53 protein-coding genes and 1 tRNA gene (2 of these 54 only partly in view) are annotated in these 57,671 nt (G+C 56.6%); 18 read left to right on the top strand and 36 right to left on the bottom strand.

Features of this window, described 5'->3' with window-relative positions; genetic code table 11:
* The 7 genes from ACR0B8_RS03915 to ACR0B8_RS03885 form a co-directional block, all read left to right on the top strand.
* Positions 1–427, top strand: the 3' end of a protein-coding gene (locus ACR0B8_RS03915) for an OmpP1/FadL family transporter (RefSeq protein WP_170348524.1). It extends 707 nt beyond the left edge of the window; the window shows 427 of its 1,134 coding nt (coding positions 708–1,134); its start codon lies beyond the left edge, outside the window; it ends in the stop codon at positions 425–427.
* Between the two features lie 242 nt (positions 428–669).
* A complete protein-coding gene (locus ACR0B8_RS03910; protein WP_226688524.1) occupies positions 670–1,560 on the top strand; it encodes a hypothetical protein in 891 nt (296 codons plus the stop codon).
* 541 nt (positions 1,561–2,101) lie between these two features.
* Positions 2,102–2,974 (top strand): ATPase, encoded by an 873-nt coding sequence (locus tag ACR0B8_RS03905; RefSeq protein ID WP_170358197.1) that lies wholly within the window; start codon positions 2,102–2,104, stop codon positions 2,972–2,974.
* Between the two features lie 39 nt (positions 2,975–3,013).
* Positions 3,014–3,952 (top strand): homoserine O-acetyltransferase MetA, encoded by a 939-nt coding sequence (gene metA, locus ACR0B8_RS03900; protein ID WP_170358196.1) that lies wholly within the window; start codon positions 3,014–3,016, stop codon positions 3,950–3,952.
* 7 nt (positions 3,953–3,959) lie between these two features.
* A complete protein-coding gene (locus ACR0B8_RS03895; protein WP_170358194.1) occupies positions 3,960–4,907 on the top strand; it encodes an alpha/beta fold hydrolase in 948 nt (315 codons plus the stop codon).
* Between the two features lie 49 nt (positions 4,908–4,956).
* Complete coding sequence (ppk2, locus tag ACR0B8_RS03890) at positions 4,957–5,826, top strand: polyphosphate kinase 2 (protein WP_170358193.1); 870 nt, start codon at positions 4,957–4,959, stop codon at positions 5,824–5,826.
* A gap of 75 nt (positions 5,827–5,901) precedes the next feature.
* A complete protein-coding gene (locus ACR0B8_RS03885) occupies positions 5,902–6,519 on the top strand; it encodes a TetR/AcrR family transcriptional regulator (protein ID WP_170358190.1) in 618 nt (205 codons plus the stop codon).
* A gap of 3 nt (positions 6,520–6,522) precedes the next feature.
* On the opposite strand, the gene ACR0B8_RS03880 is transcribed toward ACR0B8_RS03885, so the two are convergent.
* The 11 genes from ACR0B8_RS03880 to ACR0B8_RS03830 form a co-directional block, all read right to left on the bottom strand.
* Positions 6,523–7,581 (bottom strand): adenylate/guanylate cyclase domain-containing protein, encoded by a 1,059-nt coding sequence (locus ACR0B8_RS03880; RefSeq protein WP_170348517.1) that lies wholly within the window; start codon positions 7,579–7,581, stop codon positions 6,523–6,525.
* Complete coding sequence (locus ACR0B8_RS03875) at positions 7,578–7,946, bottom strand: group I truncated hemoglobin (RefSeq protein ID WP_170348516.1); 369 nt, start codon at positions 7,944–7,946, stop codon at positions 7,578–7,580. The genes ACR0B8_RS03880 and ACR0B8_RS03875 overlap by 4 nt, the downstream gene beginning before the upstream one ends.
* A 128-nt stretch (positions 7,947–8,074) precedes the next feature.
* On the bottom strand, positions 8,075–8,917 hold the full coding sequence (locus tag ACR0B8_RS03870; RefSeq protein ID WP_480636458.1) for a glycosyltransferase family 25 protein: 843 nt from the start codon (positions 8,915–8,917) through the stop codon (positions 8,075–8,077).
* Between the two features lie 134 nt (positions 8,918–9,051).
* Positions 9,052–10,272: an aminopeptidase P family protein gene (locus ACR0B8_RS03865; protein ID WP_480657693.1), complete on the bottom strand. Its 1,221-nt coding sequence runs from the start codon at positions 10,270–10,272 to the stop codon at positions 9,052–9,054.
* Between the two features lie 160 nt (positions 10,273–10,432).
* The gene (locus ACR0B8_RS03860; RefSeq protein WP_170513700.1) at positions 10,433–11,644 is read right to left on the bottom strand and encodes an ABC transporter permease; all 1,212 of its coding nucleotides are present in this window, start codon (positions 11,642–11,644) and stop codon (positions 10,433–10,435) included.
* Positions 11,645–11,649: 5 nt separating this feature from the next.
* Positions 11,650–12,924 carry an ABC transporter permease gene (locus tag ACR0B8_RS03855; RefSeq protein ID WP_170358182.1) on the bottom strand — a complete coding sequence of 425 codons (1,275 nt, stop codon included), beginning with the start codon at positions 12,922–12,924 and terminating at the stop codon, positions 11,650–11,652.
* Positions 12,925–12,994: 70 nt separating this feature from the next.
* Positions 12,995–14,092 carry an ABC transporter substrate-binding protein gene (locus tag ACR0B8_RS03850; protein WP_170348511.1) on the bottom strand — a complete coding sequence of 366 codons (1,098 nt, stop codon included), beginning with the start codon at positions 14,090–14,092 and terminating at the stop codon, positions 12,995–12,997.
* A 110-nt stretch (positions 14,093–14,202) separates the two neighbouring features.
* A complete protein-coding gene (locus ACR0B8_RS03845; RefSeq protein WP_170348510.1) occupies positions 14,203–15,294 on the bottom strand; it encodes an ABC transporter ATP-binding protein in 1,092 nt (363 codons plus the stop codon).
* 146 nt (positions 15,295–15,440) lie between these two features.
* Positions 15,441–16,151 (bottom strand): maleate cis-trans isomerase family protein, encoded by a 711-nt coding sequence (locus ACR0B8_RS03840; protein ID WP_480657696.1) that lies wholly within the window; start codon positions 16,149–16,151, stop codon positions 15,441–15,443.
* Positions 16,148–17,293: a M24 family metallopeptidase gene (locus ACR0B8_RS03835; RefSeq protein WP_226688525.1), complete on the bottom strand. Its 1,146-nt coding sequence runs from the start codon at positions 17,291–17,293 to the stop codon at positions 16,148–16,150. Before ACR0B8_RS03835 ends, ACR0B8_RS03840 begins: the two co-directional genes overlap by 4 nt.
* A complete protein-coding gene (locus tag ACR0B8_RS03830) occupies positions 17,290–18,333 on the bottom strand; it encodes a pyridoxal-phosphate dependent enzyme (RefSeq protein WP_480657698.1) in 1,044 nt (347 codons plus the stop codon). The genes ACR0B8_RS03835 and ACR0B8_RS03830 overlap by 4 nt, the downstream gene beginning before the upstream one ends.
* Positions 18,334–18,418: 85 nt before the next feature.
* Here ACR0B8_RS03830 and ACR0B8_RS03825 point away from each other — a divergent pair, with 85 nt between their 5' ends.
* Positions 18,419–19,603 (top strand): M24 family metallopeptidase, encoded by a 1,185-nt coding sequence (locus tag ACR0B8_RS03825; RefSeq protein WP_480657700.1) that lies wholly within the window; start codon positions 18,419–18,421, stop codon positions 19,601–19,603.
* Entirely contained in the window at positions 19,600–20,757 is a 1,158-nt protein-coding gene (gene argE / locus ACR0B8_RS03820) for an acetylornithine deacetylase (protein ID WP_170359310.1), read from the top strand. Before ACR0B8_RS03825 ends, argE begins: the two co-directional genes overlap by 4 nt.
* Here the strand turns inward: argE and ACR0B8_RS03815 are convergent.
* The 6 genes from ACR0B8_RS03815 to ACR0B8_RS03790 are packed head-to-tail and all read right to left on the bottom strand — an operon-like array spanning position 20,754 to position 26,439.
* Positions 20,754–21,620, bottom strand: a complete 867-nt coding sequence (locus tag ACR0B8_RS03815) for an urea carboxylase-associated family protein (protein ID WP_170358171.1) — start codon at positions 21,618–21,620, stop codon at positions 20,754–20,756. The two genes, argE and ACR0B8_RS03815, sit on opposite strands and share 4 nt — an antisense overlap.
* Before the next feature lie 29 nt (positions 21,621–21,649).
* The gene (locus tag ACR0B8_RS03810) at positions 21,650–23,128 is read right to left on the bottom strand and encodes an aldehyde dehydrogenase (RefSeq protein ID WP_226688527.1); all 1,479 of its coding nucleotides are present in this window, start codon (positions 23,126–23,128) and stop codon (positions 21,650–21,652) included.
* An 8-nt stretch (positions 23,129–23,136) separates the two neighbouring features.
* Positions 23,137–24,171, bottom strand: a complete 1,035-nt coding sequence (locus ACR0B8_RS03805) for an LLM class flavin-dependent oxidoreductase (RefSeq protein WP_170348504.1) — start codon at positions 24,169–24,171, stop codon at positions 23,137–23,139.
* Positions 24,172–24,183: 12 nt separating this feature from the next.
* Positions 24,184–25,092 (bottom strand): flavin reductase family protein, encoded by a 909-nt coding sequence (locus tag ACR0B8_RS03800; RefSeq protein WP_480657703.1) that lies wholly within the window; start codon positions 25,090–25,092, stop codon positions 24,184–24,186.
* Positions 25,089–25,868, bottom strand: a complete 780-nt coding sequence (locus ACR0B8_RS03795; RefSeq protein ID WP_170393806.1) for an alpha/beta fold hydrolase — start codon at positions 25,866–25,868, stop codon at positions 25,089–25,091. The genes ACR0B8_RS03800 and ACR0B8_RS03795 overlap by 4 nt, the downstream gene beginning before the upstream one ends.
* The gene (locus ACR0B8_RS03790) at positions 25,840–26,439 is read right to left on the bottom strand and encodes an amino acid synthesis family protein (RefSeq protein WP_170348501.1); all 600 of its coding nucleotides are present in this window, start codon (positions 26,437–26,439) and stop codon (positions 25,840–25,842) included. Before ACR0B8_RS03790 ends, ACR0B8_RS03795 begins: the two co-directional genes overlap by 29 nt.
* 107 nt (positions 26,440–26,546) lie before the next feature.
* Here ACR0B8_RS03790 and ACR0B8_RS03785 point away from each other — a divergent pair, with 107 nt between their 5' ends.
* The 5 genes from ACR0B8_RS03785 (at position 26,547) to ACR0B8_RS03765 (ending at position 32,534) form a co-directional block, all read left to right on the top strand.
* Complete coding sequence (locus tag ACR0B8_RS03785; protein ID WP_480657705.1) at positions 26,547–27,404, top strand: LysR family transcriptional regulator; 858 nt, start codon at positions 26,547–26,549, stop codon at positions 27,402–27,404.
* An 84-nt stretch (positions 27,405–27,488) separates the two neighbouring features.
* Entirely contained in the window at positions 27,489–28,739 is a 1,251-nt protein-coding gene (locus ACR0B8_RS03780; protein WP_480657707.1) for a sarcosine oxidase subunit beta family protein, read from the top strand.
* A gap of 12 nt (positions 28,740–28,751) precedes the next feature.
* Positions 28,752–29,039: a sarcosine oxidase subunit delta gene (locus ACR0B8_RS03775; RefSeq protein ID WP_170393802.1), complete on the top strand. Its 288-nt coding sequence runs from the start codon at positions 28,752–28,754 to the stop codon at positions 29,037–29,039.
* A complete protein-coding gene (locus ACR0B8_RS03770; protein ID WP_480657710.1) occupies positions 29,036–31,981 on the top strand; it encodes a sarcosine oxidase subunit alpha family protein in 2,946 nt (981 codons plus the stop codon). Before ACR0B8_RS03775 ends, ACR0B8_RS03770 begins: the two co-directional genes overlap by 4 nt.
* Positions 31,974–32,534, top strand: a complete 561-nt coding sequence (locus ACR0B8_RS03765) for a sarcosine oxidase subunit gamma (protein WP_226688535.1) — start codon at positions 31,974–31,976, stop codon at positions 32,532–32,534. The genes ACR0B8_RS03770 and ACR0B8_RS03765 overlap by 8 nt, the downstream gene beginning before the upstream one ends.
* Before the next feature lie 8 nt (positions 32,535–32,542).
* Here ACR0B8_RS03765 and ACR0B8_RS03760 read toward each other — a convergent pair whose 3' ends face one another.
* Both ACR0B8_RS03760 and ACR0B8_RS03755 read right to left on the bottom strand, forming a co-directional pair.
* Positions 32,543–33,547: a GlxA family transcriptional regulator gene (locus tag ACR0B8_RS03760; protein ID WP_226688536.1), complete on the bottom strand. Its 1,005-nt coding sequence runs from the start codon at positions 33,545–33,547 to the stop codon at positions 32,543–32,545.
* A 44-nt stretch (positions 33,548–33,591) separates the two neighbouring features.
* Positions 33,592–33,840: a hypothetical protein gene (locus ACR0B8_RS03755; RefSeq protein ID WP_226688537.1), complete on the bottom strand. Its 249-nt coding sequence runs from the start codon at positions 33,838–33,840 to the stop codon at positions 33,592–33,594.
* A 166-nt stretch (positions 33,841–34,006) separates the two neighbouring features.
* On the opposite strand from ACR0B8_RS03755, the gene ACR0B8_RS03750 reads away from it, so the two are divergent.
* A complete protein-coding gene (locus tag ACR0B8_RS03750) occupies positions 34,007–34,876 on the top strand; it encodes a LysR family transcriptional regulator (RefSeq protein WP_226688538.1) in 870 nt (289 codons plus the stop codon).
* 1 nt (position 34,877) lies between these two features.
* Here ACR0B8_RS03750 and ACR0B8_RS03745 read toward each other — a convergent pair whose 3' ends face one another.
* Both ACR0B8_RS03745 and gcvA read right to left on the bottom strand, forming a co-directional pair.
* Complete coding sequence (locus ACR0B8_RS03745; protein ID WP_170358149.1) at positions 34,878–35,489, bottom strand: YrbL family protein; 612 nt, start codon at positions 35,487–35,489, stop codon at positions 34,878–34,880.
* 66 nt (positions 35,490–35,555) lie between these two features.
* Complete coding sequence (gene gcvA, locus ACR0B8_RS03740) at positions 35,556–36,494, bottom strand: transcriptional regulator GcvA (RefSeq protein ID WP_226688539.1); 939 nt, start codon at positions 36,492–36,494, stop codon at positions 35,556–35,558.
* Between the two features lie 113 nt (positions 36,495–36,607).
* On the opposite strand from gcvA, the gene ACR0B8_RS03735 reads away from it, so the two are divergent.
* Positions 36,608–37,315, top strand: a complete 708-nt coding sequence (locus tag ACR0B8_RS03735) for an SDR family oxidoreductase (RefSeq protein WP_170358145.1) — start codon at positions 36,608–36,610, stop codon at positions 37,313–37,315.
* Positions 37,316–37,355: 40 nt separating this feature from the next.
* Here ACR0B8_RS03735 and ACR0B8_RS03730 read toward each other — a convergent pair whose 3' ends face one another.
* From ACR0B8_RS03730 to ACR0B8_RS03710, 5 genes are all read right to left on the bottom strand, one after another.
* Positions 37,356–37,832 carry a hypothetical protein gene (locus ACR0B8_RS03730; RefSeq protein ID WP_226688540.1) on the bottom strand — a complete coding sequence of 159 codons (477 nt, stop codon included), beginning with the start codon at positions 37,830–37,832 and terminating at the stop codon, positions 37,356–37,358.
* Entirely contained in the window at positions 37,829–39,892 is a 2,064-nt protein-coding gene (locus ACR0B8_RS03725) for a glycosyltransferase (RefSeq protein WP_226688541.1), read from the bottom strand. The genes ACR0B8_RS03730 and ACR0B8_RS03725 overlap by 4 nt, the downstream gene beginning before the upstream one ends.
* Positions 39,889–40,971 carry a glycosyltransferase family protein gene (locus tag ACR0B8_RS03720; protein WP_226688542.1) on the bottom strand — a complete coding sequence of 361 codons (1,083 nt, stop codon included), beginning with the start codon at positions 40,969–40,971 and terminating at the stop codon, positions 39,889–39,891. The genes ACR0B8_RS03725 and ACR0B8_RS03720 overlap by 4 nt, the downstream gene beginning before the upstream one ends.
* 5 nt (positions 40,972–40,976) lie before the next feature.
* Positions 40,977–41,285: a hypothetical protein gene (locus ACR0B8_RS03715; protein WP_170348487.1), complete on the bottom strand. Its 309-nt coding sequence runs from the start codon at positions 41,283–41,285 to the stop codon at positions 40,977–40,979.
* Between the two features lie 77 nt (positions 41,286–41,362).
* Positions 41,363–42,922: a hypothetical protein gene (locus ACR0B8_RS03710; RefSeq protein ID WP_480657714.1), complete on the bottom strand. Its 1,560-nt coding sequence runs from the start codon at positions 42,920–42,922 to the stop codon at positions 41,363–41,365.
* A 1,025-nt stretch (positions 42,923–43,947) separates the two neighbouring features.
* Here ACR0B8_RS03710 and ACR0B8_RS03705 point away from each other — a divergent pair.
* Positions 43,948–44,907: a radical SAM protein gene (locus tag ACR0B8_RS03705; protein WP_226688543.1), complete on the top strand. Its 960-nt coding sequence runs from the start codon at positions 43,948–43,950 to the stop codon at positions 44,905–44,907.
* 50 nt (positions 44,908–44,957) lie between these two features.
* On the opposite strand, the gene ACR0B8_RS03700 is transcribed toward ACR0B8_RS03705, so the two are convergent.
* The 10 genes from ACR0B8_RS03700 to pyrH all read right to left on the bottom strand — a co-directional run bounded on the left by ACR0B8_RS03700 (position 44,958) and on the right by pyrH (position 57,061).
* A tRNA-Ser gene (locus tag ACR0B8_RS03700) sits at positions 44,958–45,047 on the bottom strand.
* Positions 45,048–45,137: 90 nt separating this feature from the next.
* The gene (locus ACR0B8_RS03695) at positions 45,138–47,573 is read right to left on the bottom strand and encodes a DUF3772 domain-containing protein (protein WP_170358132.1); all 2,436 of its coding nucleotides are present in this window, start codon (positions 47,571–47,573) and stop codon (positions 45,138–45,140) included.
* A complete protein-coding gene (locus ACR0B8_RS03690; RefSeq protein WP_170348483.1) occupies positions 47,573–48,607 on the bottom strand; it encodes a cysteine synthase A in 1,035 nt (344 codons plus the stop codon). Before ACR0B8_RS03690 ends, ACR0B8_RS03695 begins: the two co-directional genes overlap by 1 nt.
* A 69-nt stretch (positions 48,608–48,676) precedes the next feature.
* Positions 48,677–49,792, bottom strand: coding sequence for an NUDIX domain-containing protein (locus ACR0B8_RS03685; protein WP_226688544.1), 1,116 nt, complete (start codon positions 49,790–49,792; stop codon positions 48,677–48,679).
* A 30-nt stretch (positions 49,793–49,822) separates the two neighbouring features.
* Entirely contained in the window at positions 49,823–50,263 is a 441-nt protein-coding gene (locus tag ACR0B8_RS03680) for a TrgA family protein (protein WP_170348481.1), read from the bottom strand.
* A 16-nt stretch (positions 50,264–50,279) separates the two neighbouring features.
* Complete coding sequence (locus ACR0B8_RS03675) at positions 50,280–51,488, bottom strand: SAM-dependent methyltransferase (RefSeq protein WP_170375006.1); 1,209 nt, start codon at positions 51,486–51,488, stop codon at positions 50,280–50,282.
* A gap of 69 nt (positions 51,489–51,557) precedes the next feature.
* Complete coding sequence (locus ACR0B8_RS03670; protein WP_480657717.1) at positions 51,558–52,979, bottom strand: cryptochrome/photolyase family protein; 1,422 nt, start codon at positions 52,977–52,979, stop codon at positions 51,558–51,560.
* 48 nt (positions 52,980–53,027) lie between these two features.
* Positions 53,028–54,254 carry an aminotransferase class V-fold PLP-dependent enzyme gene (locus tag ACR0B8_RS03665; RefSeq protein WP_480657996.1) on the bottom strand — a complete coding sequence of 409 codons (1,227 nt, stop codon included), beginning with the start codon at positions 54,252–54,254 and terminating at the stop codon, positions 53,028–53,030.
* A gap of 257 nt (positions 54,255–54,511) precedes the next feature.
* The gene (locus ACR0B8_RS03660) at positions 54,512–56,098 is read right to left on the bottom strand and encodes a BCCT family transporter (protein WP_480657719.1); all 1,587 of its coding nucleotides are present in this window, start codon (positions 56,096–56,098) and stop codon (positions 54,512–54,514) included.
* 210 nt (positions 56,099–56,308) lie between these two features.
* Positions 56,309–57,061, bottom strand: a complete 753-nt coding sequence (gene pyrH / locus ACR0B8_RS03655) for a UMP kinase (RefSeq protein WP_170348476.1) — start codon at positions 57,059–57,061, stop codon at positions 56,309–56,311.
* Positions 57,062–57,157: 96 nt separating this feature from the next.
* On the opposite strand from pyrH, the gene miaA reads away from it, so the two are divergent.
* Positions 57,158–57,671 carry the 5' portion of a tRNA (adenosine(37)-N6)-dimethylallyltransferase MiaA gene (miaA, locus tag ACR0B8_RS03650; protein ID WP_170348475.1) on the top strand. 392 nt of this gene lie beyond the right edge of the window, so 514 of the gene's 906 nt are visible here — the first part of the coding sequence; it begins with the start codon at positions 57,158–57,160; the stop codon falls past the right edge of the window.

Here is a 57,671-nt window from a genome sequence, read left to right as displayed (position 1 = left end):
CAATCTGGATTTCCAAACCGGTGTAGCCCCCAAAACATTGCTGTTTGGTTCAATTCGATGGGTGGACTGGCCGCAAACTGTTTTTGCGCCGCCAAACTATGTCAACATTGTCGGGGATAACCTCGTCGACTACGAAGATGATACGTTCACGTATACGCTGGGGCTCGGCTATCAGTTCTCGGAAGAATTTTCGGGTGCGGTAACTGCTGGATATGAAACATCCACCGGTTCCGAAGTCACTAATTTGGGCCCGACAGATGGGTTCTGGAGCCTTGGGCTCGGTGGAACCTACTCTCTCGAACGCGCTCAGATTTCCGGTGGTGTCCGGTATACAGACATTGGAGACGCCACTACCACCACCGGGGGAGAATTCAGCGGCAACAGCGCTTGGAGCGTCGGCTTCCAGATCACTTACTCGCTGGGCTGATCCGCAACAGAGTGAAACGTTGAACCCCGCCCTTCCGGCGGGGTTTTTCTTTGCGGGCTATCCAAAATATGAATTCCAGAAACCTCATTGCGTTAAAGCCACAGTTTCCGTGGATTCGTCGGTTTCACAATCTCACATTAGTTTTCTCTCTGTCGGTCCCTGGCCGGATCAACTAGGGGACCGGCACAACAAAAAAAGAGGACACTACATTGTTGAATCCAGGCAAAATTTCAATATTAGCAATGATTTCACTGACCCCGGCTATAGCAGGCGCACAGGAATTTAACGGTGCTGCCACCTTGGGCTATGGACAATCTTCCATTTCCAACGGCGGTGGCGATTTCGGCACCTTCACCGGCGATTTCACCGGTACTTTGAGCTTCGACAACGGTCTGCACTGGGGCTTTGACGCCAAGTATTACAATGCCGATCCCGACAATATTTCCGGGGATGTTTCCCTGTGGGATCTGGGCACGACATTGAACTACCAATTTGACAACGGCGGCGTTCTGGGTGGCTATCTCGACTATGCCGATTTCGATTCTGGTCTGGGGCTCAACCTTTCCAGCGATGTGACTTCGTACGGTATTTCGGGCGGGTATGTCGTTGAAAATGCCGGGTTCGAAGCCTGGATCGGCGAATCGGAAACCTCCCCAAGCCTGCCAAACGGCACGGATTGGACCGATTTCGGCGCACGATTCCGCTATCAAGTGTCGGATAGTGCCGTATTCGGCGGTCACTATGTTCGCAGCGACGTGTCAGGTGGTGGCGTAAACCTTGACCTATATAGTGTTGGCCTTGGCGGTTACTATCGGTTCAACAGCGGTTGGGGGACTTATGCAGGTCTCGTGCATCAGTCGTTTAACGATCTTGATTTGGACTACACAACGCTTGGCATCGGCGTGGATTATAACCTGCTTGAGATCAGCGAGATCCCAGGCCAAGTGTCTCTGGAGTTGGCCAGAACGGATATCGATGTCGGCGGTGCAAGCGGCGATATCGACACCCTTCGCTTTGGTCTGACCTTCCCTCTTGGCGGTCGCACTTCCTCCACTCCGCTCAACAGCGTAGCGCGTGCGGCGATGGCCCCGCGTCACAACGCTCTGACAACGCTGGAAGACACCACTTTCTGAGGGTTTAGTACAACCTGCAAATCTCTGGAAAACCCTGCCTGTGCGGCAGGGTTTTTCTTTGCGCGGTTTCCAAGTCGGTAGAATCTTGGGTAAAAAAACTGGCAAGGCCGCACTAATACACCTTTCCCCAACGAATTGGGCGAACTTTTTTGCTTGGCGTGTTCTGGGCTATGCTGATGCGTTGGCTGGTTACCCCAATCCAGCGTTTAACTTTTTTGCGCCGTCCGCGCCTTTGTATGGCTTTTTTGTCATGGGTCTGTTGGACGAAGCGGCTCCGTTTCCCCTGCGGGCCGGGGGCGATTTCATATCTAGACCGTACTGACCTGGGCTCTAAAGTAAGTGACGACGATTTTTGGCGTCACCACAGGGGCATTGTTTTTTAAACGATGAACACCTGATCTGTTCTCTCGCCATAAAGGTGGGGCTTAGATACTAGGCGGTGCAGCCGCCATCAGGCCATTGATCCAAATCCGTTCGGGTACACACGATTGACGCCACCCGCTGCCCGTTTTAGCAAGGTCGCAAAAAAGGACGGCGGACAATGATCTACAGCTCGGCAAAAGATTGGCGCGATGCGGCGCGAAAAAAGGTGCTGTTCTTTGGCATGTCGGGCCTGGGCAAAACCTATGTGTCGAACGTGCTGCGCGACTCGGGCGATTGGTTCCACTATTCGATCGATTACCGCATCGGTACCCGGTACATGGGTGAATACATCGCTGACAATGCCAAAGCCGAGGCGATGAAAGTCCCTTTTCTGCGCGAACTGCTGTTGTCGGATTCGATCTTTATCGGCTCGAATATCTCGTTCGAGAACCTGACGCCTGTCGCCGCCTATTTGGGTAAGCCCGGAAATCCGGCGCTAGGTGGTTTGGAACTGCCCGAATACAAACGCAGGCAGGAACAATTCCGGCAGGCGGAAATTCACGCGCTTCTGGATACCGAGTATTTCATCGACCGGGCACAACGTCTGTACGATTACCCACATTTTATCTGCGACACCGGCGGGTCGATCTGCGAATGGGTAGACCCGGAAAACTCTACAGATCACGTGTTGTCCGAACTGTCTCGCCAAACATTGATGATTTGGATTCAAGGGGATGAAGATCACACGGCAGAGCTGATCAGCCGCTTTGATAAAGCGCCCAAACCGATGTCTTATCAGCCCGAATTTCTGGTCCGTGTTTGGGACGACTATCTGACCCAGTATAACTGCCGATCCGAGGATGTAGACCCCGACGCGTTCATCCGCTGGACTTACGCGCAGGCGCTGGCGCATCGGCAACCCCGCTATCAGTCGATGGCGGACAATTGGGGTGTAACAGTCACCGCTGATGACATGCACAAGGTCCGTGATGCCGCTGATTTCGATGAGTTGATCGAACGCACCCTTGAGACCCGCGCAAACCGGGCTTAATTACCGCCTCTACACTGTAACTCCAAAGGCTTGTACCTGATGCCGATCAAGATCCCCTCTGACCTGCCCGCATTTGAAGTTCTCACCCAAGAGGGCGTATCGGTCATGGCCGAGGATCAGGCAATGCGTCAAGACATTCGCCCACTGCGGATCGGGTTACTGAATCTGATGCCCAAGAAGATTCAGACTGAAAATCAGTTTGCCCGCCTGATCGGGGCGACTCCGTTGCAGATCGATTTGTCGCTGATCCGGATGACGGAACACCGCACCAAGAACACCGCGGCCGAGCATATGGCCGAATTCTATCGCCCTTTTCAGGAGGTGAAGGACGAGAAATTTGACGGGCTGATCATCACCGGTGCCCCGATTGAGCATTTGGAATTCGACAACGTCACCTATTGGGACGAAATGCGCGAAGTGTTCGAATGGACGCAGACCAATGTGCATTCTACCTTTGGTGTGTGCTGGGGTGGAATGGCGATGATCAATCACTTCCATGGCGTCAAGAAACATATGTTGGACGCTAAGGCGTTTGGTTGTTTCCGGCATGCGAACCTTAATCCGGCCTCGCCGTTCCTGCGCGGATTCTCGGATGATTGCGTGATTCCGGTCAGCCGCTGGACGGAAATGAAACAAAATGAGATTGACGCCGCTAACGGTTTGGTAACTCTGCTGGGCAGCGACGATGTCGGTCCCTGTCTGGTCGAAGATCGGAACCATCGTGCCGTCTATATCTTCAACCATTTCGAATATGACAGCGATACGTTGAAACAAGAATACGACCGCGATGTTGCCAACGGCACGCCGATCAACGTGCCCATGAATTACTATCCGGACGACGATCCAAGCCAGACACCACAGAACAGATGGCGCAGCCATGCGCATTTGCTCTATGGCAACTGGATCAGCGAGATTTATGGGACAACGCCCTATGATATCAATCGGATCGGTGTCGATCAGACCGATCTGAGGGCCTGATCCGGTGATGCGCGTCGGCCTCATAGCTTTGACTTTGCTGGTCTTGCTGTGGGCCCTCGCACTCTGGCGCGCTGGTCGGAATGAAGCCCGTGCCGAAGCCGCCTTTCCCCCCGAAGGTCAAATCGTCGAAGTCAATGGCATCCCAGTGCATGCGGTGGTGATGGGTGAAGGCCCGGATGTTGTGCTGATCCATGGGTCCAGCGGCAACACGCGCGACATGACCTTTGCCCTGGCTCCTATCCTGGCGGAAAACTACCGTGTGATTGTGTTTGACCGACCGGGTCTGGGGTATAGCGCCAGCTTCAATCCGGACGGTGAGACCATTGAGGAGCAAGCGGAAATCCTGCAAAAGGCTGCCGCGCAACTAGGTGCGGAAAAGCCCATCGTCGCAGGGCAAAGCTATGGCGGATCCGTCTCACTTGCTTGGGCTGTTACGCGGCCAGGCAATATCTCGGGGCTGGTCCTGATCGCAGCTGCCGCCATCCCGTGGGAGACACCTCTGGACGGGTTCAACACACTGGCGGCAACGCCCACCGGCAATGTCACCGCCCTGCCCCTGATCACTGCCTTTGTGCCCGAATGGTACGTTGAAAAAGCTTTGGACAAGGTGTTCGAACCGCAAACCACACCCGAAGGATATGCCGACCATTTCGGCCCCGGGCTGACCATGCGTCGGGCTTCGATGCATGCAAATGCCAAGCAGCGCGCCAATTTGCTGGAAGAAGTCCGCGCCCTACAACCGCGATACGGCGAGATCGACGTGCCGACCGAGATCGTCCATGGCACAGCCGATGATACCGTTGGGCTGGGCTGGCATTCTCATCGACTGATCAAACAAATCCCCGGCGCGGAACTGATTGAACTGCCTGGAATCGGGCACATGCCACAGGTCGTTGCTGCACCCGAAGTTGCTGCTGCCATCGACCGTGCAGCGCAACGTGCGGGTTTGCGTTAGGCCCTCCGCTAATCCATAGTAGGATATGGATTTTATGGCGAGGTAACACATGGCCCGTTCCGAAAAAGGCTCCATCGAAAAGTACTTTAAGAATGACGCCCCGAAAGAGGTGCGTTCGGCCATCGAAAAGTCCGAAAAAGGCGACATCCTGAACCCCACCTTCCCTTACGACGAACGAATGAAGCGTAAGGAATACGAAAAACAGATGGAAGAGCTTCAGATCGAACTGGTCAAGATGCAGTCCTGGCTCAAGGAAACCGACCATCGCATATTGCTTATTTTCGAAGGACGGGACGCCGCTGGCAAAGGGGGCACGATCAAGCGGTTCCGCGAAAACCTGAACCCACGCGGCGCACGCAATGTCGCGCTAAGCAAACCTTCGGACACTGAGCGCAGTCAGTGGTATTTTCAACGCTATATCGCCCATCTGCCTGCCGCTGGTGAGATCGTGTTCTTTGACCGCAGCTGGTATAACCGCGGTGTTGTTGAAAACGTCTTTGGCTTTTGCACAGCAGAAGAACGTGAACGGTTTTTTCGACAGGTCCTGCCGTTGGAAACCGGTTTGGTGAATGACGGGATCAAACTGTTTAAATTCTGGTTGAATGTCGGACGAGCAGAACAGCTCAACCGTTTTTTGGCGCGTGAAACCGACCCGCTGAAACAATGGAAACTCAGCCCGATTGATATCGCGGGTCTGAACAAATGGGATGAATACAGCCAGTCGATCGAAGAAACCCTGACGCGCAGCCACACGGAACACTGCCCCTGGACCATCGTGCGATCCGACGACAAGAAACGCGCGCGGCTGGCGGCCATTCGTACGGTTCTGCACGCGCTGGACTATGACGAAAAAGACGAAGACGCCATAGGCGCGAATGACCCCGATATCTGTGGCGGGCCAGAGATTTGGGATGCGTGACAGGTGGTGGACGAATGTCTTTTCGCGAATTATGTCATGAATTCTATAACTTGAAAAAGGGCACCTGAAGCAGGAATGACAAAACGCGGGTATCACCACGGGAACCTGAAACAGGCTTTGATCGAGGCTGCCCTGTCTCTGATCGAAGAAAAAGGTCCGACCGGCTTTACCCTGTCCGAAGCTGCGAAAACCGCCGGCGTCACCCCCGCTGCGGTTTACCGGCATTTCCACGGACGCGAAGACCTGATCGCCGAAGCCGCCCGGCAAGGGTTCGAGATGTTCTCGGATCTGATGCAATACGCCTATGACAAGGGCCAGCCCTCAGCGCTCGCCGCGTTCGAGGCGACAGGCCGTGCCTATCTGGCATTTGCCCGCAAACATCCTGGCCACTACATCGCGATGTTCGAAAGCGGGATTTCGATCAATCGAACGCCTGAATTATCCTTGGCCGCAAACCGTGCCAAAGCAGTACTGGAGAAAGCGGCGGCTGATCTGTCGCAACACATTCCACCGGAAAAGCGCCCGCCCGCATCCATGTTCAGCGCCCATATCTGGGCCATGAGCCACGGCGTTGTTGAACTTTACGCCCGCAACACTGGCGCCAGTTCCCCATTTTCACCCGAAGACTTGCTGGAATCCGGCATCGGCATCTATTTGCGGGGTTTGGGGTTGGTGCCGCAGGACGACGACTGACAATCAGAACCTGCTCAGCGGCTGTGGTGCGCTGAGGCCAGAGGTGACGTTAATCAACTCCATTTCCCCCATGCCTTTGATATCCACGCGCCCGATATCCGCGACCTGGAACTCATCAATCAAGGCAAATTTCATCTCTTCTGGGGCGACGATATGCATTGGGTTTGCAAAGACTTGCAGGCGCGAAGCAATGTTCACAGCCGGACCGAACACGTCATAGACGTATTTCTGTATCCCAACGACAGAGCCCACCGCAGCCCCCATGCCAAGGCCAATCCGGGCCTGCCATTTATGGGGGTGACTTTCGTTTCGCCGCTCCAGATACCGTAGGAAGCGAACGGCGCAATGTGCTACGGCCGTGGCATGATCCGGTGTCGCGTCAGGCATACCAGACACCGCCAGATAGGCGTCACCGATGGTCTTGATCCGCTCGCATCCGAATTGTTCGACGATACGGTCGAACGCGGTGAAAATGTCATTCAACTCGCTTAACGTAACGGTTGGATCGGTCTTTGCGGCAAAATCGGTAAAGCCCACAAAATCCAGCATCACCACCGACACCTGATCATATAGTTGCGGCGTGACGACACCGAAGGTCTTGAACTCTTCGTACACCGCCCGCGGCATAAGGTTTAGCAACAACCGCTCGACACGCTCTTTCTCACGCTCCAATTCGCGCGTGTTGCGTTCAACCATTGTCGAGTAGCTATCGATCATGCTTTCCAGCTCGCGGATGCGAGTAATGTTCTGGCATTCCACAACCAAAACCTGTTCAGACAAGCCATTCGCGAGCGATACAGCCGTTGCAAAAATCAGCGTCCTGCGTTTTGGCTTGATCTGCAATTCGACTGTATAGCGAAGCCCCGATTGCTTGACGTCCTCCAATTCACGCTGATCCAAAGATGGGAGCAAATCCAGAAGGGTCTGTCCTTCGGTCGGAACCCCAAACCATTCGGCAAACGGCCCATTGTGAAACACAAAACTCAGGTCTGAGGCACGCACAACAGCCACGCCAACTCCGATCGCCCGCAGCAACTGTTCGTTTATCGCTGAAATACTCATGCGGCGTCACGGGTTACAATAATTGCGCGTTTGGATTCAATGGCGTTCAAGGCGATCTTGATGTGACCGTCTTCCATACCGTGCATAGAAAGGGCCTCGGCAAATAGTTCGGCCATCTCATCAAAATCCGCATGAGAGATATTCAGGTGTCGATGAACCGCCTCAATCCTGTCATCGCTAAAAGAAGCAGGACCACCAACCAGAGAAGACACGAACTTGGTCTGGTGATCGATCAGGCGCGGCATGTCGATGTCTTCGAAATGACCACCGATCTGATCGGAGTCCAATGCCATTTCATAGAACGTCATAACGATCCGACTGATCGTTTTGAATCCGCCGTATCTTTCATAGATTGTCTGACTCACACCGCACACCCAAGCTTCAACCACAAAAACACTGAAAGCTTATATCAAACTGACAGTTTTGTTAACGCTTATGCGAGGGTTACCAGATCAATGGTCACGAACGCCCTTTAGGCGGCCTATGTAACAAGTTAGACGTTCAGGTCTTCGGCGCAGGGAATAAAGCCCGCAAACCCACCCTGTGCCAACAACCTGTCCTGCCCGCCAGCGCGCCAATACAGTTTGCGCCGCGCGGCTTGCAGCTCGCGGCGTATACGGAACCCCAATGGCCCCTTGTCCAACCCGCTGTTGGTTTTCTGATCCTGCGACCGCTCGCTAACCTTGACGGGTTCGGCAGTCTGTTCCTGCTGCTTGGACCACATCATCTGCACCCCCACCGCCGGAAAACACTGACACATGCGCCAGTCGGGACGTGGGAGCGAGATAAAGTCGTCCAGATGGTCCGAATACTCCTCAGACCAGGACAGCAGTTTGCGACAAGCCGCCTGCGTCAGAATGTAGGCAGCAGAACTGGGGGCCATTTCCAACATTGGGCGAACTGGAACGTCTGCAATCGACTCAAGCGGCCCGAACCGCATGGAACGTGGTGAATAATCCAGCTTGATCAGATCAAAACCCGCATCATCCGCCAGCAAAGCTGCGATGACGGCCCCGGCCTGAGCCGACATTTCAACGTCATCCTCAAAAATCGCTACCTTGCTCAGGTTCTGATCCACAGCAACCCGCCAAACGGCCCGGTGGCTTTCGAAGCAGGCGATTTCGCTTTGTGTCAGCCCCCATCGGGTGCCGGCGCCGGGAACGTAGCAATTGTCATCCAGTGCGCCGGGTTGCTGACCGTCCACTGCGCTGAACCGCTGTGCGCCACGCAATCCTGTGTCGGCGAACTGACCTTCCATGAACTCGGCCCGCTCGGGCACCCGATCCAGGTTAATAAAATAGGCAGCGGCTCCCGATGGCAGTTCGTAATGTCCCACGGCGCATCCTTTCAAACACTGTCGTCAGATACACACCGCTGAGCCGGACAATCAACCCCAACAGGGCATGACCACGCTGACCCTTGCCGTCAACGTGAGGCAGGAAAGGCAGATCGCCCTTCCTGCTGATCCGATCAGGTGCTGATCGTGTTGTGTTCCGGGCCATAGGGGAAGCCGGTGATGTTTTCGGCACCAGAATCCTCGACCACAAGGATGTCATGTTCGCGATACCCGCCTGCGCCTTTCTGGCCTTCGGGGATCCACAGCATCGGTTCAATGGATACGACCATACCGGGCTCCAGCACAGTGTCGATGTCTTCGCGCAGCTCAAGCCCAGCCTCGCGACCGTAATAGTGGCTGAGAATCCCGAAGGAATGACCATAGCCGAACGAGCGGTATTGCAGCAAACCTTCGTCAGCGAAGAACCGGTTGATCTCTTCACAGATTCCAGAGCAGGTCGCGCCGGGTTTGATCAGGCTCAGGCCCAACTCATGCGCAGCGACATTCGCCTTCCAGATGCGCAGGCTTTCGGCGTCGGGTTCCCCCAGAAACAAGGTGCGTTCCAGCGCAGTGTAATAGCCCGAGATCATCGGGAACGTGTTCAGCGACAGGATATCGCCCTTTTGCAGCGCCCGTTTTGTGACCGGGTTATGCGCCCCATCGGTATTCAGACCGGACTGGAACCAAACCCACGTGTCGCGATATTCTGCATCCGGATAGGCACGCGCAATCTCAGCCTCCATCGCGTCGCGGCCGGCCATGGCGATCTCAATCTCGGTCGCGCCTTCCCGGATCGCGGCATGAATGGCCGCGCCACCGACATCAGCCGTACGCGCGCCACCTTTGATCAGTTCGATCTCTTCAGCCGATTTTACCATGCGCGCGGCCATCGTATCCGGCGCGATGTCCACTAACTCCGGCCCGCCCAACATGTCCAACGCCGTATCGCGCATCGCCAGTGTCATGTGATCGCCCTCGATACCGATCCGTCCCGCCGACTCAATCAGGCTGGCCACCGCACGCCAATAATTGTTCCGTTGCCAATCGGTATAGATCACATTCTCTTCGACCGAGCGCCGCCAAGGCTGGCCAGCGTCGATATTCGCCGAAACCGTGGTGCAGCTTTCTTGGGTGACAACGCAGCCATACGGGCGTCCAAACGCGCAATACAAAAAGCCCGAGTAGTAGGCGATGTTGTGCATCGACGTCAGCAGCACCGCCGGGATATCACGCGCCGCCATCGTCGCACGCAGGCTGGCCAGACGTCGGTCATATTCTGCCTTGCTAAACGGGAGCGGCGCCTTGTCACCATTGTGGCTGGTGAAGAACTCGGGGCGATTGTTCAGGACTTTCATCATCTCTCTCCTCAATGCCGGACAGGCAAAGCCCGGCCACAAGTCCCGGCGTTCAGGACAAGCGGCCTCGGGAACCGAGAGCCATGCACCCCGCGTTGCGTCACGACGCCATCGTGACCGAGGTGCATGGTGAAATCGCTAAATCAGCTTTCGAGTCGCGTCAAGCCGGGCTGAGACCCCGCAAGCGTTCAGACCGACGCCGCAGCAGCTCGACCGTGGTCAGCAGCGCAATCGAGATCACAACAAGAATGGTCGCAACCGCCAGAATGGTCGGGCTGATCTGCTCGCGCAGGCCAGTGAACATCTGCCAGGGCAACGTTTTTTGACTGGCCGAACCGACGAACAGAACCACAACAACCTCATCAAACGACGTGATAAAGGCGAACAAGCCACCCGAGATTACGCCCGGCAAGATCAGCGGCATCTGGATTTTGAAGAAGGTCCGTACTGGCCCTGCCCCCATATTCGCCGCGGCCCGAGTCAGGGATCGGTCAAACCCGACCAACGTCGCCGTCACCGTAATTATAACGAACGGAATACCCAGAACCGCATGAGCCAGAACAACTTTGATGTATCCGACAAAGTTCTTGTCCATGCCCAATGTTCCCTCCATGAAACGACCGATGTCGCTGTAGAAAAAGAACATACCCGTGGCCGAAATGATCAGCGGCACAATCATGGGCGAGATCAGGATACCCATGATCGCCCGACGACCGGGCACGTGCGACTGGCTGAGACCAATGGCGGCCAGCGTCCCCAGTGAAACCGAAATGATGGTCGCGATTGGCGCGATAATCAGCGAGTTTTTGAAGCTGCGCTGCCATTCATTGTTGGTGAAGAAATCACGGTAATGCTTCAGCGAGTAGCCTTCGGGGTCCAAACGCAGCATCTCAGGCGTGAAGGTAAAGAAGTCCTGTGCGTTGAACGATAGCGGCAAAACCACAAGGATGGGCGTGATCAGGAACACGAAGATCGCACCGCAGATAACCCGAAACAAGTAATGTCCAAACACCTGCTGGCCCGTCAAATAGGGCAGCAGCCTTTGCCGATAGCGCCCCTCGTACAGCCAGAAGATGAAGAAGGCAAAGAACCAACCGGCCAGCAAGCCGACGATCAACCCCGTGAATCCCGCGAACAGAAAACCGATCACCCCCAGCCCAAGAATGGTGATCCAGCGTGCGACACGTTCATTGTCCAGAACCGTGATATAGACCCAGGCCAGCGCCGCCATCAGTGCGGCACCTATCAGGATGCCCAGCAGGGCACTGCCCTGCCCGGCCCCGACGAACATGCCGAGGAAACCTCCGGCGGCGGCGACTGTGGGCAGAACCATCGACAACGGCTTGCGGGATATTGGTGTAAGTGCTGCCATGATATTTATCCCAATTTCACGTTATCGATGCCCACGATCTTGTCGTAGCACCAGTACAGAAGCATGACGACCGCCAGCAGGATCGTCCCCAACGCCGCAGCCAGTCCCCAGTTCAGCGAGGACGAGATGTGATACGCAATCCGGTTCGAGATGAAGACACCCTTGGTGCCACCCACGATCTCGGGCGTGATGTAGTAACCAATGGCCAGAATGAACACGAGGATCGAACCGGCCCCAATTCCCGGAATGGATTGTGGGAAGTAAATCCGCCAGAAGGTAGTCCAGTTGGTGGCTCCCATCGACTTGGCCGCACGGGTATAAGATGGCGGGATCGTCTGCATCACCGAATACATCGGCAGGATCATGAACGGCAGCAGGATATGCGTCATCGCGACGATCGTGCCGATCTGGTTGTTGATGATCACAAGTCGCGCATCATCTGCGACCAACCCAAGCCAAACCAGAGTTTCGTTAATGACACCTTGTTGTTGCAGCATCACTTTCCAAGCCGAAGTTCGCACCAGAAGCGATGTCCAGAAGGGCAACAGCACAAGGATCATTAGCATGTTCGAAACACGCATCGGCAAATTCGCCAACAGGTAGGAAACCGGATAGGCCAGCAGGATACAGGACCCAGTAATGATCAGGGACATGAACAGCGTACGGCCAAACAGCTTTACAAGTATCTGCTTGTCTTCCGGCTGCGCAGCAACGCCGTCGGGCGTCAGCCTTAAATCGACGGCTGCAAGAAAATAGCCGGGGGTCACGTTTCGGGAATGGGTCTTGATCACACGCCAGTTTTCGACGTCCCCCCATCCTTTGTCCGCGTCAATAAGCTTTTCTTTGAACGGCGCATCCGCTTCAGGGTCCCATTTCCGGATTTTTCGACCGGATTTACGGAACAGGGACGAGATGCCCGGTTCTTCATAGTTCAACCGTGATCCCAACCGGGTGTGTTTCTTTTCAGCAACCGCAATGATCATGTCATTGACAAAGGCGTCATAGACGGCCTCGTCCGGCAGTTCGCCGCTTTTTTCATCCCAATTTTCCAACGCCACGACCGTCAGAGGCAGCGTTTTTTCCACGATACCGTTTTCCACCGAACGGAACAGCATCGACGCAATCGGAATTATGAACGAGAACAGAACGAACAGAAGAAGGGGCGCAATCAATAACAGAGCGCGCAGCTTTTGCCGTCTTAGTGAACGTGCCAGAGATTGCTTGAGCGGCGTTCCGTCCGCGGCCAGCATCGGTCCTGCGTTTTGGCTTGCGTCAGTCATCAGTGCCCCTTGGTTTTATGGGTCAAGGGGCAGCGTGCCGCCCCCTGACTGGTTTTTTGAACTTGAAAGGTTACTGCGACAGCCAGGCCTGGAAACGTGCGTCCAGATCATCGCGGTAGTCAGCCCACCATTCGTAGTTGTTCACAAAGGTGTTTTTCGCGTTACGCGGATCAGTCGGCATGTGCGGTGCCATGTCGATACCCAGATCGGCATGCTTATCGACCAGAGGCGCCGAGGACTTACGTGCCGGACCATACGAGATGTATTTTGCCTGATCCGCCAGACGCTGTGTATCGGACGAGAACCGGATGTAATCCAAGGCCCGTGCCTCACGCTCAGGGCTTAGACCAGCCGGGATCGCCCAGCCGTCCAGATCAAACATCTGCCAGTCCCAAGCCATGCCAACAGGCTGATTCTGCTCGACAATCATCGAGAACAGACGGCCATTATAGGTGGACCCCATAAAGATCTCGCCATCAGCCAAAAGCTGAACCGGCTCGGCGGCGGCCGACCACCAGATCGTCTGATCCTTGATCGTGTCTAGCTTGGCCAATGCACGTTCAACACCCTCTTCAGTTTCAAGCGTGTCGTATACGTCTTCGTAAGCTACGCCATCACAAAGCAGGGCCCATTCCATATTGGCGATTGGGCGTTTGTTGAGTGCGCGTTTGCCTGGATACTTCTCAAGGTCGAATACATCGCACGCTCCGGTCGGAGGCTCTACACCTTCTGGCACCATATCGGTGCGATAGCCGAAGGTTGTCGAGTATACGATCGTCGGAATATAGCAAGGTGAGACAAGTTGATCACCAAAGTCCTCAGACGCAGGTGTCCCATCGGGCGCAGGGGCCAAATGCACGTCCGGGTCGATTTCAATGATCAGACCTTCGTCGCAGGCACGAATATTGTCAGCGGCTTCAAGATCGACAACGTCCCACGTGACGTTGCCCGCTTCGTTCATAGCGCGCAGCTTGGCAACACCTTCGGGCGAGCTGTCATCATTCAGAATGGTAACACCAGTCTTTTCCGAATAGGGCTCGTGATACGCTTTCAACTGCGATTTGGAATACGCGCCGCCCCACGAGACGATTGTCATCTCTTCGGCCATAGCGCCACCAGCAATTGCGGCAACCGCACTCGCCAATAGAGTGGTTTTGGTAACTTTCATTGTTAACTCCCTGTTATTCCCGTTAATTTTAGCTTTTCAGATCAGGTCACGGGGTGCCTGATCATCTGATATCCCGCGCGTCCGGGCAGAGCGCGCGGGTATTTCCTTGCTCAGGCGTCAAGCGCCCGGCAATCATGGGCCAGCCAGCCGATTTCAACCTCTTGGCCCGGCTGCAGTTTTACCGCATCCGGCGCGTTTCGGGTTTTGATGATGAAATCGTCGTTCCCCGCAACAGACAGGCGGAAGCGGAACACGTCACCCATATAGATGAATTCTTTGACCGTTGCCTTCAGCGTATGCGCATCGGCGTGCAGACGATCTTTGTTGAACTCGACCCGTTCGGGGCGGATGGAAACCTTGGTCCGATCTCCCGGGTTGTGGACGTTTACCGGTTTGGCGTCAATCTCAGACCCATCGTCCAAAGCCACCACGCATGAATCGCCGTCGATGGATTTAACAACGCCTTCCAACGTATTGTTTTCGCCAATAAACTGCGCAACGAAGCTATTTTCGGGTTCTTCGTACAGAAGATCGGGTGGGGCCAATTGCTGAATGCGCCCATCGTCAAACACTGCGACACGGTCCGACATCGTCAACGCTTCGGTCTGGTCGTGTGTCACATAGACCGTGGTGATCCCAAGCTCATGCGCCAGTCGGGTGATTTCAAACTGCATATGTTCGCGCAGCTGTTTGTCCAGCGCGCCCAGCGGTTCGTCCATCAGCACCAGTTCGGGTTCGAAGACCAGCGCCCGCGCCAAGGCGATACGCTGTTGCTGACCACCCGAAAGCTGCGCCGGGCGGCGGCTGCCAAAGGCCCCCATCTGAACCATATCCAGCGCGCGCTTGACCTTTTCCTCGCGCTGATCCTTGCCCATTTTCCGCACTTCCAAAGGAAAGGACAGGTTTTCGGCCACGGTCATGTGCGGAAACAGGGCATAGTTCTGGAACACCATCCCGATGCCACGTTTATGCGGGGGAATATTGTTGATCGGTTTCCCGTCCAACATGATCTCGCCATGTGTGGCGGTTTCAAACCCTGCCAACATCATCAGGCAAGTTGTCTTGCCAGACCCTGACGGGCCCAACATTGTCAGAAACTCACCTTTTGGTAACGAGAGGTTTAGATCTTTTACAACGAGTATTTCACCATCATAAGACTTCTGGACACGTTGAAACTCGACGAACGCAGCGTCATTGGACATATACCGACTTGGCTCCCTGTGCGGTCTGTTGGTTGTCCGGTTTATCCGGATCTCAAAGACCATTGGGGACATTTAAGGACATGCAGGGCGCGCCGCGCAACCAAAAATATATTTGAAGCTCTACAATTTTGGATACGGTCACCCCTTCAATGATGCGAATTCAGTTCCCGCATGTGCCACGCAAGGCTTTGATTGCTGGACAAAACCGGCTTTCCTAGCCGCTCCTGAATCTCACGGATCGCATCAAAAGTTCTTAGATTTGTGCAGCTTAGAAAAATAGCTTCAACCGAAGAATCAGCACCAAGCTTGAGCGCTGCATCAACCACAGAGCGCCGCGAAATGCGCACAACTTTCGATTCTTCAGCCTCTCCGAACGAGCCGAAAACATCCATTGAAACCCCGTTTTCAGCGAATGCCCGACGTAATGGTTCGTTCACATCTTGTATATATGGCGACAGCAGCGCGAATTTTGAGACTCCCAAATGCGCCGCGCAGGCCGATGCGGCACGCAAAGGGTTGGTGACCACGGCAGTATTGCAGGTCTCTTGCACCATACGCTCGACCTGCTCGGACCCGATGACCGAACTGGCGGATGTGCATCCATATCCAACCACCTTGTAGGGGCGAATTTTCGGCAGCAAATCCGCCGCAGCGGGCAAAGCCTTTTCCATTTGTGCCAAGGTATCGGTCGTAACTTCAGTTCCGCTAGGAATACGCGAGACATAGATCGGATAGGTTCGATCGGCGAAATAGGCATTGAACTCGGTCTCAATGGTCTCATCCGTTTGCAAAACGATCAGGCCCATTGGTGAGGCAGCTGGATCATCCGCATCCAACGTATAGGGAAGATAGCTCATATCTGGGGCAACTCCGGGCCGACTCTTGGGCTGATAAAGCGCGGTGCGCCTTGCGTGATGACGATATTTTCTTCGTGGACCAGTATTTTATCGCCCACGGCGATGCCTGGCTCTAATGTCAGGACCATCCCGGGTTCCAATACCGTGTGATCCGATGGGATCAGAGAAGGCCATTCCGTCAACGACATGCCAAGGCCATGTCCCAACCTCCCTGCACCGGTGTCTTCGCTGTTTCGGGACAAGATCGCGTTCATTGCTTGGAACAGATCAGCTGCAGTTGCGCCTGGGCGTGCCGCTTCAAACCCCGCATCTGATGCTTCGATCAACGTGGTATAAGCGTCGCGCACTTGCGCCGACGTCTGCCCGACCGACCAATTGCGGTCGTAATCGCAAAAATACCCGTCCCACACCAAGCCTGTGTCCAACATTAAAACATCCCCCGGCACCAATGCGGTTGGACGGGCTGGAGAGATCACGTCTGCATACCCGCCCTGCTCGGCCCCGCCAGCCAGATACGGCACCCAATCCGCGCCTTCCTCAAGGCACAGCATCTGAAAACGGCGGAACACCTCGTCCAAAGCAACATCTTCTCCGGCGATCTCGGGCACGCGTAGAAAGGCCCTGCCCCCGATTGCGCAGGCGGTTTCGATCTTGGCGATCTCTGCCTCGGACTTCACCATCCGCAACGCACGGAGAGTACCTCCGTCGCTGCCCAGACGACGGGAACCCAACCTTTCCTGCAACCTGTTAAGATCGGCCAAAGGCATGCGAACATGGGTTTCGTGACCATCCGGCAGACCGATTACCGCATCTGCAGGGCAGATTTCGAACAAAGCGTCGGCCAGCAGGCTAACACCATCGTCGGTCAAGTCCGGCGCGCTCCAGGTGCGAATGTCTTCGATCCAGGTTGTCGCCATCAATGCCGCCCCGATCGATGGGATGACGGCGATCGGTTTGCCAGTTGCAGGCACGATCAGGTACCACGGGCGCGTCGGGCTTTCCCAAAACCGGGTCAGGTATCCTGTAAAATAGCGAACCTCGGGTTCTGTGGTCAGCAACAGCGCCGACAGCCCCTCTTGCGCCATCCGATGTTGCGCACGCTCGGTCCGCGACTGGAATTCGGACGCTTCAAAGCCCCTCATTCGGCAATCTCTGAGATAATGCACAGAACACGAGCATTTGGTTCGATGCCTAGACCCGCCCGCGCATCTGCATTCATCACGGCGGCAACCCCTGCCCCGCCCGAAGCCGTTGTAGCGATGCCAGCATCGGCCATTGCGGGAAGATGTTCAGTCACCTGCTCATCGGTCAGGGTCAGGAAACTGTCGGCATCTCTGGCCAATCCGTTCAAGGCAATCAGAGATGGTTCCTTGCAATCGAGACGCCCCATGACGCTGTCCGGACCATCGGCGAACACGCAGGCGCCAGCCTCGATACTGGCCTGCAAGGCCGGAGCTGCATCAGGTTCAACAACGATGATCTGAGGTTCTTGCCCCCAAGCCGTCCTCAAATAGGCTGCGGCCGCTCCGGCCAAACCACCAACACCGGCCTGCAACATGATATGGGTCGGCACTTGCGGGCATTGGCGCACAGCTTCGGCGGCCATCTGCAGGTACCCTTCCATCAGAGTATGCGGCAGTTCGTAATACCCCTCCCACGAACTGTCCGACAGCAATATCCATCCGTTATCTTGCGCTGCTTTACTTGCGGCCTCCATGCTGGCGGCATAGTCCACGCCCTCGCGCACAACATCAGCACCCTGCGCGCGCAGGCGTTCGGCAAAGCTTTCGGGTACGGTGTCTGCGATATAGACGACAGAATTGGCCCCGAAACGGCTCGCACCGGACGCGACGCTTAGGCCGTGATTGCCTGCGCTGGCGGTGACATAGGTCCGACCCGCCAGTGTCGAGGCGTCCGGGTTCTCCGCGATATCCGCCGCATGGCGCGCAATGACATAGGCCGCACCCAAGGCTTTGAACGACCCCAGATCCATCCGACCACGTTCATCCTTTGCCCACAGGTGTGCGACATCGGCCAACCCCTTCACTTCGGTCAGAGGCGTTTCTTTGTCCGACAGGCAGCGTGCGATCAATTCTGACGCGCGCGCGACATTGGTCGAAGGGTACGGCGCGGCCTCGATCAGTTTCTGGCCGCCGCGATGAGGGTTGGATGTGATTTTCAATTGAGCGTCTTTCCTGAGTTGCCCATTGACGTGATCGGATTCGTCAAGTTCTGTCAACAAAACTCGGTCACCACAGGAGCGTCCCATGGCCCATGCCAATCCGGCATTCAGCCCATCTGAGTATGATCGTCGGCTGGCAAAGACGCGTGCTGCCATGGCAGCAGCTGGTCTGGATGCGCTGTTCATTGAAGACCCGTCTAATATGACATGGCTGACGGGATATGAGGGTTGGTCATTCTACGTGCATCAGGGCGTATTGGTTCTGCATGACCGTGACCCGATTTGGTGGGGCCGCAATCAGGACGCCAACGGCGCGCGGCGCACGGTCTGGATGAAAGACGATCGGATTCGCGGATACGCGGATCACTATGTGCAATCGACCGTCCGCCACCCGATGCAGGACCTTGCGGCTTTGATCCGGGAAAGTAGACTGTCAGCGGGTCGGATCGGTGTCGAATTGGACAACTACTATTACTCGGCTAAGGCGCATCTGACCTTGATGGCCGAACTGCCGCAGGCCGAACTGGCCGACGCGAATGGGCTGGTGAATTGGCAACGTGCGGTGAAATCGGATGAAGAAATTGCCCTGATGCGCAAGGCCGCGCGGATCTCGGAACATGTTATCGACGGTGTGCTTGACCGGATCGAACCCGGCCTACGTAAGAACGAACTGGTCGCGCAGATTTACCACGATGCGATCCTGGGTGTGGGCGAGGATTGGGGGGACTATGCCGCCATCGTGCCGCTGCTGCCTTCCGGCTCGGATGCTGCCGCCCCGCATCTGACATGGGATGGTGCGCCGTTCAAATCCGGCGAATGCACATTCTTTGAACTCTCTGGCTGTTACCGCCGCTACCACACGCCTTTCTGCCGCTCAGTTTTTCTGGGTCAACCACCCGATTATCTGCTGCGAGCCGAAGCGGCGTTGGCCGAAGGGCTAGAGGCCGGACTGGACGCTGCCCGCGCGGGCAATCAGGCGCGGGATATTGCACTGGCTCTGGCTGCCCCATTGGAACGCGCCGGGATCGAACGCGGTGCGCGGTGCGGCTATCCGATTGGCCTCAGCTATCCGCCGGATTGGGGCGAGCGCACAATCTCTTTGCGCCCCGAGGATGAGACCGTTCTGGAACCCGGCATGACCTTCCACTTCATGCCCGGTCTCTGGATGGACGACTGGGGGCTTGAGATCACAGAGTCGATCCTGATCACCGAAACCGGAGCCGCGGAGTGCTTTTGCAACCGGCCCCGAAAACTGTTCGTAAAGCCATGACCCTGCTAAGAACCACGGAAATCCTTGCGGACCTGATCGCCTTTGAAACGGTGTCCGCTGACAGCAACCTTGAGATCATCCGCTATTTGACCGACCGCCTTGAGGCTTTGGGCGCGCGCTGTATCGAAACGCGGGATGCAACGGGCAAAAAGGCCAATGTCTTTGCCACGCTTGGCCCGGATATGGCGGGCGGCATCCTGCTGTCAGGCCATACGGATGTGGTTCCGGTGGCCGATCAGGACTGGACAACGAACCCGTTTGAGATGACCGAGAGAGACGGCAAACTCTACGGTCGCGGCACCTGTGACATGAAAGGGTTTATCGCCGCCGCGCTGGCTTTTGCCGAAACGCTGGACGTAAGAAAGCTGACCCAACCGCTGCATTTCGCCTTTACCTATGACGAAGAAACCGGCTGTCTGGGCGCGCAGAACCTTGTCAGTGACCTATCCGAGCGCGGCATCGTACCAGACATTGCCATCATCGGCGAACCGACCGAGATGCGCGTGATCGAAGGGCACAAGGGCTGCTTCGAATACACCACCAGTTTCGTTGGGCTTGAAGGGCATAGTTCGGCCCCTGATGACGGCGTCAATGCGGCAGAATACGCGGCGCGCTATATCGGCAAACTACTGGAGCTGCGTCATATCTTGAAATCGCGCGCGCCAAAGGGCAGCCCGTTTGAACCGCCCTGGACCACGGTCAATGTCGGGCGCATCTCGGGCGGTGTTGCCCATAATGTCATCGCCAGCAAAGCCGAGGTCGCGTGGGAAATGCGCCCGGTGCAATCCAGCGACGCCGAACTGGTCAGAAGCACCCTATCAGATTACGTCAAGCACAGCTTGTTGCCCGAAATGCAGGCCGTCCACCCCGACGCGAGCATCACGCAAGAAGCCGTGGCCGAGGTCGAAGGGCTTGAACCCATGGACGAAAACGCCGCGCGCGAATTGGTGGCCGAACTGACCGGCGCCAATGGCACTGGCGTCGTCGCCTTCGCCACCGAGGCCGGCCTGTTCCAACAACTGGGCGTACATGCCATTGTCTGCGGGCCGGGCTCGATCACCCAAGCGCACAAGGCGGACGAGTATGTCGAGATCGAGCAGCTTGATCTGTGCTGCCGAATGCTGAATCGCCTGGGCCGCCGCCTGATCGCTTAACCAGCTCCGTGTGTGCGGTTATAGGCCGAGAGCGCGGGTTGCACATGCGCGGCGCGCGCATCCTCGCCCGGATCATAGACCTCCATCACCAGCGGATAGCAGGCGGCAGCGTCCGAGGAATGCTCCGACGAACAATCCCCTCCGGGACAGGCCGAAAGACCGACGATCAAATCGATCTCGGCGTAGAACTCAAGATAGTCGCCGGGGCGCACCGGGCTTGCCTTCATGAAATACTGCCCGGTGTCTCGGGTGAACCCGGTACACATGAACACGTTCAGGACGTCATGCACCAGCATCTCGGCCTCGTGCAGCGGCAGGTTGCAATGGCTGGCCAGCGCACGGGTCAGGTTGGAATGGCAGCAATAATGGTAATCGTCGCCGGACAACAACCGCCCCGTATAGGGATCGCAGCGCGTGCCGATTACGTCATGGACCGAACCGCCGAACGCGTCGAACCCGTACCAATCCAGCGTATCATCGACGACAGTCGCCATAGGGCGCATGTTGGGAAAGCTCGACCACATGCGATCCCCGGTCGACAGATGGGTGCCGTGCAGAGCGCGGGTTTTGCCGGAATAGAACCGCTCGGACAGGTCGTGCTTGTTCCACATGTTCAGGTCGCCGACCTGCGGACCATCAACAGACAAGACCCGAACAAACGCCCCGGCGGGCACGTCGATACAGGCCGCATCACGTGGGGCTGCGATAGCCTCGGCCGTTTTGCTGGCCCCTTGCCGCAGTTTGGCCAACGCGGTCAGGTCCGGTTGCGTCAACGTCTCGGGCGGGTAGCAAATGACCGGTTGGATGGCCTTGCGGTCATCTGCATCCGTTGGTGCCGCGAAGTTCGGGTTTACCAGTTTCATCAACGCTCTCCCCATGCTTTTGCACAGGCTTAGCGCATAATGAACGGGTTCGCCATCGGCTCTTGCGCGGTGTTGATCCAGGTTGTTTTGGTTCTGGTGTAATCCAATATTGCCTCAACCCCGGCCTCGCGCCCATAGCCCGATTGGTTGAACCCGCCAAAGGGCGCAATCGGTGAGATCGCACGATACGTATTCACCCAGCAAATACCTGCTCTGATCCGTTTCGACACCCGATGCGCCCGCGCGAGATTCTGCGTGAACACGCCTGACCCCAGCCCATAAGGCGTGGTGTTCGCCAGCGCGATCGCTTCATCCTCGGTATCAAACGGCAGCAGAGACATCACTGGCCCGAACATTTCGACCTTTAGCGTTTCTGTATCAGCCGAGGCGCACTGAACCAGTGTTGGCTTCATGTAGTTCCCCGGTCGATCCGCGATCTCGCCCCCAAAGCGGACCGTCGCGCCCTGCCCGCGCGCTTTGGCCAGCGTTTCCTCGATCCGTCGCACCTGTGTTGCGGTGCAGAGCGGCCCTACATGCGTTTCCGCCTGCAGCGGGTCGCCCAGCCGGATGCCGCTGGCCTTTTGCTCAATCCGTTTGATCAGCGGTTCCAGAATGGATCGATGCACCAAACCTCGTGTTCCTGCTACGCAACTCTGCCCCGAGGCGCCAAAGTTTCCGGCGATCAGACCATTGGCCGCGCCATCCAGATCGGCATCTTCAAACACCAGAATAGGGGATTTGCCCCCCAGTTCCAACGAGGTGACAGCAAAGTTCTCGGCCGAGTTGCGCACCACATGCCGCGCAGTCTCTGGCCCACCCGTAAAGGCAATACGGTCAATATCCGGGTGGCGGGTCAGCGGAATGGCGCAGTTTTCAGCGTCACCTGTGATGACCGAGACGACACCGGGTGGAAACCCGGCCTGTTCAATCAACCGCGCAAACTCCAGCATCGGCGCAGGCGCAATTTCTGAAGCCTTCAGAATAACCGAGCACCCTGCCGCCAATGCCGGACCCAATTTGGTCGCCGTCAGGAACATCTGTGCGTTCCATGGCACGATCGCAGCAACAACTCCGATAGGTTCGCGGGTCGTAAAGACGTGCATGTCGGGCTTGTCAATAGGCAGAACCGTTCCTTCGACCTTATCCGCCAGACCCGCGAAATAGCGGTAGTAGTCCGCTACATAACCCGTTTGTGCCGAAGTTTCCGCCAGCAGCTTGCCGCTATCGGTCGTCTCCAGTTCACCCAACTTAGTCGCATGTTCGGCCACCAGATCGGCCAGCCGGTACAACAGCTTGCCTCGCGCAGTCTGCGTCATATCCCGCCACGCCGGATCGTCCAAAACGCGTTTGGCAGCCGCAACTGCGCGATCGACATCCGCGGCCGAGGCACAAGCGAACGTGGCCCATCCCTGCCCCGTCGCTGGGTTTTCTGATGTCATGACCTGTGCGTTTGACCCTTCGGACCATTTGCCATCAATGAACAATTGAAAATGCGGAAGATTTCCCATGGTGGTCCTCACTGAAAAGCTGGCATAACGTCGTCTATGAACCGCGCCAGAGAGGCGCGTTTACGTTCGTTGGTCATGCCGCTGTCGACCCAGAACGAAAACTCATCATATCCCAGATCCTCGTACCGTTTGATCCGGTCAATCACCTGCTGCGTGGTTCCTACGGTCAGATCGCGGCCCAGCTTTTCGGTGGTATACATCGGGTTGGCGTCCATTTCGGCCTGCGTGATCGGTTCGATCAAGCCCTGCTGGATTGGTCGTTTATTCAGGAACCACGCACCGAAATAGTTATAGTAGCGCCGCAAATCCTGAATGCCCTGCGCCACGTCGTCATCATCCTTTCCAACATAGGTGTGATGCAGCAACATGATCTTTGGACGCGGCCCCGCATAGGTGTCGCAGGCATCGTTGAAGCGGCCCATCAGCGTTTCGATCTCCTCCATGCCCTGCCACAGCGGCGTGACCTGAATGTTAAATCCGTTATGGACGCCGAACTCGTGGCTGTTCGGGTCTCGAGCGGCGATCCATATAGGCGGGCCACCATCCTGCAACGGTTTCGGGGCCGAAGTCGTGGCCGGGAAGGTATAGAACTCACCATCATGCGCGCAGTCCCCTCGCCAAATTTGCGGCAATAGTGGCGTAGACTCTCGCATCCTTTGGCCGGCTTCCCAAGCGTCCATCTCGGGCATCAGACGCTCGTATTCAAAGGAATAGGCCCCGCGTGCAATGCCCAATTCGATCCGGCCCTTGGTGATCTGATCTGCCGCTGCGGCCTCACCGGCCAGCTTGATCGGATGCCAAAATGGCGCGACCACCGTACCCGTGCCAAGGCGCACATTCTTTGTATGATGCGCCAGATCGACCAGAGACAGGAACGGATTCGGCGCAATGGTGAATTCCATGCCATGATGCTCGCCCGTCCAAACCGCGCGCATGCCGCCCTCATCGGCCATTTTCACCAGACTAACGAACTCGTCATACAGAACGTCATGCGGCTGATCCGGCGTCAGGCGTTCCATATGGGCAAACAGCGAAAACTCCATCAATCGGCTCCTTTAGCGAAAACTGTGAATGTCGCCGCGTTCGGCGTCGCCCAGATACAAGGCGAAATCCCCGGTCTGAACCTCGCGTGCAAAGCGGGTCATCATGTGGTGAATGCCTTGGGTGGCGAAGGTCAGGTTGGGCAGGTTCGCAACCGGTACCCACTGGGCATTCGCAGAAGCGCAGGGCTGATCTGCTGACCCCAGGAAAAACGTATATTGCAGCTTGGTCTCGGCGTCATTGAACGACGAATAGACCTGTTCGATCCGCGCATGGATACCGCGTTCCGACAACCCCTGCGCCAGTCTGTTCCGTTGACCACCAGTCTCGGCACCCGAGACTTGAACCGGGCGAAACGCAGCGCCATGGCGTTCCAGAAGCACTTGGTCGCCAGCTGTAATAATCGCACCGCAAACCGTTGGGACTTTGGCGTCCATCTCGGCCTCAAGACCCAGGCTGAAATACGATCCGCCCACATAGCCCAATCCGTCGCCCGCAACGTGTGAGAATTCAAGCACACGGCCCATCAGGATGGTATGATCGCCTGCCGGAATGGCCTGATGGGTTTCGCAACAAAACTGCGCCACCGCTCCGTCAATCAGCGGCAAGTCATGCTCGCCGTTACGATGGGGAACTTTCGCGAACCGGTCGCCTTTATACCCTGCAAAAGTGTTCGAAACCTCTTGCTGACCTTCAGCCAGAATGTTGACGGCGAAATGACGGCAATCGGTGAACACTTCATAGCTGGACAGGAACTTGCCTGGGCACACCAGCAGCAACGGCGGGTCTAGAGACACCGAGGAAAACGAGTTTGCCGTGAACCCAACCGGCACGCCATTTTCATCGCGGGTGGTCACCACTGTCACGCCGGTCATGAAACTGCCAAAGGCATCGCGCAGGGCGCGTGGGTCCAACGCAGTCATGTCAGGCACTCCTGAACAAAGGGCAACAGCGTGGCGTTGATCTGCGCCGCATGGGTCATCGGCATCATGTGTGCTGCACCGGGGATGATCTCTGCCCGCCCCTTTGGTGCAAGGCTGGCCATCTGTAGCGACATAACGGGGGTCGAGTTCGGCTCATCCGCGCCGGTCACAAACATGGCCGGACATGTAACCGCTGCCAGCTGCGCTTCGGTCGGGCCGTCGCTTTCGGCAAAGACCGTATAGGCCGCCTTATAGGCGCGTGGATCGACCTCTTGCAGCCATCGCGCGCAGGCGTCGCGTTCCGCTGACGCACTCTCTGCAAACCACCGGCGCAGAGTGACCGAGGCGTCGTTCGGCTGCTGCGCATCAAGCGCATGAGCCCGCGACAAGACTGCTTGTCGCGCCGCGAAGGAGCGCTTGTAGATGGCGTTCAGGGCCGCAACCCCTTTGACATTTCGATTGTCCGAGGCCGCTATTTGCGTCGCAATCAGCGCACCCATCGAATGCCCGATCAGCACCGCAGGCTCGTTCAACAACGCGGTAATCGGCGCGGCGAAGCTATTCAGTCCACTTGGCGCGGCAAAAGCCGTTTCCCCGTGACCCAGCATGTCCGGGCAAACCACGCGATACCCAGCAGAAACCAAAGGCTCGATCTGCCCGCCCCACGCTTCGGCCCGCAGACCGACACCGTGCAACAGCACGACCAGAGGCCCCTCGCCCACGTCAATCGCAGCCAGATCATCGAACTTAGACCGAGGCCGGGTTGTCCACGTCATGACCCAAATCCTTCAAGTCCTGATAACGATCTCCAATCCGATGGTGCGGACGCCCCGTCGTCGCGCCGCCCAGCACAATCACAACCTCATCAGCGCGCGGTGCGTCGGGAATGGCGAATTGCAGCGTCAGATAATGCGACCGGCGACCGGCATCGTTCTTGTCCATCAGCGGCACCATGATCGGTGCGTTGGCTGGCCCTCGGGTATTGGTGAAAGACAGGTAGGATTTCGCCCCAACCGCCTGCCGGAAATGATTACCGAAATGCAGCGTGTGGATCAGGCCCGAGGCATGCTCGACCTCTCCGTCCAGCCCGACAACAGCCGCCTTACCATAGGCTTCGATTGCATCGCCGCTGCCAGCCAACGCAATCATTCGTCCGGTCAGTTCCTCACCTAAAACAGGGGCAAAGCTCAGAATCTCAGGCCTCAGGTCCTCGACATAACGTCCGGCCCACGGGTTGGTGACCACAGCCGCCACCGCGAACATCCGCCATGGGCGGTCTGCCTTGCGAAACCCTTCAACCAGAACCTCTTCGTCGTAGGTCACGATTTTTCGAATATTTGGCTGCACAAACGCCCCCTGTAATTGGTTGGCAAACTATCCTCGGCCAGGGGCTGCTTTGACAAACGAAAGAACTTTGGTCTTAGGTATTAGTGACTCTAATATGTAGGTTACAAATGCCCAAGACCCTGCCCCCGCTCACGTGGTTCAGATCGTTCGAAGCCGCCGCACGACGGCTCAGTTCCACCGCAGCCGCTGACGAGATCGGCCTGACGCAATCCGCTGTCAGCCAACAGATCAGATCGCTGGAAACGCGGTTGGGTGTGGTGTTGTTTCACCGCCACGCGCGCGGCCTGTCGTTGACCGACGAGGGCCGCAAGCTGCTGCCACAGGTCGAAGCCGCGCTGGAGATGCTTCACGCGGCGGCGTCACCGTATCTGGCCGAGGACCGCGCGCGTCACCTTACCGTTGCGGCGTCGGTCAGCGTGCTGGAATGGGTGATATCCCCCGCGTTGCCGCAATTCCGGTCGCGAAACCCGGACACATCCGTGCGTTTTGTCAGCACGATCTGGCCGGATGAATACTCGGCCTCTCGCGCGGACATCGAAATACGGTTCGGATCTGCAAAACAGGTGGGTCGGGACGCAACCGAACTGTTGCCCAATGACCTGATCGCGGTGAAATCTCCCCAGTTGGACGGCGACTTGCCGGACCTGCCGTTGATCGAGGCGGTCGGCACATCCGGCAATTGGTCGTCCTGGTCCGAGGCAACTGGGTACACAATCCCAATCCCCACCTTCTACGTGGATTCTTACGGTCTCGCTCTACAACTCGCCACCACCGGAAACGGGGTGGCTTTGGTCAACGCTTTGGTCGCGGAACATGCATTACGCACCGGTCAGGTCATACGTGCCACCGAAGCTTCGGCCCCCGCAACCGAAGGATATTTTCTGGCGGTCCAACGCCGCTCACCCGAGGTAGACGCATTTCTGGAATGGTTTTCCGGCGCACTGCCTGAGGTAAGTCGCATTTAACGTCTGATTCAAACAAGTGGATGTCGCATCTGAGGATATCCAAAGGCCTTATTTTAGTGAATTCTGGCGAAAAAGGTCCGATTCATGCGATATTCCGGCTTCCGAGTCATCAAAGAGGCGCTCACCGGCCACAAAGGGTGGAAACCGGTCTGGCGTGAGCCCGAACCCAAGGCGCATTACGACATCATCGTCATCGGCGGTGGTGGTCATGGGCTGGCAACAGCACACTACCTGTCCAAGGTCTATGGTCAGCGCAATGTGGCGGTGGTCGAAAAAGGTTGGATCGGCGGCGGCAATGTGGGGCGGAACACGACGATTGTGCGCTCGAACTATATGCTGGACGGGAATGAACCGTTCTACGAGTTCTCAATGAAGCTGTGGGAAGGGCTTGAACAGGACCTGAACTACAACGCCATGATGAGCCAGCGCGGGATCATCAACCTGTTCCACACCGACGGTCAGCGAGATGCTTATACGCGGCGCGGCAATGCGATGATCCTGAACGGTGCGGACGCTGAACTGTTGGACGCTGATCAGGTTCGTAAGGAACATCCCTATCTGAATTTCGACGATGCCCGCTTTCCGATCAAAGGCGGCTTGGTTCAGCGCCGCGCGGGTACTGCTCGTCATGACGCGGTGGCATGGGGGTTTGCGCGATCGGCTGACCTGCACGGCGTCGACATCATCCAGAATTGCGAGGTCACAGGCTTGCGGATTGAGAATGGCAAATGCCTGGGCGTTGAAACGACTAAGGGCTTCATCGGCGCGAACAAAGTGGGCTGCGCGGTTGCGGGCAGTTCCGGCCGCGTGATGGGAATGGCCGGAATGCGATTGCCCATCGAGAGCCACGTTTTGCAGGCGTTTGTTTCCGAGGGTCTGAAACCGGTTCTGCCCAGTGTCATCACCTTTGGCGCAGGCCATTTCTATGTCAGCCAATCCGATAAGGGAGGGCTGGTCTTTGGCGGTGATATCGACGGCTATAACACCTACGCCCAACGCGGCAACTTGTCCGTGGTCGAGGATGTTTGTGAAGGCGGCGTGGCCCTGATGCCGATGATCGGCCGCGCCCGCCTGTTGCGGATGTGGGGTGGTGTGATGGACATGTCGATGGATGGCTCGCCCATCATCGACCGTACGCCGGTCGAGGGGCTCTATTTCAACGGCGGTTGGTGTTACGGCGGTTTCAAGGCAACCCCGGCCTCGGGCCATTGCTTTGCGCATCTGTTGGCGAAGGACGAGCCGCACCCGGTCGCCACCGCCTACCGCCTCGACCGGTTCCAGACGGGCCGGATGATCGACGAAAAAGGCGTGGGCAACCAGCCCAATCTGCACTGAGGGGACTGTACAATGATTATCAACCATCCCCTTTTGGGTCCGCGCGATGCCTCGGAATTCACCTATCTGGGTGACGCGTCGCTGATCGACCGCCCGGACTGGCAGTCTGAAAACGCAGCTGAGGCGTTCTATGAATACGGCTATGTCCGCGACAACCCCGCCGGCGAGCATCAAGAGCTATGGTATCACGAGGCCGGAGACCGATCCTGGCTGGTCGTCACGCGCAACACGCTGACGCATGAGATTTCAAAGGTGGAACTGGCCCGCGACGTGGCCCGCGCACGGGGGCGATCCAAATGACGCAGACAAACCGGCTGAATGGCGGCCAGATCGACCGCAACACCTCTTTGTCCTTCAAATTTGACGGGCGCAACTATACCGCGCATCCCGGCGATACTCTGGCCTCGGCCTTGATGGCCAACGATGTGCGGCTGATCGGGCGGTCGTTCAAATACCATCGCCCGCGCGGGCTGCTGACCGCCGGGTCTGAAGAACCCAACGGCATGGTCGAACTGCGCACCGGTGCCCGCAAGGAACCCAACACCCGCGCCACAACAATTGAAATGTTCGACGGGCTTGAGGCGAAGTCGCAGAACCGCTGGCCCAGCCTGAAATTCGACGCGCTGGCCGTGAACGATATGTTCTCGAACTTCCTGTCGGCAGGGTTTTACTACAAGACCTTCATGTGGCCTGCCGCGTTCTGGGAAAAGCTCTACGAACCGATGATCCGCCGCGCCGCCGGTTTGGGATCGCTGTCGCAAGAGGCTGACCCGGATGAATACGACAAAGGGTTCCGTCACTGCGATCTGCTGATCATCGGCGCTGGACCCTCTGGCCTGATGGCTGCCCTGACCGCAGGACGTGCCGGGGCAGACGTTATTCTGGCGGATGAGGATTTCACCCTTGGCGGACGTCTAAACAGCGAGACCTATGCGCTGGGTGACCACAGCGCCCCGGACTGGGCGGCTCAAGCGGTTGCAGAGCTATCGTCTTTGCCCAACGTCAGGCTTATGCCGCGCACCACAGTCATCGGCGCGTTTGACCATGGCGTCTATGGCGCAGTGGAACGGACTGGGGATCATTTAGCCACCCTACCAGTGGGCAAACCCCGTCAGATTCTATGGCGTATTTACACTCAAAAAGCACTGCTTTGTGCCGGAGCCACGGAGCGCCCCATCGCGTTCGAAAACAACGACCGGCCCGGCATCATGATGGCCAGCGCATTGCGAACCTATGCCAACCGGTTCGCTGCCACCGCGTCGCAACGTGTGGCGATCTTTACCAACAATGATGACGGCCATCGCACCGCAGCCGATCTGCATGCCAAGGGCGTCACAATCACTGCCGTCGTAGATGTGCGCGAGGACGCACCTACCTGCTATGACTATGAGGTCCTGAAAGGCGCACAAGTCATTGATACTAAAGGCCGCCACGGGCTGACCTTTGTCGAGGTCGCTGTGGCTGACGGCTCAACCCGTACTCTGGAAAGCGGGGCGCTGGGCGTGTCCGGCGGCTGGAACCCGAACGTGCATATGACATGCCATCAACGCGGACGTCCGGTCTGGGATGACGCTTTGGCCGCCTTTGTGCCCGGAGAAAAACTGCCCGTCGGACAGTCGGTTGCTGGTGCTGCAAACGGGGTGATGTCGACACATGGCGCCCTGCAATCCGGTGCGGAAGGCGCGGCCAACGCGCTGGAACTGACAGGTGTCCTGCCCGACTTGCCCGAAGCTGAGGATGCTCCTGTCTCGCAAACGCCATTCTGGTATGTGCAAGGATGCAAACGCGCCTGGGTGGATCAGCAGAACGACGTAACCGTTAAGGACGTCAAGCTCAGCTATCAGGAAGGGTTCCGATCAGTCGAGCACCTGAAACGCTATACCACGCTGGGCATGGCAACGGATCAGGGCAAGACCTCGAACATCACCGGCCTTGCGATCATGGCCGAGGTGGCCGGCAAGTCGATCCCCGAGGTCGGAACCACCATCTTCCGCCCGCCTTACACGCCCGTGCCGATTGGCACTTTCGCGGGCCGGATGAAGGGGCAGGAATTTCACCCGACCCGCCTGACGCCCTCGCACTATTGGGCCAAGGAACGCGGCGCCGTGTTTGTCGAGGTTGGCAACTGGCTGCGTGCGCAGTGGTTCCCCCTGCCCGGTGAAACCCATTGGCGGCAGTCCGTGGATCGTGAGGTACGCCAAACCCGCGCCTCGGTCGGGGTGTGCGATTGTACGACACTGGGCAAGATCGACGTGCAGGGCACCGATGCGGCCGAGTTTCTGAACCGCATCTACGCCAATGGCTTCGCAAAGCTGGCCGTAGGAAAAACCCGATACGGACTGATGCTGCGCGAAGACGGAATGGTCATGGATGACGGCACCGCCGCGCGGATGGCCGAGGACCACTTCGTCGTCACCACAACCACGGCGAACGCTGTAAGTGTCTACCGCCACATGGAATTTGCGCGCCAGTGCCTGTATCCGGACATGGATGTGCAGTTGATTTCAACCACCGAAGCCTGGGCACAGTACGCCGTGGCCGGCCCCAATTCGCGCAAACTGCTGCAAAAGATCGTGGACCCAGAGTTTGATCTCTCGAACGACGCCTTCCCGTTCATGGCCTGTGGCAACGTCACCGTCTGCGGTGGGCTACGGGCGCGGTTGTTCCGAATCTCGTTCTCAGGCGAGCTGGCCTACGAAATCGCGGCGCCCTCACGTTATGGCGACGCGCTGATGCGGCGGCTGATGGCCGAGGGTGAGGAATTTGACGTGGTGCCATACGGCACCGAAGCGCTGGGCGTGATGCGGGTCGAAAAAGGCCATGCCGCAGGAAGTGAACTCAACGGCACCACCACGGCACTGAACCTTGGCTTGGGCAAAATGGTGTCAAAGAAGAAAGACAGCATCGGTTCGGTCCTGTCCGAACGCGAAGCTCTGGTCGAGCCGGATGTCCTGCGACTTGTCGGGATCAAACCTCTGCAACCCGAAGATAAGGTCACAGCAGGCGGGCATCTGATGAACAGCGAAGGCCCGGTCGATGCGGCGCATGATCAGGGGTATGTCACTTCGGCTGTCTACTCGCCGATCCTCAACAGCAATATCGGTCTGGGCCTCGTGAAAAACGGGGCCGAGCGGCTGGGCGAGAAAATGCGTCTGGTCTCCCCCCTGACTGACCTGACCGTCGAGGTGGAACTTGTCTCGGCCCATTTCGTCGACCCTGAAGGAGAGCGTCTACGTGCATGATCTTGTTGCTACAACCGCCCTGGGCGGGACTGACCCACACGTGGACACCGTCGGAGGTGTCACATGTACCGAAGTGCCCGGCGTGGCGCTGGCTTCGGTCGCGGCCCGGATGGGGCAGGAAGACAATACTGCCACTTCTCTGGCCAAGTTGATCGATGCCCCCATCCCCGATATTGGTCGCTGGGCCGGTACAACGATCAGCGCGTTCTGGGCCGGCCCCGATCAATGGATGATTGAGGCCCCCTTTGACACCCACGAAGCGCTTGCCGAACAGGTCAAAACCGCCATGGGAGATGCCGCCTCGGTCACCGAGCAAACGGACGGTTGGACGCGGTTCGACCTGAACGGAGATCATATTCCTACGGTTCTGGAACTCCTGTGCCAGCTTGATCTGCGCAAGCTTGACCCAGGCAGCGCGGCGCGCTGTTCGATCCATCATATCGGTTGTTTTGTTCTGTGCCGAACACCCGAGAGCTTCAGTTTCTACGGTCCACGATCCTCGGCCGGTTCACTGCATCATGCCCTTTTGACGGCGATGCGCTCGGCACTTTGATCCATCGGTCAGACCGACGGGAGCGGGGCGTTATCTTCAACGCGAAAACGGTTGATTCTGCGGCGATCTTCGCTGGGGCTTAGCCCGAAAGCCGCCCGATAGTGCGTCACCAGAGGCGCGACCGAACTGTACCCGACGGCTGAGGCGATCTGGGGTATCGGGTCTTTGGTATAAACCACCATCTGCCGCGCAGCCTTCATACGCATGGCGCGGTAATAGTGGCTGGGGCTTTGACTGGTTGCCTGTTTGAAAGCCCGTTCGATCTGTCGGGGCGTCACCCCCATCCGCTGCGCCACCTCTGCCACGGAAATCGGCTCGCTCATATGCGCAGCGAACAACGCAACACTGCGGGAAACCAGAGGCGGCAGGTTATCGCCCGTGTCGGGCGCAGTTGCTCTGGGCACCTGCTGTTGAACACCGGCGCCGCGCATCATCGGGTGCTGGAACCAACAGGCGACTTCATGTGCGACGTCCCCACCCAGCCTATCCTGAATAAGATGCAATGCCAGATCAAACCCTGCCGCCGCGCCCGAAACGGTTGTTCGACTGGCATCTCTGACGATCACTTCACTGCGGGCATCCATGTCAGGGAATTCCGCTTCGAACGCGGCCTCATAACACCAATGAACTGACACCGGATGACCCTGCATGACACCCGACCGAACCAACGGAAAAACACCTGCGCTGATCCCGCCCAGAACCGTCCCGTGGCGACCTAGACTGCGCAGGGCACCGTTGCCAAAACTCGGGTTGTCGAAGACCGAAGTCGGACTGCTGAGAAGGAAAATAATGTCAATGTCCTTGCAGGCTGCCAGAGATCGCTCGGCTTCGAATCCGACACCTGCACTGGATTGGACCTTTTGGCCATTCTCGGAAATCAGCGACCAGAGGAACGCTTCTTGCCCCGCGATTTCATTGGCCGCCCGCAGCGGCTCGATCACCGAGGTCAGGCATGCCATGGGAAAGCCATCAAACAGCAAAAAGCCGATCTCGATTCTGTTTTCAGTCCGCATGGACCTGTCCTAGCAGGAAATCCGCCGCTGCCCTAAGCGAAGTTTCAAGCCCAGCGGATCAACCCGATGATGGCTGATGTTGCGTAAAACCCCTGTAGCAACAGAAATGTCCAGCGACGGTCGATCACAGCCCAGGTTGCGAACAGACCCGACGACAATAGCAGAAGCGTAAACCCCAACAGCTCCGCCCCGATATTCGAGGCGATCAGCAAGGCATAGGCCATCGCCAACACGGACCCGGTGATTTCAAACACCGTAGTCAGACTGCGACGCGAGGTTTCGAGTTTTTCCATGCTTCACCCCTGTCCTGTCATGCGGTTTATCGGAGCGGGCTCAGTGATAAAAAATGTCATTTTGGGCCTTTGATGTTTTGTCTTTTCCTGTGACTAGACCAAGGTTATCATGTGACTCAAATGAATGATTGTCATTCTGTGATCTTTTTTTGTCATAGATCGGAAAATGAACGAACGCCTAGAAATTGACGCCCTACGCGCCCTGCTGGCCATTGCGGCACATGGTGGCGTGACCCGCGCAGCGGAACATCTGGCGTTGTCTCAATCTGCGGTCAGCCACAAAATCCGTCGGCTAGAGCAGGCGTTGGATTGTAACTTGCTGGCCCGCCGCGCCGGTAGCCCTTTGTTTACCGAGGCCGGTCAACGGCTGTGCGACTATGCGCGCCGGATCACCGATTTGCATGACGAAGCGTTGTCATCTTTGGGCAAGAAAGCTCTGACCGGAACCATCCGCCTGGGCATGACCGAGGACACCGCCACAAGCGACATCGCCCGAATTGTGGGTCGTTTCACGCGGTTGTACCCTGACATTCGTGTCCGCACCCGCACCAGTCAAAGCCTAAACGTGCAGTCCTGGTTGAAAGCCGGAGAGCTGGATGTGGCGGTGATGCAGATCTTTCGTAAGGACATTCTGCCTGACGATTTGATCCTGTTTGAAGACACGCTGCACTGGGTCAAGTCGCCGGAATTTCACCCGGATTTATCCTCGCCTGTGCCTTTTCTATCCTTCGATAGCCAGTGTTTTTATAAACAATGGGGCATGGGACAAAAGCTGCACCAGTTCGATAACGTTCTGGAGTGCCCGAGTGCGGCGGGCATCCAATCGGCGGTGCGGTCGGGTTTGGGTGTCGCATTGTTGAACGGAATGCACATCACTTCGGACATGGAAATCATCGACAAGCTTTTCCCTGTTCCGCCCCGTATCGCCTTTGTCGCGCGCACGCATCTAAAGCGCCGAAACCCGGCTGCAATAGCTCTCATTCAGGAAATCCGTAAAGAGGTTGAGACCACGATGCCTGTGACCGACGCAGGCTGAGTTAACTCGTCCCGAGATTGAACGCTTTGGACATACGTTCCCGGCGACGTTCAATCGACTTGTGAAACGCCAACTTGCTGAACAAAACAAGCGGGAACATCACCCGTTCACCTAGCCCGTCGATGATGACCAGCTTTCCGCCGCGTTCCTGCGCGCGGACGATGTTTTCAAACCCCATGTCACCGACAATGATCTGCCCTTTTTTGAGATCGTCCATCAGTTCCATGAACTCATCATGCAGCCGTTGGCGCGCCTCCCTGTCCGACGCAACCGCACGCTTTTCGGATTGCAGGGTCGGCGCAAGCCCACCATCTGAACCAGTCAGTTTTTCAACAACCAATGCCGGGCCTTGCGACGTCGGCGCATACCCCATGAACCGCGCGAGGCGTTCGATTTCCGGGCAGCCGCGATTCAACGCGGCCAGATATTCGTTCGCTTCTCGATTCCACTGCCGCAGATTGCCATAGCGCCAGGCCGCATATCGCGGAATCGCATGATGTCGAATAGGTTCATCCACCCGAACTTTCAACAACGCGCATTCAATTTCAGGGTGTTGGAAAATCTTGTAGTTGCGGCTTTCGCGCAGCGGGGTGTGGCCGCTTAGGTCAATCATGTCTGTCAGGTCCCAATCATGAGAAACGTGCGCCGCAAGGGCACTTAGTGCTAAAATCAGTGCCCTTCATAGGGCGTTCTGATTTCCGTGACAATTCACCTTTGTTTCAGCCTGAACTAGCGATGACGCTTCCTGAACCTGTTTGATCAACCAGTTCCGAACCGCCTCGGCGACCTTTGCCTGTCTGGGCGTGCGTTGGGTGACGACGTGGTACCCTTCTTGCACCGGGGTTGCAAAAGAAACGGGTTGGCACAAGCGCCCGGCCTCAAGGTCCCCAGCGACAAATTCCCGGTTGGCCAGCGCGATGCCCTGCCCGGCGATTGCAGCATCGATGGCCAGCGAAGTCTGGCTGAACGCCATGGTCTTTAGCCCGGATACAGGCACCTCTCCCAAAGCGGCCTCCAGAAACAGGGGCCACTGGCCATGGGTGTCTTCGAGCAGAACATGGTTGATCAGGTCTGCAGGCGACTGAATGGGGCTATGCCCTGACGCGAGATCAGGATGGCAGACAGCGATCAACTCTGCAGAAAACAAAGGCACGGAGACCAATCCCGGACCAAACGGTGGCTTACCCTGTCGGATCGCAATATCGACCCCGTCCGTCTGGAAATTCGCCAGCGTGTTCGACGCATCCAGACGTAGCCGGATATCGGGATGATCCTGTGCGAAATACCCCAATCTCGGCACCAACCACCGTGTAGCAAAAGAAGGGGTTGAACTGATCGTGGCAACAACGTCTTGCGGTGACAAGTTTGCGGTTGCCTCGGCCATCAAGTCAAAGGCGCGACGGAGCGGTGCAAGATAGGCCCGGCCCTCATCAGTCAGGGACAGCCCTCTGGCCTGCCTGTGGAACAGTTTGATTTGCAATATTTCCTCAAGCGACCGCACCTGTTGGGCCACAGCGCCTTGCGTGACGCCCAACTCATCAGCGGCCCGACTGAAGTTCAGATGGCGCCCTGATGCTTCAAACGCCTTTAATGCGTTCAAGGGAGGTAAATTACGCATGGTTAGGGATTCAACAGAATAGATTTTCTACAAGGTTAAGGCAGAATTACTGATTGGTCAAACGTCGCCGCTGACGCCATTTTTCATCCTAAGTAGACACAATGAGGTGCAACATGACGGACAACAAAGTCGCAATCATTATGGGCGGCGGCAGCGGCATGGGCGCGGAAAGCGCCCGTCGTTTGGAAGCTGATGGGTTCAACGTCGCCATCCTGTCATCATCGGGTAAAGGCGAAGCTTTGGCGACTGAATTGGGCGGCATCGGCTTGACCGGCACCAACAGGTCCAGCGCAGACATGCAAAGGTTGGTGGACATGACCATGGACCGCTGGGGTCGCGTTGATGTGTTGGTGAATTCAGCTGGTCACGGCCCCCGCGCCCCGGTCCTCGAGATCAGTGATGACGACTGGCACGAAGGGCTAGAGGTCTATTTCCTCAACGCGGTAAGGGCCACGCGGATCATCGCCCCGATCATGATTGACCAAAAGTCCGGAGCAATCATCAACATCTCGACCTTCGCGGCGTTCGAACCCGACCCGGTGTTTCCAACGTCTGGTGTGATGCGGGCGGGTCTGGCAGCCTACACCAAATTGTTCGCAGACAAACATGCGACTGACAATGTGCGCATGAACAACGTGCTGCCGGGCTTCATTGACAGCCTGCCGGAAAACCCGGACTGGAAGGCCCGCATCCCGATGGAACGATATGGCAAGGCGTATGACGAAATCGCAGCAACCGTAGCTTTTCTAGCGTCGGACGGTGGAGCATATATCACCGGCCAGAACATCCGAGTAGACGGTGGACTGACACGGTCGGTGTAACACCGGCGACCGCCCTGCCCCGGCTCATAACACTGTACGGTCATTTGCTGTTATCCGCCGGGCTCTGGGACTGAGCCTTTTGACCGGCCCAAAGCCCGACATCGTCGCCGTCGATAATGATCGCCAGATCCCAGAATTTTCGGATCTCTTCTTCAGCGAACTGCGCAGCCATCGGTTCATCCGGTACGCGCTCAACGCGGAAGCCGAACTGCTCAAATCCGCTGTAATCTATGCGGCTTAGAATGACCGGATACACCTCGCGCTCCAACGCAGCTGCAGCAAGAAATCTCGCTACATTGTACACTGATTTCATGGGGCTCACGATCCGAACACCGATATGCGTTGGCCCGCCCTCATCCCGCTCCCAAAGAGCAACGGAAGGGATCAGGCCCACTTCAGGAAATACAACATTCCCGTGCGGCTTGGGTTCTTGATCGCCAGAGATCAGATCATCCAATTGAACAGGTCGTTTAGGCGTTGTTCTGCTTAGGATATCGTACCATGAAATATCTGTCATTTTCTGCACTTGGCCTCTGCAATGATTTCGGCCGCTTTCGCCGCCCCAGGTTCTGGCAATTCAATTTTATTCAACGCGGTCCGATAGACCTCCAGATCATCTTGATCCAAACAGTCTGAAACCGTTCGCTCGAGTTTCATGAACTCTTTTTCGGTGATGATCGCGCACAGGTCGCGGTCAGCCAACGCCTGGGCGCGTCGCTCCTGATTGTCCAGATACGGTGCTGATTGGGGGATCAGGATTGCCGGAATTTTGTTGTACAGGATCTCGAGAACAGAATTGTATCCCGCCGCCGAAATGACCAAATCCGCGGCCAGGCAAAGGGTTGTGGCCTCAAAGGTCTGAACAACGTGAGTATTTGACCAACCGAAGGTGGCCGGCTGAACCTTGCTGCCCGGCCAGGTTACGACAAGGTGCAAACAATCTGACCGGTCCTCAAGCATCCCGGAAATTGCCTGAAGTTGCGCTGACCGGTCCGACGCCACGCCGCCGCCTAACATGCTGACAACCAGGTGATCGAAGTCACGCCCAAACCGTTCAGCCAGCCGATGCCTAAGTCCTTGGCGTTCATCATCCGACTGAACCACATGGCGAAAGATCGGGCCAACATTGCGAACGTGATCGCCGTAACTGTAGGTGTCGTTTAGCTCTTCAAAGGCTTCGGATGGCACTATGACCTTGTCGAATACGGCCTCACGCTGGAGCATTCTTGGCCTGGACCGCCCATCAGACCACAACCCACGCCGTATCCAAACCGCCGACAAGTTGCGCTCAAGGATCGTTCGGTAGACGGAATCAAAGACATAGCCGCCGTCAAACACCAACCTGTCATTTTCCTGCAGCGCTGCGCCAAGTCGGCGGTAAGTCAGGATATCGTTGCCATTAAAGTTGGCTGATACTTCAGTCCGCTGAACCAGAGGGATACTGTCCAAGCCTTCGCGGCGCACAAGTGGAACGCAGCTGGGAAAGGCCGCAAAAATCGGGGCCATATCATCCGGCAATTCTTTGGCAATGATAGCGCATCGCTGAGCGTGCCCCAATCCAACCCCGTTGGTTGGAAAAAACACTGTTCGCTGTGCCGTTCGAATAGGTTCCTGTTTTTGGGGCTTTAGGTCTGCTGCCTTTTCCAAACGGGAAATGTCCACCGAATGCAGCCACTGGGATTTTGTCGCCTGTTCAGCCACCCCGGCAAGGTTTTCAAGTATCTTCCCTGTGAGGTACCCGTCCAGGGCAAGCGGCGTTTTGGGCCCGATCAAAGCCGGGGCGCCAGAGGACACAATGGCCTCATCATCCGTGCAATCTATCGCGACCCCACCAGTGGCGATCAGTTCGACTGCAAGCGCGGCCATGCGAACCCCGGCGACACCATGACCAAACATCACCAGGACATCTGTCGTTTTTGCCAGAATACGGGCGGAAAGATCGGTATACAAAATAGTCGGCAGATCATGAAAGGGCGACTCATTGATCACCTTGTTCTGCGCCCCGTTGACGATAAGTTGCAGAGTATAGTCACTGCGATTGCTCATCCGGGCCAAGCAAGAGAGAGTCTCGGGCGCGTCAAGTTCCATGGACCCCAAGACCACGGCAACATTTGGCTTTTCGACCGCCGAACGAGCCGTTGGCCGAATGTCTGCGACCAAGGGACAGGCCGCCGAAGGTAACATCGAGCGCGGCTGGAAGTCCGTAAGGTCCAACACCGTGGCTTCACGCCCAAGGGCATATGCCAGACGCGCCTTTGCACCGATATAACTTTGCTGCGTTTCGAAACGGCCCGTGGCAACCACTGGAACATCCGCCGGCAGTTGCCTTTGCCGCAGGGACGCAAGAAGAAAATCATCAATCTCCTCGGCACCAAGCACAAATACCCTTTCGACCTCATGCTCGCCCGGATCGACCAAAAACTTGGCAGCATCGTAAACCCGGCCGCGACCTGCGTCTTTCGGCAAGTATTCGGCATCGATACACACGTTAAAACCGCGTGCGGTCAGCTGATCGGCAAAGATCAATTGCGCATCAAAGGTCCGCAGCGAGCGCGTGCCAGCCTCGATGAAAATCATTTCATAACCCCGCTGTCTGCAGTCAGGACATTTGACAACATTGCCCTGAAACTCTCTGCCGAATAACGCTCCAGCACCTTTTGCGACCGTGAGACCTGTTCGTAATATCGCTGCGGGTCAGCGACCAGATCAGATATGACCCGGTCCACGTCGCCCGGATGACACGTAAGGACACCATCGCCGAAATTTGCCCCGGTTTCCGGATTGGTAAGAACCACTTTGCCAGCGGCCAGCGCTTCGGTCACGACGCGACCAAAGCTTTCTTGCCAGGTCGGCGCTGTAAAATAGACGTAGAAATCGATCATTCCAAAAAACTCGTCCACACTAATGGCGTCAAAAGGCAGCAAGGTCCAATGGGCCCGAAGAACACCCGCGTTCAGCATGGCATCAGCACCCAGAATGACATTGCTTTGAGAATGCTCGGGAAAGCACATGTCGAGGTCAGAAAGCGATGGGAACTTTTCAAACCCCGGTCGTGAATGCCTGCCCCGACGGTCCTGTGGCTTTTCGCACGGAGGACTTACATCCGTATGGCAGATGTTGAACCAGTCGGTGTCCCGAACCCTCCACTGCCTTGCCATGCGCGAGCTGTCCAACCAATCGTTCACGGTCTTGCGATTATGGGGTGAAATCGGTGCCAGGGTTCGCCTCAGCACAAAAGATGACGCCTCAATCTGGTTCAGGCAGCCGGAAACGTCGAACCCTTCCTCGCCGCCCGGACGCAAGAAGTTCTCATGCGTCACAACGATCAGATCACGGGCAAAAATTTTGGTGTTCAGTGCCTCGTTGAACTTTAGAAACGATGGATTGTGCAGGATTACATAATCCGCACCAATACGCGGTGCATCCCAAATCAACGGGATGTGCAATTCGTCCAGCACCTGCCGCAGTGCCGGCGCAACAGATTGATTTTCGCCAAAAGTTCGCGAAGTTATCGCGTGCACCTCTAGCGTTCCAAAGTCCACAACCACCCGCAGTTCGGCCGCAACTGCTGCTGACGTTCCACCGGAAAACCGCGGTTCAATGATGTAGGCGATCTTTGGACGCACTGAGCAATTGATGGCCTCAAGCGCCGACATAAGCTTTAATGCGCCAGCTCGTTGTCGGTCGCAGCAGCCGCGGTACCGGCTGTCGGTCCGGCGGTATAGCCAAAGTTCAAAGTGCCCGTGGACGCGGCCTCGTAAAAGCTGCGCAATTCGACCGACAGTTCATCGGTTCCGGTCAGCAATCCGGGATTTCTTTCCAGATACGAGCGTAGCGCCTGGGTGTCATTGGCCGACAAGAGTTGATCGATGGCAAGGAGATGCTCAAGCGTGATCTCAGCGCGCGCATCCTGCGCCGTCGTCAGAAATAGTAGCGCGGTTACTATGCCAATAAGTCTGCTTTCAGTCATTTTACAAAAACCCGTCGATACTTTTTAACTATTCACAATTCAACTTAGTCCTTCGCACTTACCCTATAATAGCGCCATTAGTTTGTCGTTGTCCTGAGTTTTTTCAGAACCTGACTTTTAAGGCGGTTAACCGGGCTACTTTGGGTTGTGGTCCGGCGGCTTTTCTTGGCCACCCGTTTGACGGGAGCTTGGCCAAGACCTTCGCCGGCCAAATACAATTCGATCACCCCGGTGGGTGTTTTGGATTTCGATCCCGTGAAATCGCGCAACAAGGCGCCTGCGTCCTTAGCAAGGGCGGCAGCTTTGGCCGCATCCTGTCTGTGATAGAACCGCACATTGGATTGGGATACTTTGTAACCAACGCGCGCCGTTCCGCTAAGTTCATGCCCCGTCGTTGTTAATTCAGCAACAAATGAGTCCACAGCATCATTGGGAATCTTGTTTGGCGCGTAGAGCCTGAATGACGCGCCGCCACCACTTGCACTCGGATTCGATGGCTTGGCATCTTCGCTCGGTAGGGCCGCAATATCCTCGGCAGGCAATGCCGCGGGCGTGGCCGAATCCAGCGGGGTTGGCATCTGTTTCAAAGTAAGCGCCTGTGGGATTGGAGGGCTAAGCGCTACGTCTTCCAGCAGGATAGAAGGATCAGATGAAACGACTTTCAAAGGACGCTCAGCAAGATTACCCGCCAAAGGACGATCTGGCTGAGGTTCATGGATCAGATTAGACAGCAACTGGTGATCTTCTGCGACCTCCAAAGCCACCGGAGATTGCAACGACACAAGCTGTGAAGACACGCTGGGCGCGCGCTGCGGGGGAATGATCTGCTCGATCGAAATCGTCAAAGGATCAATTTCTGTGGAAATCTCATCCACCAAGGCAATCCGCGTAGCGAAAAGCTCTGGTTCAAGTTCATAAGGCAGAAAACTCGGGTTTGCCTCTTGTTTTGGTAGGTCACCAGCCCCGCCCACCGGCAACAGCGGTGGTTCAAGCGCCGCAACAAATGACAAAACGCTAGGCGGCACGCTTGAGGTGCTGGGCTCAACAACCTCTGTGCTAGAAGAAACAGTAGTCGTCCGCCGCGAGGGCGGGATCGGGTCAATCGAAATCGCCACTGGATCAAAGCCTGCCGAAACTTCGTCCAGCAAAGCGATCGACGTAGTAAAAAACTCTGGTTCGAACTCATAAGGCAGGAAACTGGGATTAGCCTCTCGTCTCGGCAAATAGCCAGCGCCGCCTACCGGTAGTAACGGTGGTTCAAGCGTCGGAACATACGACAGAACGCTAGGGGCCAGACTTGGAGTGCCGGGTTCAACGATCTCGGCCGTTTCCGCCAACTCGGACTGAAGGGGCGCTGATGAGGCAAGATTGCTCAAATCCTGCGTCTCTTCCAATTCTACGCCGGATGACGACGGCAATGATGACGCGTCGAACAAATCGGCGGAAATGACAGTTTCGCCCCCTGCTCCACTCGGCACATCAGGTTGCGATGGTCCGGTTTGGCCAAAATCGTCTGCCGCTTCACCATCAGTAGACCCAATAGCCGCGCTTTCAATCGGGTTCGATACACCCAATCCGAACAAAGTCAGAAATATCGAAGACGAAGCAACCACACCGATGGAGCATCCAAGGGCCACCAAGCTCCACCTGATCCTGCGCCGCGTCCGTTGGTGATCTTTCAGCTGTTGCAGGAGCTTTTTGGACAGGCGATGATCAACTTCCTCGGAAGACAGTATTAAACTTAACTCTGCCCTCGTCAGCGCGCTTAAGGACGCGTCTTCGCTGGCCAGAGCGTCATCAGACGGGCCCGGCCTCCCTGCGCCCTTTTCTTCCAGAACGCTCTTGGCTGTTGCTTGGTCTGGTTTAGCAGCTGCACGATCAGCCTGTTCACGATTGGTCGGCTTGTCTTCCTGTCTCGGTGTCCGTGTAGAGGTTGCTTTGTTTCCGCCTTGCAGATCTCCCTGACGGGCCTCAGGACTACTGGGGTCTGCTTTTTTCGACTCGGCTGCACGACGGGCAAGCACTTCATTTCTTTTGTGTCTTGCTTCCTCGACCTGAGCGGACCATGGCTTTTGCTTGCTTTGGGCACGCTCATTTGTGGTTGATTGGTTGGTCCTACGGCGAACCGGTTTGGGTTGTTGACCCTCTTTGTTTTGCTGCGCAGGCGCCGAAAGATTTTTTTCTCGTTCTACCCGCGCTTTTTCAAGCACCTTCTGCCACTCGGGGGATTGCACAAAATCATAAATATCCGCCGTTTGATTGGCAGTTTTCTTGGCAACTTTAGGTCGAGTACTTGGGCCGTTAGCCTTTGTCATAAATTCCCCCGACTGGCCGCCGAAACAGGCCCTAATTTATTGTAAATTCGACAAACCGATTACGCCTTAGCGCCGAAAATTCTAAAAGATTATGTTTAAACTATAAAAAGATGGCCACTCGAAAACAAGTCGACCGAACCCGCAATCGCCCTGTAACATAGGCAATTGGCCTTGTGAAATGGGTTCTCAGGTATCCGAAACCGTCCACCAAAGCGCCATTGATGCCTAGTGTCCCAAAAAATTTTGTTCCAATTCCAATTTCAAGATAGGCTGTGGAAAATTGGTGGGGGCCACAGGACCACTCTGGTCGCACTGTCGGAGGAACTTAGCTAAACGCATGGATTTTAATGGAAGATATCCAGAACCATCCGGACCTATTTACTCTGATTGACCACCCCGATCCTGCGTGTGGCAACATGGTCGTGGTGGACTGGACGCTCGGGAATTCGTGCAGCTATGCGTGCAGTTATTGCCCAAAGGCTTTGCACGACGGTTCGCTTGAGTGGCAGAAAACCGATGACGTTCTGAATCTGTACCGTCAATTAAATCGACACTATGTGGATGAATTAGGCAAGATTGTCTGGCTGCAGTTTACAGGCGGCGAACCCACAATGCATCCTCGCATCATTGATCTGCTAGGTCATGCGTCCGATATAGGGTTCAAGGTCAGCCTGATCAGCAATGCGTCGCGCACACTTCGGTTTTGGGAGATGATCAACAGCCGCCTGAACAGCGTTATCCTGACCTATCATGCCGAATTTGCAGAGCTGAGCCATTTTATCCGAGTGGCGGGTACGATGACTGACCGTATCACCGTTCATATCAACGTGACGATGCATCCAGATCGTTTTGATCAGACGCTTGAAGATGCGCGGGAATTACGCGCGGCGCTGCCCACCGCTTCGATTTCCTTGAAACCGTTGCGGAAAGATTTCGGAGTGAAGCTGTACGACTACACCGACGACCAGTTGCAGGTTCTCGCGATGGGTTTGCCCTCGGACAGGGCCCCGGTTGGTGAGGAACCTCGATCAGTGATGCGCGCAACCACGCGGTCGGGCCACACTGAGATACTCCGCCCCAATGACTTCCTTCTTAGGGATATGAACCGCTGGCGTGGATATAAATGCAACGTAGGGCTTGAATCCCTTCGGGTCCGGGGGAATGGCGAAATCTTCCGGGGCGTTTGCGGCGTTGGGGGCAGAATAGGGACTCTCGGCGACGCGCTTGACCTGCCTCGCGATCAAATTCGATGCACAAAAGACGCATGCTCTTGTCTGGCCGACATACTGATCCGTAAGGAGATGTAGTTTCCGCGCAATGAATAGGTCAAAGTTCAAATGCGGAAATCAGGTAAGGATGGCGGAGAGACAGGGATTCGAACCCTGGAGACGGTTTCCCGCCTACACACTTTCCAGGCGTGCGCCTTCGACCACTCGGCCACCTCTCCGTGCGCGCGATATTTGGACCATCGCCGAGGGATTTGCAAGGGGCGATTAAAGCGAAAATTCAACCTTCCGCAGTTCCGCCACAGACCCCGTTACAGCTCGTCCCCATCACCGTCTGCAAGATCGGCCTCGGTCATGTCCGCAGGCTTGGAAGACAGGGGTTCGGTAGGTGTTTTTTCCGTTGCAGGTTCGGTTTCTTGCGCAGGCCCCTGCCCTCGCAGCGTCTCAGGATTGCGCAGCCAGACATCGCGCTGCGCGAAGGGGATTTCAATACCTTCTTCGACAAACCGGCGATTGATCTCGTGGTTCATATCCGATTTCACCGAAAGCACCCAGTTCACGTCGCGCAAGATGGCGCGAATTTCAAAATCCAGCGAATCCGCACCAAAGCCCTGAAACACCACGCTGGGCGCTGGATGCGCCAGAACCATCGGATGGGAATTGGCAATCTCACCTAAAATCTTCTCGACCACGCGGGTATCCGTGCCGTAGGCCACGCCCACCGGCACGATAACACGCCCGATCGTGTTGCCCCGCGTGTAGTTCGTCACCACCCCGCTGATCAGGTCCGAGTTGGGAACGATCACATCGGTACGATCAAACGTCTCAATCCGCGTAGACCGCACCGAGATATCGCGCACATAACCCATCATCCCATTCACATCGATCCAGTCCCCCTTGGAGATTGGACGCTCGACCAGCAGGATGATCCCCGACACAAAATTCGACACGATGGTCTGTAGTCCAAAGCCGATCCCAACCGACAGCGCGCCGGCGACAATAGCCAGCGAAGACAGATCAAACCCCGCCAACATGATGGCCACCAGCGCGGCCAGGAATATCCCCACATAGCCGGTGCCCGCGGCAATCGCGTTCTGACCGCCCGGATCAATACTGGTCTTGGGCAGCAGCGAATTGCGCAGCCCGCTTTGCAACAGCCGGGTCAAGCCATAGCCGATGACAAACACGATTAGGAAGGTAAAGAAGTTGCGGGGCGAAATCGTAACGCCGCCAATGTCAAAACCAAGCAGCAAACGCGACCAGACTTCAAGCAAGTCAGTCTGTCGTGCGCCCCAATACAGCGCCAGAACCGGCAAGGTCAGAATGGCGATTATAAACCCGGCCAACACCGAAAACAGTGAGTCTCGCGCCGACTCACCTTGCCCGCTGAGCCAGCCGTAAACCGAGGTGATAAAACGATGAAGGATCGTCAAAGCCGCAAACAGAACCAGCGTTTTCACCGCCGGGAAAACGATCCCCTCGGCTGCGTTGGTATATCCAATAGCCGCCAAAATCGGGCTCGCGATCCCCAGCAAAAAAATTGCCTTGCGCAGAAAGTCCATCAGCTGGGTCAGCCCGGCACTTCGCGGCGTTTCGCTTGACTGCCCATCTTCGGCTTCTGGTTTTGTGGTCTGAATCCGGCGGATACGCAGAAGAACCAGCGCGGTTCCCACTACCACAGGAAAGCTGATAACGGCCCGGGTCGCGTCCGAAATGTTTTCGATCTGATCAAACAGCAGCCCGAATTCGTACACGATCAGGAAGATCGCCAGAATATCCAAGTATACCCGCAACTGCGTGACACTCTTGCGGGATAGCCGGTTAAAGTTCTGTGCCGCCTGCGCGATGTGAACCTGACGTCCGATCCAGTCGTAATAAAAGATAATCGCGGCCCAATAAGGAACATTCTGGATTAATAGCGTTCCGCGCAATCCCGGCAGGCCAGTCATGATGATCGCTTGAACCAGCAACCAGACACCCAGCCATGGCAGCAGAATCCGCAGCAGTGAAACCAGAAACGACCACACGCCGCTGCCCCGACCGCCCAACTGCCGTAGATATTCACCTGCAGCCTCGGACCAGTAACGTCCGTAGTACAGTAAAATCCCTGCCGCGACGGTCAGGAAGAAAATGCCCAGCCCGCGCTCTTTCAGGTGTTTTTGAACGATGTTGGTTTTCAGGTTCAGCGCAGATTCATTGATCAGGCCTCGCACGGCCTCGACAATATCGACCCAGGCTGGGCCCCAATAGACAGGGTTAAGCGGCGATACACCGCGTTCTAAAAGCTCTTTTGTCTGCCGCTCGCGCAACAGGCTGTCTATCTCGCTGATCAGGCCGTTGGCGCGGCTGAACGCTTCTTCCGAGATGATTTGCGGCACCTGCAGGCTGGTCAGTTGGTTTTCCAGATGCTCGCGAAGCTTGGCAATCTCTTCGGGTTCGGTCGCATCCCCTTCGGGGGCTGGCCCCAACGCCTTGATCTGCGCGTCCAGCGTCTGGATACGGTCGGTATTGGCGCCACGTGCCTTGTTGAAATCCTCACGATAGTTGTGGATTTCAGCCCGCAGGTTTTCCAATGCCGCGTTTGACGTGCGATCAGATTCGATATCCTTCTCGGCGCGATCCGCCGTCTCAAGCCAGTTCTGGTAATATTCGCTTTGCCGATCAGTCAACTGGGCGGCAACGGGGCCACCCAGCATGGCAAAACAAACCAGAAAGAAGGCTAGAAACAGGCGAACCTGCCGCAGCATCATACGTCCTCGAATACGCCAGGAATGCTGCGTGGGGCTTCGGTCATCCAATCTGGCACCGGCAGTTCCTTTTCACGCAGGAATTCGGGATTGAACAGTTTGGACTGATAGCGCGTGCCAAAGTCGCACAGGATCGTCACAATGGTGTGGCCCGGCCCCAGATCCTTGGCCAGACGCACAGCGCCCGCCATATTGATCGCGGTCGACCCGCCCATAACCAGACCCTCCTCGCGCAGCAGATCAAAGATGTATGGCAGCGCCTCGTTATCGGTCATCTGGTACGAGAAGTCCGGTTTGAACCCTTCGAGGTTTTTGGTGATGCGCACTTGACCGATACCTTCGGCGATCGAGCTGCCCTCCATCGCGATTTCACCAGTGGTGTAGTATGAATACAGCCCCGCCCCCATCGGATCGACCAGAGCGATCTTGACGCCCTTGGGCTGCAACGCGTCGGCCACGCCGGCCAGCGTGCCACCCGAACCTACAGCGCTGACAAAGCCATCAACCTTGCCGCCTGTCTGCTCCCAAATCTCGGGGCCGGTGGTTTCCACATGGGCCTGACGGTTGGCAACATTGTCGAACTGATTGGCCCAGATCGCGCCATTGGGTTCCGTCTGCGCCAGTTCCTCGGCCAGACGGCGCGAATAATGCACAAAGTTGTTGGGGTTGCGATACGGGGCGGCCGGAACCTGAACCAGTTGCGCGCCCGCCAGACGCAGCATGTCTTTCTTTTCCTCGGATTGGGTTTCCGGGATCACGATCACCGTTTTGAACCCCATCGACGCACCCACCAATGCAAGGCCAATACCGGTGTTACCGGCCGTGCCTTCGACAATGGTTCCGCCGGGCTTCAGCTCACCGCGCGCAATTGCGTCCTTGATGATGTAGAGCGCCGCGCGATCCTTGACCGATTGCCCCGGGTTCATGAACTCGGCCTTCCCGAGAATCTCGCAACCGGTCTCTTCACTGATGCGCTTCAACCGGATCAGCGGTGTTTTCCCGACTGCGTCGGCAAGGTCTCGTGCAATGCGCATGGCGCCCTCATTTCATTACGTGTCAACGAAGATTTACAGATGCCGTGCGACAACCACAAGCGGCGATAGTTAACCGCGCAAACGATCGCGATGCCGGGCCAGCCAATTGGCCATCAACAACAGGGGCAAATCCTTGAATTCGTTGTTGTCGACCTTTTGAAGGAACTCGTCATATGGCAGGATTTGTGTGCGAATATCCTCACCTTCCGTAGCAACGCCACCATTGTCGATGGTCCGGGTCAAATCAGCCAACCCAACATAAAGGTAGACATACTCGGTCGATGACCCGCTCGAGGAGTAGGCACCGCCTGCATATTCCAAGGCGTTCAGCGACACGTGCGCCTCTTCCTGCACTTCGCGGTGGGCGGCCTGATCCGGCGTTTCACCGGGGTCGATCATGCCTGCTACCGGCTCCCACATCCACGGTTCGGGATCGTCGATCAGAAAAACCGGCGCGCGGAATTGTTCAACCAAAAGAACAGTGTCGCGCACCGGGTCATAAGGCAAAACAACGACGGCGGCCCCCTGCATCAATCCGCTCCGGTGCAGCACAGGACCCATCGTTTCGTCATGCTGGCGGTGCTGCACATCCAATTCTTCCACACCGAAATAATTGACATAGGCCCGCCGATGGCTTTGCACGATCACATCTTTTGCGACGTCACGCGGATCGCCCGTCTGGCGTTTTCGCGCAGCCAGCTTAGCCCAAGCCCGGGTGCGGATCGGCGCAAAGTTACGAGCGATCGTAGTTGCGTCGACCTTGCCGTAATAGGCCAGCTCTTCTTGTGCAGCCAGCAAGGTCACTTCGGACCATTCATCAACCCAGGCCTGCAACGACCACGGCTTGTCTGGTGTCCACAATTCGGGTTCGGAAAAGAACACACTAGCCTCGGCGCGTGAGCCGTCAGCAACGTCCACACCGTGCGGGCTGAGATCATAGTCGAACCCACCTTCATAAAAAGCCAATCGTTTCAGGTCTTCGGAGCTGAAACCCTGAACCAACAACCCCATGGCCTGACTGCCCTTTTCTGGAACAATCATCGGGAAAGCCTGCCCTGCCACGCCATAAACCGCATGGTCCGGCAAACTGGCCTGAGATATTTTTATTTGTGACAGCGGGTGGCCAAGCACACATTCCAGCAGCGGCAAATGCCTGAGCGTGCCGTAAAAAAACAAATCGGACACTAGAGTAAAGCTCGTCTAAATTCTGGTGAGTTATCGCCAGCGACGGCCGGCTTCTTCGGTTGCAAGCCCTGCGATAAGAGCTCCGATAGCCAAAGTCCACAGAATTTCCGGAACGATGAGCAGTTTGCCGTACTCCACACCAATCTGGAAAATGGCCGTGAGCGCCTCGAACGGGCCGTCATAGCGATGACGCATGGCCAGTCGGAACATCTCGTAGCAGCCCTGAACAAAAAGGGCCCAGAATACCAATGATACAACCCCAGCGATGCCATTATTGACCGCAGCGGTCCAGCCGCGACCAACGCGCTTTCCCATCACCTTCCAACCACAGGCCACCGCAATAATCATGTTGACATAGGTGAACCAGCCATAGTCCTTGCCCTCTTCGCCGTTGCTGATGATCATGCTCGACACGATAAAGGCCACTGCCAATAGGCATAGTGAAGCAACAAGTCGCGGCGCAGTGGGCATTCGGAATTTCCCTTTGTTAACTGGGTTTTGCTATAGTGATCTGTGTCACATCGCAGTTGCCAGTGTCAAAGGCCGCGCCACACGCGGTTAAATAATAGTTCCACATGCGCCGGAAACGCTCGTCAAAGCCCATTTCCGAAATTTCGTCCCATTTGTCGTTGAACGTCTCGTACCAACGACGCAATGTCAGGTCATAACTTTTACCGAATTCCCGCGATTTCACGACGTTCAACCCTGCCTCTGCCACCTGTTGTTTCAGGATCGTCGGCGCGGGGAGCATTCCGCCGGGAAAGATATATTTCTGAATGAAATCAACGCCGTTCTTGTAAATGTCCCAACGGTGATCGGCAACGGTTATGATTTGAAGGGTCGCGTGCGCACCGGGTTTTAGCCGATCACGCACAGTCTCAAAGTAAACCGGCCAGTATTTCTGTCCGACGGCTTCGAACATCTCAATCGAGGCGATGCCGTCATACTGGCCACGCTCGTCGCGATAATCTTGCAATTTGAACTCAACAAGGTCAGAAAGTCCTGCTTTTTCAATTCTTTGCCGCGCAAAGCTTAACTGTTCCTGGCTGATCGTCAAACCTGTGACCCGAAGGCCACGCTCTTTTGCGGCATATTCAGCGAAACCGCCCCATCCGCAACCGATCTCAAGGATGTGGTCACCGGGTTTGGCACCCATTTCATCGACTAGGCTTGCATATTTCGCAGTCTGTGCTTTTTCCAGGCTTTCCTGCCCTGTTTCGAACAGCGCGCTGGAATAGGTCATCGTTTCATCCAGCCACAGCCTGTAGAAATCGTTCCCCAAATCGTAATGGTACGAGATGTTCTTCTTGGCCTGTCGACGGTTGTTGTTGTGCAACCAAAATCGAAGGCGTTCATAGGCTTGCACCAAGAACCTTCCGGTGAAATCGTCATACACCGTCTCGGTCCCTAAATGCACCAGATCCATGAAAGATCGCAGGTCGGGCGTGCTCCACCCACCCTCTAAGTAAGAATCCGAAAAACCCAGCTCACCCTCTCGGATCAAACGCGCAAATACGTCGGGATCGTGAATGTCCACGCGCGCCACTGGCCCCGGCTTGGCACCTTCGGATCGGAACACGCGCCCATCGGGCAAAGCGATATCCATTCGCCCCGAACCCATCCGGTTCAACATTTTGAAAACTTGAGCAAAGTATCTGGGCAGGTCTTTTTGCCCTTCAGTTGTCGTCAGGATCATCCGCTCTCCCCTGTGCGGCCGCAGTTAGAAGCTAGGCCGAGTTTGTGTTTGTGGCAAGTTTTCAGTTCCTTACCCGGTTTTTCGACCTTCATAAGCCGCCAAGGCGCACGCTCGGCCAGCGGCCAGATCGACCACTGGTGAAGGGTAATTTTCCGCCGGATCAAGCGCCCACGAATGCGGCACCGCCCCAAAATAAGCCAACGCCGTAGCCGAAGGCTTGGTCTGCCCTTCGGCGATCCAGTGTTTTAGATAAACACCATCAGGATCAAATTTTTCCTGCTGTGTCAGTGGGTTAAATATCCGAAAGAACGGTGATGCATCGGGACCCGAGCCTGCAACCCACTGCCAACCCATAGCATTCGCCGCCGGGTCCCAGTCTATCAGGCAGTCGGCAAACCAGTTCATTCCGATTTTCCAGTGCGTCATCAGATGCTTGGTCAAGTAGCTTGCGACGATCATGCGCGCCCGGTTGTGCATACGACCGGTCACATACATTTGACGCAATCCCGCATCGACAACAGGAATACCGGTGCGGGCCTGTCGCCAAGCAACAACTGAGGGATGATCGGCGTCCGTGTTCCACGGAAACGTATCCCACTCCGGTTTCCAGTTCCCGCTGAGCAAACGCGGTGTGTGATACATCAAGTGGTACGCAAACTCACGCCAAACTAATTGGCGCAAATAGGCGTCTGTCCCTTGCGTACCGTTCATCGCGGCCCGCTGAACCGCATGCCAGACACTGCGGGGGCCGATTTCGCCAAGCGATAGGTATTCGGACAGATCCGAGGTGCCCTCCAAATCCAAACAGTCCCGATCGTGCGAATAGTCTTGGATTCGGTCCAGAAACTCGTGCAAAGCCTCAAAGGCGGCATTCTCACCGGGGCGGACAAAAGGTGCGACCACGGCTGCGCCCCGGTTCATTGCCGCACCCAGTTTCCAACCGGTCAGGTTTTCCGAAGTTGGCCAATTCAAGGGTGCTTTGATCGACGACACGCCTTCAGGCGTGGCAACTTCTCGGCCTTGAACGGATCGCCACATCGGTGTGAACACACGAAACGGCTGGCCTGTTTTGGTTGCTACGGTCCAGGGCTCAAACAGTAAGTGACCCGCAAAGGATTTGGCCTCTACCCCCTGCTCTGCCAAAGCAGACTTAATGCGTGTGTCACGGTCGATGGCATCAGGATCATACGCTCGCGTCCAATAGACGCCGCTGGCTCCGGTTTCTGTGATAAGGTTCTGCAAAACAGTCAGCGCGTCCCCGCGCCGCAGGATTAACCGGCTGCCAATGTGCGACAGAGATTGCGCGAAGGCCTCAAGCCCCAGCCCAAGCCGCCATTTCGGCGCGGCACCGAGCGCTTGAGCCAAATCATCCAGAATGAAAACCGGCAGAATAGGACGACCCGTTTGGGCCGCAGCACTTAGCGCGGGATGGTCCGACAGGCGTAAATCCCGTCGGAACCACATGATGATCGGTGATTGTTTGTTTTCCATGACCGCCCGGCTGTTTTCTTCGCATTACGAAGCCGAGCAGAAACCGGATCACAAAACGGCGTCAAGTGCGCCCAATAACTGATCAATTTCCTGTTGCGAGGTATAGTGCGTAAAGCTGACCCGCAGCACGCCCTGATCCAAATCCACACCCATCGCCTGCAACGGGCGCACGGCGTAAAAATCGCCGCCTCCTGCCATGATCCCGTGTTCAACCAGATCGGTGGCCACGGCTTCGGCATTCCGGCTCAGCGATAACGCTACGGTCGGAGCGCGACGTGTAGCATCTGAGGTACCGATCAAGCGTACGGCATTTCGATCCTTGACCGCGTCCAATACGGGCTGCAGCAGCGCAACCTCCTGCCCGCGCATCAGGTCATGCACAAAGGCTCCACGTTCGGTTGCGTTACCCTTGGGGCCATTATGGTGGTCGCACAACAGATCAACGTAATCCGCCATACCTGCACTGGCCGCGATCTGCGCGTGATCCGGGCCCGCCGGGGTGAAACGCTTGTACAGCGCGTCTGCATTAAAATAGTGCGCCTGGTTTGGCAGCAGCTCACCAAGCGCACGCCGGATCACCATGCAACCCTGATGCGGACCGTAGGTTTTATAGGCCGAGAACAGATAGATATCCGGCCCCAGATCGCCGACATTTGGGAACCCATGTGGCGCGTATGAAACGCCATCTACACAGACAAACGCCCCCGCCGCATGGGCAATGGCGGTGATTTGGGTGACCGGGTTGATCTCTCCGATCACGTTGGAACAATGCGGGAAACAGACCAGACGCACCTTCTCGTCCAGCAGGTTCTCAAGATCCTGCGGGTTGAGCGATCCGGTTTCCGGGTCGATCTGCCATTCGCGGATTTCAAACCCGTCCTCGACCAGGCGCCGCCACGGTCCCGAGTTGGCCTCGTGATCCTGATTGGTGACAACGATGGCATCGCCCGGCTGCATCCACTGGCGAAATGCCTGCGCCAAAACATAGGTGTTCTGAGTGGTCGAGGGGCCAAAGCTCAGCTCATCGGTGTTCACGCCCAGAATCGCAGCCATGCGTGCGCGGGCTTCATCCATCTCTTCGCCTGCCAGACGGCTGGCGTCATAGGGGCCGTAGGGCTGCACTTTGCGTTGCGTATAGTAGCGCGTCAGCCGGTCCAGCACCGGCTTACAAGTATATGACCCGCCTGCATTTTCAAAGAACGCCTGACCTTGCAGGCTGGGCTCGGAAAAAGCCGGGAACTGCGCCCTAACGAAATCGATATCAAGAGTGCCCATGGCACGTCGCTCCTTGCTCATGCTGCTTGTTCCGATGACGTGCCCGTGCATGATTTCGGACAACTCGGAAATCACGGCAGGTCTTCCAGCCCAGCCACAGCCCCAGTCAAACAAACAGAAGCACGGGCAGTCTTTCGGGACCAGATCTGGCAATCAAAAGACGCGGATACATAGCCAGCGGCCCTGAGCTCGGTCAACCCGGCATGAAACAAAAAAGCCCCGACGCTTGTCGGGGCTTTCGAAGGGCTGAATTGGATTCAGCGGCGTCGCTTTTCGTTCGCAAGACCGATGAAGATCGACACGCACATCAGCACCAGAACGATCGCAAACGGGAAGCCTGTTGCAATCGCAGCAGCCTGCAGCGCACCCAGGCCGCCACCCAGCAATAGAACGATCGCGATTGCGCCCTCCAGAATGCACCAGAACACACGCTGCGCCGTCGGCGCATCGGTTTTGCCACCTGCCGTGATCGTATCAATCACCAACGAGCCGGAATCCGAGCTGGTGACGAAGAATACAACCACCAGAACGATGCCAACGAAGGACAGCAAACCTGTCATCGGGAATTGTTCAAACATGGAGAACATCTTGAGTTCTAGCGCAGCATCCGACAGGGCCTGCCCCGAACCGGACATAACCTGATCCAATGCGGCTCCACCAAAAACGCTCATCCACAGGGCACCTACAACGGTTGGGATCAGGATCACGCAAGTCACGAATTCGCGCACGGTTCGGCCGCGCGAGATTCGGGCGATGAACATGCCGACGAAAGGTGACCAGGAGATCCACCACGCCCAGTAGAAGGTGGTCCAGCCCTGCATAAAGTTGGTGTCTTCGCGACCAACCCAGTTCGACAGTGCAGGCAATGCGACCACGTATTCAATCAGGCTGTCGAAAAAGCCGGTCAGAATCGCCACGGTAGGCCCAAGGATCAGCACCAGCAGCAACAAGACCGCGGCCAGGATCATGTTGGCCTCGGACAACCGCTTTACGCCCTTATCGAGGCCAGCAACCACTGAGATCAATGCGAATGCCGTGATCAGACCGATCAGCAGAACTTTCATCCCGTCCGTAATCGGAACATCGAACAGATAATTCAGACCAGCCAGCGCTTGCGTTGCGCCCAAGCCCAGCGATGTCGCCAAACCGAAGATCGTGGCGAACACGGCTAGAACGTCAATGATGTGACCCAACGGACCCCATGTCGCCTCTCCAAACAGCGGGTAGAACACCGACCGCATGGTCAGCGGCAGACCGCGGTTAAAGCTGAAGAACGCCAGCGCCAGTGCCACTACCGCATACACGGCCCAAGGGTGCATACCCCAGTGAAAAATGGTGGCTGCCATCGCCAACTTCTTCGAGGCTTCGGGGTCATCCAGACCGGCACCTAACGGTGCCCAGTCGGTGCGAAGGCCATCCTCGCCAGCGGCAACCCCGCCCAGCGACGACCCGTAATGCGAGATTGGCTCGGCCACGCCCCAGAACACCAGACCGATGCCCATACCCGCGGCAAACAGCATCGAGAACCACCCGGCATAGCTGTAGTCCGGCTTGGCATCATCCCCGCCCAGACGGATCGAACCATACGGCGTGACGATCAGCAGTAGTGAAAACACGACAAAGATGTTCGCCGCAATCATGAACACCCAGTCGAAATTGCTGGTCAAAGCCGGTCGAAGCCAGCCAAAGAACTCGCTCGCCTGCTCGCGGAACACCAGCGAGAAGAACACGAATGCAATGATGGTTAGCCCCGAAACGGCAAAGACCGGATTGTGGACGTCCAGACCCATGATCTGAACGTTGTCCTGACCGACTTCATAGTCGGTTTCCGTATTGTCGGACATTATCTTTCCTTCCCCTTATCGATGCGCAGGACATCCAATATCCGGATCGGCAAGGGCGTAACTGAGAAGACCACCTATTACTTAAAAGCGACAAAATGCGTAAAAGTGACAGGCTTGCTTCATATGACCGCCATGACGAAAATCGGTCGCTGTAAATGAAAACAGGCCGGGCAATCGCCCCGGCCTGCACACAATAAGCTGTCGAAGGATTTAGCCCTGAACCTTGGTATAGGTCCCCTCACCCGCCAGAATTCCGCGGAACCCGCCCGGCTCATCCAAGCCAAATACGATCAGCGGCAGGTTGTTGTCGCGTGCCAGTGCAATGGCCGAGGCATCCATGACGCGTAACCGCTTGGCCAGCACGTCATCATAAGTAACCGTGTCATAGCGCACTGCGTCCGCGTGTTCTTTGGGGTCTTTGTCATAAACCCCATCCACACCGTTTTTGCCCATAAAAATCGCCTCACACGCCATTTCATTGGCACGCAGAGTCGCGGCGGTGTCGGTGGTAAAATACGGGTTGCCAGTTCCCGCAGCAAAAATGCAAACCCGCTTTTTCTCAAGGTGGCGCACGGCGCGACGGCGGATATAGGGCTCGCACACCTCATCCATGCGAATGGCCGAGATGACACGAGTGAACACACCTATTTCCTCAAGCGCCGACTGCATCCCCAGCGCGTTCATCACCGTGGCCAGCATGCCCATATAATCGGCTGTTGTGCGCTCCATCCCCTGTGCTGAACCGCTGAGGCCGCGGAAAATGTTGCCACCGCCGATGACCATGCAAATCTCGACCCCCAGATCATGCACCGACTTGACCTCTTGTGCGATGCGCTGAACGGTGGGGGGGTGCAAGCCAAACCCCTGATCGCCCATCAACGCCTCGCCCGAGATTTTCAGCATCACGCGATTGTACTTTGTTTTGGCGGTCTCGGTGGATTCGAGGGTCGGGGAAAGGCTCATGTTGCGCTCCGGGCTGGCACGGGTTTATTTTCCGGCGCAAAATGAAGCAAAACCTCCGCAGGTTCAATGCGATTGGTGACGATTGAGGCAGCCCGAATGGACAATAACGACAGATCGCAGATTTGGGACCGCCTGCCCCCCATCCCCGACGACAAACCGGTGTTGATTGCGGGGCCGACCGCCTCGGGCAAATCGGCCCTGGCCCTGCAGATTGCCGAGACGTTCGGCGGCGTGATCGTCAATGCGGATGCGAGCCAAGTCTATGACTGCTGGCGTGTAATTTCGGCCCGCCCTTCGATCGAAGAAGAGGCCCGCGCGCCGCATCTGCTTTACGGCCACATCGCGTATGATCAGGAGTATTCGACGGGTCATTGGCTGCGCGAGGTAACGCCACTGCTGACCGGGGGGCAGCGCCCGATCATCGTGGGCGGCACCGGCTTGTATTTCTCGGCGTTAACCGAAGGGATGGCCGACATCCCCGCCACGCCGCTGGAAATCCGCGCCGAGGCAGACCAACTGGACCTGACCGCATTAATTGCTGGTGTCGATACGCGGACACAGGAACGGATCGACACGCAGAACCGCGCCCGTGTTCAGCGAGCTTGGGAAG

It is taken from the genome of Ruegeria sp. BH6 (assembly GCF_056538105.1).
Note: the sequence above shows the minus strand (reverse complement) of the source record. Positions and strands in the feature narration are given on the sequence as shown.

Excerpts from the sequence above, each read along its gene's own strand:
- ACR0B8_RS03910 (WP_226688524.1), top strand. The coding sequence starts at position 670 with ATGATTTCACTGACCCCGGCTATAGCAGGCGCACAGGAATTTAACGGT.
- ACR0B8_RS03905 (WP_170358197.1), top strand. The coding sequence starts at position 2,102 with ATGATCTACAGCTCGGCAAAAGATTGGCGCGATGCGGCGCGAAAAAAG.
- metA (WP_170358196.1), top strand. The coding sequence starts at position 3,014 with ATGCCGATCAAGATCCCCTCTGACCTGCCCGCATTTGAAGTTCTCACC.
- ACR0B8_RS03895 (WP_170358194.1), top strand. The coding sequence starts at position 3,960 with ATGCGCGTCGGCCTCATAGCTTTGACTTTGCTGGTCTTGCTGTGGGCC.
- ppk2 (WP_170358193.1), top strand. The coding sequence starts at position 4,957 with ATGGCCCGTTCCGAAAAAGGCTCCATCGAAAAGTACTTTAAGAATGAC.
- ACR0B8_RS03885 (WP_170358190.1), top strand. The coding sequence starts at position 5,902 with ATGACAAAACGCGGGTATCACCACGGGAACCTGAAACAGGCTTTGATC.
- ACR0B8_RS03880 (WP_170348517.1), bottom strand. The coding sequence starts at position 7,581 with ATGAGTATTTCAGCGATAAACGAACAGTTGCTGCGGGCGATCGGAGTT.
- ACR0B8_RS03865 (WP_480657693.1), bottom strand. The coding sequence starts at position 10,272 with ATGAAAGTCCTGAACAATCGCCCCGAGTTCTTCACCAGCCACAATGGT.
- ACR0B8_RS03860 (WP_170513700.1), bottom strand. The coding sequence starts at position 11,644 with ATGGCAGCACTTACACCAATATCCCGCAAGCCGTTGTCGATGGTTCTG.
- ACR0B8_RS03855 (WP_170358182.1), bottom strand. The coding sequence starts at position 12,924 with ATGACTGACGCAAGCCAAAACGCAGGACCGATGCTGGCCGCGGACGGA.
- ACR0B8_RS03850 (WP_170348511.1), bottom strand. The coding sequence starts at position 14,092 with ATGAAAGTTACCAAAACCACTCTATTGGCGAGTGCGGTTGCCGCAATT.
- ACR0B8_RS03845 (WP_170348510.1), bottom strand. The coding sequence starts at position 15,294 with ATGTCCAATGACGCTGCGTTCGTCGAGTTTCAACGTGTCCAGAAGTCT.
- ACR0B8_RS03840 (WP_480657696.1), bottom strand. The coding sequence starts at position 16,151 with ATGAGCTATCTTCCCTATACGTTGGATGCGGATGATCCAGCTGCCTCA.
- ACR0B8_RS03835 (WP_226688525.1), bottom strand. The coding sequence starts at position 17,293 with ATGAGGGGCTTTGAAGCGTCCGAATTCCAGTCGCGGACCGAGCGTGCG.
- ACR0B8_RS03825 (WP_480657700.1), top strand. The coding sequence starts at position 18,419 with ATGGCCCATGCCAATCCGGCATTCAGCCCATCTGAGTATGATCGTCGG.
- argE (WP_170359310.1), top strand. The coding sequence starts at position 19,600 with ATGACCCTGCTAAGAACCACGGAAATCCTTGCGGACCTGATCGCCTTT.
- ACR0B8_RS03815 (WP_170358171.1), bottom strand. The coding sequence starts at position 21,620 with ATGAAACTGGTAAACCCGAACTTCGCGGCACCAACGGATGCAGATGAC.
- ACR0B8_RS03810 (WP_226688527.1), bottom strand. The coding sequence starts at position 23,128 with ATGGGAAATCTTCCGCATTTTCAATTGTTCATTGATGGCAAATGGTCC.
- ACR0B8_RS03805 (WP_170348504.1), bottom strand. The coding sequence starts at position 24,171 with ATGGAGTTTTCGCTGTTTGCCCATATGGAACGCCTGACGCCGGATCAG.
- ACR0B8_RS03800 (WP_480657703.1), bottom strand. The coding sequence starts at position 25,092 with ATGACTGCGTTGGACCCACGCGCCCTGCGCGATGCCTTTGGCAGTTTC.
- ACR0B8_RS03795 (WP_170393806.1), bottom strand. The coding sequence starts at position 25,868 with ATGACGTGGACAACCCGGCCTCGGTCTAAGTTCGATGATCTGGCTGCG.
- ACR0B8_RS03785 (WP_480657705.1), top strand. The coding sequence starts at position 26,547 with ATGCCCAAGACCCTGCCCCCGCTCACGTGGTTCAGATCGTTCGAAGCC.
- ACR0B8_RS03780 (WP_480657707.1), top strand. The coding sequence starts at position 27,489 with ATGCGATATTCCGGCTTCCGAGTCATCAAAGAGGCGCTCACCGGCCAC.
- ACR0B8_RS03775 (WP_170393802.1), top strand. The coding sequence starts at position 28,752 with ATGATTATCAACCATCCCCTTTTGGGTCCGCGCGATGCCTCGGAATTC.
- ACR0B8_RS03770 (WP_480657710.1), top strand. The coding sequence starts at position 29,036 with ATGACGCAGACAAACCGGCTGAATGGCGGCCAGATCGACCGCAACACC.
- ACR0B8_RS03760 (WP_226688536.1), bottom strand. The coding sequence starts at position 33,547 with ATGCGGACTGAAAACAGAATCGAGATCGGCTTTTTGCTGTTTGATGGC.
- ACR0B8_RS03755 (WP_226688537.1), bottom strand. The coding sequence starts at position 33,840 with ATGGAAAAACTCGAAACCTCGCGTCGCAGTCTGACTACGGTGTTTGAA.
- ACR0B8_RS03750 (WP_226688538.1), top strand. The coding sequence starts at position 34,007 with ATGAACGAACGCCTAGAAATTGACGCCCTACGCGCCCTGCTGGCCATT.
- ACR0B8_RS03745 (WP_170358149.1), bottom strand. The coding sequence starts at position 35,489 with ATGATTGACCTAAGCGGCCACACCCCGCTGCGCGAAAGCCGCAACTAC.
- gcvA (WP_226688539.1), bottom strand. The coding sequence starts at position 36,494 with ATGCGTAATTTACCTCCCTTGAACGCATTAAAGGCGTTTGAAGCATCA.
- ACR0B8_RS03735 (WP_170358145.1), top strand. The coding sequence starts at position 36,608 with ATGACGGACAACAAAGTCGCAATCATTATGGGCGGCGGCAGCGGCATG.
- ACR0B8_RS03730 (WP_226688540.1), bottom strand. The coding sequence starts at position 37,832 with ATGACAGATATTTCATGGTACGATATCCTAAGCAGAACAACGCCTAAA.
- ACR0B8_RS03725 (WP_226688541.1), bottom strand. The coding sequence starts at position 39,892 with ATGATTTTCATCGAGGCTGGCACGCGCTCGCTGCGGACCTTTGATGCG.
- ACR0B8_RS03720 (WP_226688542.1), bottom strand. The coding sequence starts at position 40,971 with ATGTCGGCGCTTGAGGCCATCAATTGCTCAGTGCGTCCAAAGATCGCC.
- ACR0B8_RS03715 (WP_170348487.1), bottom strand. The coding sequence starts at position 41,285 with ATGACTGAAAGCAGACTTATTGGCATAGTAACCGCGCTACTATTTCTG.
- ACR0B8_RS03705 (WP_226688543.1), top strand. The coding sequence starts at position 43,948 with ATGGAAGATATCCAGAACCATCCGGACCTATTTACTCTGATTGACCAC.
- ACR0B8_RS03695 (WP_170358132.1), bottom strand. The coding sequence starts at position 47,573 with ATGCTGCGGCAGGTTCGCCTGTTTCTAGCCTTCTTTCTGGTTTGTTTT.
- ACR0B8_RS03690 (WP_170348483.1), bottom strand. The coding sequence starts at position 48,607 with ATGCGCATTGCACGAGACCTTGCCGACGCAGTCGGGAAAACACCGCTG.
- ACR0B8_RS03680 (WP_170348481.1), bottom strand. The coding sequence starts at position 50,263 with ATGCCCACTGCGCCGCGACTTGTTGCTTCACTATGCCTATTGGCAGTG.
- ACR0B8_RS03675 (WP_170375006.1), bottom strand. The coding sequence starts at position 51,488 with ATGATCCTGACGACAACTGAAGGGCAAAAAGACCTGCCCAGATACTTT.
- ACR0B8_RS03670 (WP_480657717.1), bottom strand. The coding sequence starts at position 52,979 with ATGGAAAACAAACAATCACCGATCATCATGTGGTTCCGACGGGATTTA.
- ACR0B8_RS03665 (WP_480657996.1), bottom strand. The coding sequence starts at position 54,254 with ATGGGCACTCTTGATATCGATTTCGTTAGGGCGCAGTTCCCGGCTTTT.
- ACR0B8_RS03660 (WP_480657719.1), bottom strand. The coding sequence starts at position 56,098 with ATGTCCGACAATACGGAAACCGACTATGAAGTCGGTCAGGACAACGTT.
- pyrH (WP_170348476.1), bottom strand. The coding sequence starts at position 57,061 with ATGAGCCTTTCCCCGACCCTCGAATCCACCGAGACCGCCAAAACAAAG.